Here is a 57,321-nt window from a genome sequence, read left to right on the forward strand (position 1 = left end):
CCTTCGAGTTCGTCCAGACCAATGTCGTGGGCTCGCAGAACGTCATCGAGGCCGCCATCGACACCGGCGTGCGGAAGGTCGTGGCGCTGTCCACCGACAAGGCGTCGAGCCCGATCAACCTCTACGGCGCCACGAAGCTGTGTGCCGACCGCATGTTCATCAGCGCCAACCACTACGCGGCCACGCACCCGGCCCGGTTCGCGGTGGTCCGTTACGGCAACGTGATGGCCTCGCGCGGCAGTGTGATCCCGTTCTTCCGCTCGCTTGCCGAGCGCGGTGAGTCGCTGCCGATCACGCACAAGGAGATGACCCGCTTCTGGATCACGCTGCCGCAGGCGGTGAAGTTCGTGGTCGACTCGTTCAACCTGATGCACGGCGGGGAGCTGTACGTGCCGCGCATCCCCAGCATGCGGCTGGTGGACCTGGCGCAGGCGATCGCGCCGGGCAGCCCGATGCACGAGGTCGGCATCCGCCCCGGCGAGAAGCTGCACGAGGAGATGATCGCGCCGGACGATGCCCGGCGGACCCTGCAGCTGGAGGACCGCTACGTGGTGCAGCCGCATATCGCGGGCTGGGGCTACGAGCCGCCGGACAGCGGGGTGCCGGTGCCGGAGGGCTTCGCATACCGCTCCGACACCAACGATCTCTGGCTCGACACAGCGGCGTTGCAGAAGCTGATCGCCGACCATGGGTGACTTCCTGCCGTACGGCCGCCAGTCGATCGCTGAGGAGGACATCGCGGCGGTCACGGAGGTTCTGCGCGGCGACTGGCTGACCACCGGCCCCGCGGTGGTCCGGTTCGAGGAGGAGCTCGCCGGGCACACCGGCGGCACGCCGGCCGTAGCGGTCACCTCCGGAACGGCGGCCCTGCACGTGGCCTACGCCGCGGCGGGCGTGGGCCGGGGCGTCGAGGTGGTGACGAGCCCGTTGACGTTCGTCGCCACAGCGTCGGCAGCGGCGTTGCACGGCGCGCGGGTCGTGTTCGCCGACGTCGAGCCGGACACCGGCAACCTGGACCCTGCCGCCGCCCGCGCCGCGGTGACCTCCCGCACGAAGGTCGTCGCGGCAGTGGACTACGCCGGACACCCGGCGGAGCTGGACACGCTGCGTGCGGTCGCCGACTCGGCCGGGGCGCTGCTGCTGGAGGACGCCGCGCATTCGATCGGCGGCTCCTGGCAGGGCAGGCCGGTCGGTTCGCTGGCGGACCTGACCACGTTCTCGTTCTTCGCCACGAAGAACCTGACCACCGCCGAAGGCGGTGCGGTGGTAACGGCGTTACCAGAGCTGCTGGAGCGGGCGCGGGCGTTTCGCAACCACGGGCTGGTGCGCGACCGCGCGGCGCAGCGGTACCCGGACGAGGGCGGCTGGCACCAGGAGGTGCACGCCTTCGGGCTCAACTACCGGCTGCCGGATGTGCTGTGCGCGCTGGGCAGCAGCCAGCTGCGGCGGCTCGCGGCGTTCAAACGGCGGCGCGCGGAGCTCCACGCGCGCTACGACAAGGCCTTCGCCGACCTGGCCGGCGTGCGCACCCCGGTGACGCGGGATGGCGCGGATCCGATGTGGCACCTGTACCCGCTGCGGGTGCTCGATGGCAGGCGGCGCGCACTGTTCGACCACCTGCGCGCTGCAGGCATCGGAGTGCAGGTGAACTACATCCCCGCGTACTGGCATCCGGTGTTCGAGGATCTCGGCTACCGGCGTGGCCTGTGCCCCAACGCGGAGCGGTTCTACGCCGAGGAACTGTCGTTGCCGCTCTTCGGCGACCTCACCGACGCCAACGCGGACCGGGTCATCGACATGGTCCGCACCTTCTTCAGCGGTTAGGAATTGTAAAACTAGATCAGGTCCCAGGTCAGCGCGGTACCTTTCGCGGCATCGACGTGGAACGTCCGGCCGAGGACGCGGGTGATGTCCGCAGGCGGCAACCCACCGGCGGGCCGGATCGACCGGACATTGTGCTCGGTCACCGGATCACCCGCCCGCACGTCGTCCACCACATACAGTGAACGCCGCAGCCGCAGGCCCTCGCGCTCGCTCGGCTTCGGGCCGATCACCGGGGCACCGAGTGCCTCCCAGGCGCGCCTGGTCTCCGTGACCAGCGCCGCCAGCTCGGCGGGTTCGAGGGAGAACGCCGAGTCCACACCGCCGTCGGCACGCGCGAGGGTCACGTGCTTCTCGATGGCACACGCGCCGAGCGCCACGGCGGCCACCGGTACGCCAAGGCCTGGCGTGTGGTCCGAAAGCCCCACGACAGCACCGGTCACCGAGCCCAGCACCGGCAACCCGCGCAGGTTGCTCTCCTCCGGCGCGGCCGGATAGCTGGCCGTGCAGGCCAGAACCACGAGCTGGTCGTTACCGGCCTCGCGGGCCGTGCGCACCGCGGCGTCGATCTCGGCGACCGTCGCCATGCCGGTGGAGATCACGAGTGGCTTACCCGTCCGCGCGCACCGCTCGATCAGCGGCAGGTCGACGATCTCCGAGGAGGCGATCTTGTACGCGGGTGCGTCGAGTGACTCCAACAGCTCGACAGCCGTCGGGTCGAACGGGCTGGAGAACACCTCCAGCCCATGCGAGCGGGCGCGGCGGAACAGCGGCTCGTGCCACTCCCACGGCGTGTGCGCGCGCTCGTACAGCTGGTAGAGATTCTGCCCGCCCCACAGCTCGTGGTCGTCGCTGAGGCGGAACGCGGGCCCGTCGACGTCGATCGTGATGGTGTCCGGGCGGTAGGTCTGCAGCTTCACGGCCTGCGCGCCGGACGCCGCGACGGCATCGATGATCGCCAGCGCGCGGTCGAGGTCACCGTTGTGGTTGCCGGACACCTCGGCGATGACGAAGGGCGGATGCGCAGGCCCGATCTCGTGCGCACCAATGCGGACGGATGTCGACATGGTCACCGATCCTCCAGTGCCTTACTGAGCAGTCGGAACGGCCCGGTCGCCGGCATGTCGGCGTAGCCGGCCCTGTGGAAGAGCGCGAGCGAGGCCGCGTTGCCCTCGTGAACGCTGGCCAGCACGCTGCGCGCGGCATGCAGCCGATGGAGTGCCTGCTCACCGGCCGCCAGGATGGCACCCGCGAGCCCACGGCCCCGGTGCTCGGGAGCGACCGTGATGCTGACCTCCCAGGTCCGCTCGGCGTCGGGCAGACGGTCGAACCGCACCGTACCCACGGCCGCACCATGTTCGGCCACGAACAGCAGGCGGTCCGGTGAGTCCAGCACGCCCCGCAACCAGCGCAGATGCTGCGCGGGCTCGACGGCTTCGGTGCTGCGGGACCAGCGGCGGGTATCCGGGTCGTTACGCCAGCCGAGTAACAGCTCGGCATCTCGCTCGGTCGCCTCCCGGACCGTCACACCCCGGCACAGGCTCTCATTCACCGGCGCTGACGCCCACCTGCTCCTCGAGTTTGCGCAGCCGCTCCTCGTAACGGGCGATGCCGGTCAGCCGCACCCGGATCTGGGCGTGCTGGCGCTGCACCTCCTCGATGAGCGAACGCGCCTCGACCAGCTGCGGTTTGCCGGCGGGCGGGGCGAGCGCGAGCTTGGCACGCAGGTCCTCCAGCCGCGCCTCCTGCGCCGCCACGTGCGGGATCAGCCGTTCCACCTCGCCGGTCGTCCAGCGCAGGTCGCCACGAACCTTCTCGAGGCCCTCCTCCAGCGCGTCGAGCCTGCGCCGGTGGTCGACCGTGCAGTGTTCCTGTTCGGTCAGGCGCTCGTCGGCGCGCTCGTCCTGGGCACCGAGTCGGTGGATGTCCCCGCGGATCTCCCCGCGAATGCGCTCGTTGACGCGGTAGTCGATGAGCCGGACCAGCCTCGCGGCGACACTGGCACGGAGCGCTCTCAACGGGTTCACAGACGCCATCGGCACGTTTTCCTTCGGCTAGCGGGGATCGGCTCGGGTCAGCGGAGGAGTGTGGTCTTGCCGGTCCTGCTCCAGGACTCCAGCAACCTGCCCTCCGCCGCGATCTGGTGCTCGGGTCCCACAATGCACGAATCGCCGGCCGCGTGCTGCCAGGACGTCTGGTGCGGGTTGTCGATGAAGGAGAAGCCGGACAGTACGAGGTCCGCGTCGGGGAACGCCGTCCGCGCGATCCACGCGGCCATCGTGCCCGTTGTCGCCCAGGTCCCGTCGGTTCGCGTGGACAGACCGAGCGCTTCCGACAGCGGAAGCGTCACCTCACGGTTGGACACCGGCAGAAAGCCAAGATCCGAAGGCCACCACTGCGGGATGTTCTCGGGCTCCCAGTGCAACCTGCCCGGTTCGACGAGCAGGTACAGCCGCGAAGGGTAGTCCTCGAAAACCCATTTCGTCGCTCGCAGCGCACGGTTGAACACCACGACATGTGTCCGGGTGCCTACGGCCGGTTGGGTATCGGGCTCGTCACACACGAACCCGTTGACGCGGAAGACCAGGTCACAGCTGTCGATGGTCTTGGCGCGACGCTCGTCGGGTTCCAGGGGCTGGTTGCCCACAACGGCGACCGATCGCGGGTCGGGCTGGTCCGCGTACGCCTGGAGCATGCTCACCAGCAGACCCGCCGCCCGGACACCACTATCCATGTCAACGGAAGCTAGCAGGACACCCCCAGCACGCGACGGGTACACGCGCAGCAGCCCAGCGCACACACACCCGGTTGGCCTAGCGTGGCGACATGCTCGTCCGAAGATTGCCTTGTCACCACGAGTACCGCGGGTTGAGGCAGACACGCGCGCTCGCCGTCACCGGACGCCAGTACAGTCGTATCTCGTGCAAGCCACAAGCACCGTCGACGCCAGAGAAACTCCCGCGATGACACCGGCAGCAACCGCACTGGAGAGCCGGTCGTTGCGCCGCGCGTTCGCCGACCTCAGTGAGGGGGTACGGCAGCGTGAGTTGTGGAGCCATCTTGGCTGGCAGGACATCAAGCAGCGGTACCGCCGCTCCGTCCTCGGCCCACTGTGGATCACGCTGAGTATGGGCATCACCGCGCTCGGTCTCGGCCTGCTCTACTCACAGTTGTTCGGCGCGCCCGTGGCCACGTTCCTGCCCTACGTCACGGTCGGCTTCATCGCCTGGTACTTCATGCTCGGCTGCCTGACGGAGGGCACGGACACCTTCATCGCCAACGAGGGCCTGATCAAACACCTGCCCGCGCCGCTGTCGGTGTACGTGCTGCGGACCGTGTGGCGGCAGAGCATCATGTTCCTCCACAACATGATCATCTATTTGGTCGTGGTGGCGATCTTCTGGGGACCGCTGAGCACGCCGGGGTATGTGATCACCGACGGTGGGCCGCCGCAGCCGGGGCTGAGCTGGAGCGCGCTGCTCGCGATTCCCGCGTTCGTACTGCTGGCCATCAACGGCGGGTGGGTGGTGCTGCTGTTCGGCATCGTGTCGACCCGGTTCCGCGACATCCCGCAGGTCGTCACCAGCCTCGTGAACCTGCTGTTCTTCCTCACGCCGATCGTCTGGTCCACCGACCTCCTGCAGCAGCGCTTCGGCGAGGCGGCGAACTGGCGGCACCTCATCGCCGAGCTGAACCCGCTGTACCACTTCGTGCAGATCCTGCGTGCGCCGCTGATCGGCAACGTGCAGAGCTGGCACCACTGGGCGGTGGTCGGTGGTTTCGCTGTTGTCGGCTGGATTCTCGCGCTGGTCGTAATGCGCAACTACCGTGCTCGCGTCTCGTATTGGGTGTGACGACTGATGATCAGCATTGACGTCCGGAACGCGTCCGTCGACTTCCCCATCTTCGACGCGAAGACCCGTTCGCTGAAGAAGAAGGTGCTCGGCAAGGTCGGCGGCAAGATCGGCACCTCGAGCAAGGTGCCGATCATCGAGGCGCTGCACGACATCACGCTGTCGGTGGAGAGCGGCGACCGCATTGGCCTGGTCGGCCACAACGGTGCGGGCAAGTCCACGCTGCTGCGCCTGCTCTCCGGCATCTACGAGCCCACCAGGGGCACGGCCAGGATCCGCGGCCGGGTGGCGCCGGTGTTCGACCTCGGCGTCGGCATGGACCAGGAGATCTCCGGCTACGAGAACATCGTGATCCGCGGTCTGTACCTGGGGATGACCCGCAAGCAGATGGAGAAGCGGATCGACGACATCGCCGACTTCACCGAGCTCGGCGACTACCTGTCGATGCCGCTGCGCACGTACTCGACCGGTATGCGGGTGCGGCTGGCGCTCGGCGTGGTGACCTCGATCGACCCGGAGATCCTGCTGCTCGACGAGGGCATCGGCGCCGTCGACGCCGCGTTCCTCAACAAGGCCCGCGACCGCCTCGTGGACCTGGTACGGCGCTCCGGCCTGCTGGTCTTCGCCTCGCACCAGGACGATCTGCTGTTGGAACTGTGCACCTCCGCCGTCTGGATGGACGAGGGCCGGATGAGGATGCAGGGCTCGCTGCGCGAGGTGCTGACCGCCTACAAGGGCAGGGACCCCTTCGAGAACGTCAGCCAGGAGACCCTCGAACGCCTCGGTGAAGCACCGGCAATGAGCGGTGACTGAGGTGGCCGAGCAGCAGCCGTTGCAGGAAGGCGCCGTTGTCGCCGTCGTCGTGACGCGGCACCGGCGCGACCTGCTCGCCGACTCGCTGAAGGTGATCGAGGCACAGACGCGACCCGTCGACCACCTCATCGTGGTGGACAACGGTCCCGACCAGTCGGCCCGTGAGGTCGTCGAGGCCTACTCGCTGCCTGTCACCTACCTACCGTCGCACCGCAACCTGGGCGGCGCGGGTGGCTTCGCGCTCGGGATGCTGCATGCACTCGCACTGGGCGCGGAGTGGGTGTGGCTGGCCGACGACGACGGCAGGCCGGCGGACGAGAACGTGCTGGCGATCCTGCTGGACGAAGCCCAGCAGCGCGGTCTCGCCGAGGTCTCCCCCGTGGTGGCCAGCATCGATGCACCGGACCGGCTGGCGTTCCCGCTGCGCCGGGGCCTGACGTGGAAGCGTTCCTCTGCCGAGCTGGGCACCGACTTCCTGCCGGGTATCGCATCGCTGATGAACGGTGCGCTGTTCCGGGCGTCGACGCTCGAGGTCACGGGCGTGCCGGACCTGCGGCTGTTCTTCCGGGGCGACGAGGTCGAGCTGCACCGGCGTCTGGTCCGTTCCGGGCTGCCGTTCGGGACGACGCTGCGAACGACGTACCTGCACCCGAACGGTTCGGACGAGTTCAAGCCCATGCTGGGCGGCAGGTTCCACGCGCAGGATCCGGAGAACGACGTCAAGCGGTACTACACCTACCGCAACCGCGGCTACCTGCTGTCCCAGCCGGGGATGCGCAAGATCGGCGCCCTGGAGGTCCTGCGCTTCGGGCTGTACTTCGTGGGCGTCAAGCGCGACCCGAAGGCGTTCCTGCAGTGGCTGCGCCTGGTCCGCCAGGGCCGCAAGGAACGCTTCTTCCGCTACTGAGCAAAACGCCCCCAAGGCCACCAAGGTTTGCGTTCAACGCAACCAAGGTGGCCTTGGGGGCTCTTCTGCCTATTCGCCGATGACCGGCGGCGCAGTCCGCTGATTGGTACCGAACACCTCGTCGGGGTCGGCCTCGACGAGGTAGGTGGGCCGCTGGTGTTCTTCGTCCTGGCCACCCTGACCACCGCGGCCGGCGCCGGCTCCCATGCCGCCCGCACCCATACCACCGGCGCCCCGGCCTGCCGCGGCGGCAGCACCGGGTGCCGCCGCCCCGCCCATGGGGCCCATACCGGGCTTGGCCGCGCCGGATGCCGCCCCGGCACCGGCACCGGACGCGGCGCCAGACGCGGCGGCACTACCGCCGGGGCCGAAGCCACCGGCACCACCGCGGCCGAGTTTGCTGCTGTAGTCGGAGCCGCCTCCGCCACCGAAGCCACCGCCGGCCATGCCACCGACCGGCACGGCACCCATGCCATTGAAGCCGCCACCGGTGCCGCCGGTGGGCATCCTGGGCCTGGATGTCGTGGGCGGCCGGTAACCGGACGGATTGGTGCCCGTCGGGACCGAACCAGCGCCTGTGCCGCGGCCATTGGGTAACGGGGTCGGCACGTACCCGCCGCCGCCATAGCTGCTGCCGCCGGAGCCCCCACCCGGAATGGAACCACCACCCGGAATCGAGCCCCCGCCGGGCGGAATGTTCCCAACCCCGACACTGCCGGTCGACCCGCCGGTGTAGCCCGAGGCATCGGTGCGCCCGGACGGGATGTTGATGCCGTCGCCGCCCGGCCGCAGAGTCCCGCTTTCTCCCGTACCCGTGCCGAACTGCGGCGGCTCGGCGAACACCGGCTGCTTCGACGCTGCCGTGAACAGGTCACCGTCGTACTGGGTCATCACCCGCGCGGCCTCGGTGTGCGCTTCCTGGCTGCGCTGGTAGGTCTGGATGCTCTGGCTGATGTTCTCAACCATGTTGAAGGGGTTGCTACCCCACCGCTGCATCTCGGTGTCCCAGCTGAACGGCACCTCTTCGGGCATACTGTTCTTGGCGCGCGTGGCCGCGTCGGACTGCTGGTACATGACCTCGGAAGCCAGCTGGGCGTTCTGGGAGTTCGCATCCGACCACGTGCCGAGGCTGTTGAAGTAACCGTGCGCGTGGTCAGCAGCATCGCCCTCCCACTCGTGCTGCGAGCGCTGGACAGCGTCCTTCAGGTCGTCGGCGAACGTCTGGAACGCGGTGTGCAGATCGTGGTACGCGTTCGAGACCTCCGTGACCTGCGCAGGGTCGAGATTGGTGGAGACGTAACTGGTCAGCTCGCCATGATTGCGTCCCTGGTAGTCGAAGCCCGACGGCTGCAGGCCCTCCACGTACTCGACGTCGCCCGACGAGAGGTCGCGTACCTGCTGGTCACGCACCTCGGTCGCCTGCGCGTTGGCCCGGAGATCGTTGAACGGCACCTGGAGGAACTGAGCGACCCAGTTGTCGTCGACGTCCGTCGCGCCGCGACCGCGGAAGTAATCCCCCACCTGAGACGGCGGCAGGCTGCGAACCTGGTCGTCCGTGAGCTCGGGCGGCGCACCACCGGCCTCGTGGTACTGGCTCCGCTCGTTGAGGGAAAGCCCTAGGTACTCCCGGCTGTTCAGCTCACGTGGCGGTGTATCGGTCATCTTGCCTCACCCCTCAGGCAGTTTCGGCTCGACAATCTCGGCAATCTTTGTGGTCTCGGGACACGCATCATCAGGAACCCCGGGACCATTGATCCCGATATCAACCCTTGCCCCATCGCCCACGGCAAGCGCGATGAGGCAAATACCCGGTGCCGCGGCCTGCGCAACCCGGCGCTCATTGAGCGTGCCCGTCTGTACCGGAGTCGCACCAGGGCTATCGACAAGATCAACTTCGTCGACGCTCTGGGAATCGCGAATTGCAACTAGAACAGCCATCCCGTCGTTCCCGGCCTCCCTCGGAGTATTCCAAGAACAGGGCCGCGAGCCTCCCGAGTAATCCGGAACGTGTCCTGGCTGAAACTCGAACGTATTGAATTCCGCCAGCTCACCAGGGCTGAGCAACGAGCAGGGATCGAGCTGCGCAGTGGGAGAACCTGGAGCAACACTGGACTCACTCGTGGGAGCGCTCGAGCTGGTCTCAATAGTGGCAGAGTTGCCCGTCGTCGCAGGCTGAGCCGCACCCGGCTCACTTGCCGAGCAGGCGGAAGCCGCTAGTACTGCCAGAACACCCGTGAGGAGCAGCCGGAAGTCAAAGTGGTTTCGCATGAGAACGTATGTCCTAGGCCTGTCGAACACTGTCCGCCGCCCCGGCTTCGGCCTCTCTGTAGTTTTCGACCGCCTTTGTCAGCGCGCTTTGCACGTCCTCCAACACCTTCGAAAACTGTTCGAGCACAACGCTGGCTGATCTTTCGTCGTCAACAGCACCCTTTTGATCATGCGCGGCGACCGCATGGCCATATTCATGAGAACCGAGCTTCGGGGCCTGTGACAGAGCCATAGCAGTCCCCTGCTGCAGCCTGACCAAACCCGATTGCATATCCAACACCGCTTTTTGCAGGGGTGCGACACCCTCTGGGCTGATGCGGAAACCGCCAGAATTGGCAGCGTTGAGCAGCTTCGCCGACTCGAGTTTTGCCGTCTGGATCGCCTTCGCGTCGAGCGCGGAGACCGCCGAGCCGACGGCTCTGCCGGCAGTCGGCTCCTGGCCCTCATCCCAAACGATCGGCATCGCTACCCCTCATCATCGCCTGCGCGGTCCGACGGCAGTTTACTAGCCGAGCACAGACCGCGACGGACGTTCACGGAAAAGTCCCCATGACGGCGATGAGACGTCGCGAAGCGTGCGATCGGTTCCGCGCCGCCTACAGATAGCCCTCTAGCTGGGCATATAGCTGCTGGGCTATGCGGGCGTTGTCGCCGGGGGCGTAGGTCAGCCACTGTTGCCCGTCGTCGGCGGCCCGCTGGCTGCAGAAGTAGCGGCCGTCCTCTGTGTCGAACCAGGCGATGGGGCTGAGCGGAGCCTCCTTGCCCTCCCTGCCCTGCACGAAAGCCGTGAACTGGCCGATCCGCTGCTTCGGCTTCTCGAACAGCCGGGCGACCGCACGCTCCTGCGACACCGACTGCGACCGGGGCGCCGAGACGCCCGCGAACGGGTCGTAGCCACCGTCCTCCGCAGCGTGCCGGGGACGCCGCGGAGCCGGCTTCGCGACCGTCACCGACTGGCCTGGTGCCGCAGGGGTCAGCGGCAGCAGGTCGACGATCGCCGAAACGACACCCGCCGGCCGGACCTCATCGAAGACGAGCAGGTTGCCGTCCTGGCGGGCGACCACCGCGAACTGGCCATCCGAAGCGGCCCTGGCGAACAGCCTGTCGGTCTTCTTGAGCTGCGCGACGGCCGTGATCGCCACCGGCGACCGGACGAACGTCTCCAGTACCAGCTGGGCATCGGGGTCGAGACGTCCTCGGCCGAAGAGGCCCCGGCTTTCGAGATCGCGGAACACCGCCTCCCGCACCTGGGCCCGCTGCGTATGCGTGGTGCCGATGTGCGGGATGTCGAAGGGGAAGGGCGCGCGGCCGAGCTTTACATGCTCCAGCAGTATGTCGACCGCCACCAACGACAGCGAGAACGAATGCCCCATTCCGTTGTCCCCCCGATACCCGGTGTTGTCGCCGCAAGCACGTTAGCAGCCACATCGGGGCTCCGCTGTCAGCGAACCCGCCTTGCCGCGCCGATCATCGACTGCTGTGGTGGTGGCATGGCCGATGAGAAACCGACCCTTGTCCTCCACCTGGTCAGCGGTGGCGAGCCGTTGCTGTTCACCGTGCACCCGGAGGACGTTCCCGAGCTGACCAAGCAACTGCACCTGTACCTCGACCACGGCTCCGTGGAGACCATCCGAACGAAGGACGACGTGCCGCTGCAGATCAACTTCGCTCACGTGGCCGTCGCCTACATCGACGACCAGCGCAAGGGAAAGGTGTTCGGCCTGCACTGAACCGGCAGGCCGAACCCAGTCACAGCCCGTACAGGCGCGTCCAGTTCTCCCTGCTGGTCAACTCGGGCATGGCGCGCTGGTACTGCGCCTGCACGCCACGACCTTCCTTGCGCAGCCGGTTGACCACCTTCACACCGCGCTTCGCGAGGTCGAACATCCGATCGCGGTCGTACCGGCGGACACGCACGCCCTCCTGCGAGGCGTCGGTGACGATCGCGGTCTCGAACAGCGACACGTGCCACCAGTGGGCCTCGTCGCTCGGAATGGCACCGAGGGCGTACCTGTGTTTGCCGAGCAACCGGTGCAGGAGGCGCTTGAGCAGCACGGCACGCTGCATGCTGGGCCGCGGCGCCGTGTTGATGATGCTGATGTCGTTGGAGGCGATGCCGGGCACCTCGGTGGCCGCGTGCCGCTTCGTCTCGGGGTACTGCGCCCGGATCTCCCGGATCTCCTTCATCGCGGCGACACCGCCGTCGCGCAGGATGTCCGGACCTTCGAGGAAGTCCTCGACGGCCTTGATGAGTGTGGCCGACAACCCGTACTGCATGCCGAGCAGGTAACGCACCAGCTGGGCCATCAGGACCCGGGACAGCACGGTCAGGTCGAACGGGCTGTGCAGGGCGGCCGTGATGATCGAGTTACGCAGGTTGAAGTAGCGGTGCCACTCGTCCCAGTCCTTCCAGTGGAAGTCGGCGTGCCACACACCGGCTCCGGGAAGCGTGACGGTGGGGAAGCCGTGCGCCCGTGCCCGGTAGCTGTACTCGGCGTCGTCCCACTGGAAGAAGAACGGCATCGGATAGCCGATCTCCTTGACCACCTCGTACGGGATCAGGCACGACCACCAGCCGTTGTACCCGGCGTCGAGCCTCCGCTCCTGCCGGTTGGGCTTGCCGGTCTCCTGGTCCACGCCGAGCAGGTCGGCGGTGTTCAGGCTGTGCGGCACCGCCTGCCCTGGCTCGAGCGTGTTCAGCCGGGCGTACTCGGCGCCGACGTGCAGCTGGTTGGGGTGCAGCAGGTTGAGCATCTGCCCCCCGACGATCATCGGGTTGGCCGCACGGTTGGAGAACGCGGTCAGCCGGATCACCAGGTCGGGCTCCAGCAGCACGTCGTCATCCATGAACAGCACGTTCGCGTGCTCGGTCTCGGTGTGCCCGGCCACTTCGTACAGGCCACGGGTGAAGCCGCCCGCGCCGCCGAGGTTCGGCTGCTTGATGTAACGCAGCTTCGCGCCCAGCCGCTTGGCGACCTCGGCGAAACCGTCCCGCGAGTCGACAGTGTCGGTGCCCTGGTCGGCGACGTAGATCGCGTCGAGCGTGTCCAGGGCGGGCAGCGACTCGGCGAGTGCCCGCAGGTTGGCAAGGCAGTCGTCGGCACGGTTCATCGTGCAGATGGTCACCGCGGTCGGCCGGATCTTCGTCGGAGGTTCGACGGTCCAGCGCACGTCGGAGACGGTCAGCCATTGACCGGCCTCCGTCTCGGCGTCCAGCCACAGCGCGCCGCCGTCGAAGAACTTGTCGAGCTTGGCCTCGAGCGCCACGGTGATCGGCTCGGTGGTGTCGGCGACGGTGCGCGCGGCGATGGTGCGCGGCTCGCCTTCGACGTCGGAAGCCCGCACTGCGAGGTGGCCTGCACCGCTGACGCGGGCCTCGACGGTCACGGTCTTGACCGTGGTCCAGCGCTGCCAATAGCTCGCGGGGAAGCGTCCGAAGTACGTGTTGCCGGACACCCTCGCCGACGGCTCGAGGGTCACGCTGAGCCTGTCGCGCGACGCGACGCCCTCCACGATCTCGGAGTAGAGATCCTTACTCACCACATCGGACGGGCCCGCAAAAAGGCCACGCTGCGCGAGCAGCCTGCCGGCCGGCGCGTGCTCGGAGAACAATGCCTGCCCTTCTCCTGCCGGCGCGGTCACCGGGGCCGTGTCGACGGCGGCCGGCTGCCGTGCGGTGGCCGATGCAGCTTTACCGGGCATGAACCTCAGTCCTCCAAGAAAAACATTCACGCGGGGGGCTGGTGAGTAAGGTACATGGCCTACCCGAGCCCCTGTTGCCACCCGACCAATGCGGTAGCGAGGCGGCCCCCAATGCCAGGAAAATACACTGCGCGGGTTGTGACCGTGCGACGTTCATGCACGCGGCTCACGGAACACGACCCACTTCAACATCACGAAATTGATCGTGGTGGCCGTGCCCTGCGCGATGATCCAGGAAAGCGCGACACGCCAGGAGAAATCGGGCAGCGTCGCCAGCGCGAGCGCGTTCGTCCCCACGTTGACGAAGAACGTCACCGTGTAAAGCAGCATGAAACCGCCCACCTGGCTGGCGCCGCCCTGGCGCGCGGACGCAAAGGTGAAGCGGCGGTTAAGAAAATATGCCGTCGTTGTTCCGGCAATGAAACTGATTGCCTTGGCGAGGTGCACCCAGGTGCCTGCCTGCAGCAGCAACCAGTAGATGCCCGAGTCGACCAGCGCGCAGAAACCGCCGATCAGTCCGAACCGAACGAGTTGTGCCAGCAGGCCCGGCGAAGCAGGCCGGACCTGTTCACTCGCCTGGGAATCCATCGCCACCACTGCGTCACCTCGCCGGCCGGGGATCTGTCCCATCCGAGTCTCGCATACGGGCATCGCTACTCTGGTCAGGGTGAGCACTGAACGCCGGACACTCACCGGATGGGGTCGCACGGCCCCGACGATCGCGAACATACTGAGCACCCCCGATGTCGAGGTGATCGCGCGGGCGGTCACCGAAGCCGGCGAACGCGGCGTCATCGCCCGCGGGCTCGGCCGCTCCTACGGCGACCCGGCACAGAACGCCGGTGGTCTGGTCGTCGACATGACCGCGCTGGACCGGATTCACTCGATCGATCCGGACAGTGGCGCCGTCGACATGGACGCCGGGGTGAGCCTGGACGCCCTCATGCGCGCGGCTCTGCCGCACGGGCTCTGGGTGCCGGTGCTACCGGGAACGCGCCAGGTGACCATCGGTGGCGCGATCGCCAACGACATCCATGGCAAGAACCACCACAGCGCGGGCAGCTTCGGCAACCACGTGCTGTCGATGGACCTGCTCACCGCCGACGGGACGGTCCGCACGCTGACTCCCGAGGGCCCCGAGTCGGAGCTGTTCTGGGCCACGGTGGGCGGTATCGGCCTCACCGGCATCATCGTCCGCGCCACGGTCCGGATGAAGAAGACCGAATCCGCGTACTTCATCGTGGATGCCGACCGCACCTCGAACCTGGACGAGACGCTGGAGCTGTTCACCAACGGCTCCGATCTGAACTACGACTACTCGATGGCGGTGCCGGACCTGATCTCCCGGGACGGCAGGCTGGGCCGCGCCACGTTCTCCCGCGGCTCACTGGCCTCCCTGGACCAGCTGCCCGACAACCTGCGCACGAACCCGCTGAAGTTCGACGCCCCCGTGCTCATGACCATCCCGGACGTCTTTCCCAACAAGCTCGTCAACAAGCTCACGACGACGATGCTCGGAGAGTTGTGGCACCACACGGTGCCGAAGAAGGGCGCACGCGGCAAGATCCAGAACCTCACGCAGTTCTACCACCCGCTCGACATGCTGAGTGAGTGGAACCGCGGCTACGGTTCGGACGGTTTCCTGCAGTACCAGTTCTCGGTGCCTTTCGGCGGCGAGGACGCGCTGAAAGCCTTGTGCCGCAAGATCGCGAACTCCGGGCACTACTCCTTTCTCAACGTCGTCAAGCGTATGGGCGAGGCCAACCAGGCGCCGCTGTCCTGGCCGACGCCTGGCTGGATGCTGAGTGTGGACTTCCCGATCAAGCACGGGCTCAGCCAGTTCTGCAACGAGCTTGACGCCGATGTGCTGGCCGCGGGCGGCAGGCTCTATACCGCCAAGGATTCGCGGACCTCGCCGGAAACTTTCCACCGCATGTATCCCCGGCTCGACGAGTGGCGCAAGGTCCGGCACTCTGTCGACCCCAATGGCATTTTCATCTCGGACATGGCCAGGAGGCTGGAACTGTGATCGACGCGGTGGGCAACCCCCAGTCGCTGCTGCTCTTCGGCGGAACCTCGGATATCGCGCTGGCGATCGCCGAGAAGTACCTTTCCCAGCGTCCATTGCGGATCGTGCTGGCGGCACGGCCCTCGCCGCGGCTCGACGCGGCGGCCGACCGCCTGCGCGAGGCCGGCGCCGATGTGTCTACTGTGGACTTCGATGCCGCGGACACCGTGTCGCACCCTGCCGTGCTGGACAAGGCATTCTCCGGCGGCGACATCGACGTCACGGTGGTGGCGTTCGGCCTGCTCGGTGACGCCGAGCAGGTGTGGCAGGACCACGCCAAGGCCGTCGAACTCGCGACCGTGAACTACACCGGCGCCGTGTCGGTGGGTGTCGCTCTCGCGGACAAGCTCAAGCAACAGGCGCACGGTGCGGTCATCGCGCTGTCCTCGGTGGCCGGTGAGCGTGTGCGCCGCTCGAACTTCATGTACGGCTCGACCAAGGCCGGCTTCGACGGCTTCTACCTCGGCCTCGGTGAGGCGCTGGCGCCCTTTGGCGTGCAGGTCACCGTTGTACGGCCCGGTCAGGTAAGCACCAAGATGACCGCGGGCATGGGCAAGGCTCCGCTGGAGCAGACCGCCGAGCAGGTCGCCGAGATCGCGGTGAACGCGGTGCACGCCGGCAAGGACCTGGTATGGGCGCCGTCGACGTTCCGGTACGTGATGTCGGCCCTCCGGCACGTGCCCCGGCCGATCTTCCGGAAGCTGCCGATCTAAGCGCGCACCGGCGCGGGCAACTCGCATGCCCGAGCGGGGGACTCGCGCACCGGCGCGGGCAACTCGCGTGCCCGAGCGGGGGACTCGCGCACCGGAACGGGCAACTCGCATGCCCGAGCGGGGGACTCGCGCGCCTGGGCGGGGGACTCGCGGGTTACTGGATGAACCAGTAGCCGAACGAGGTGTATTCGGGGTACGGGCTCAGCAGCGGGCGCGCCGGTGCGAGCTCCACCGAGACCGTCGACGAGGTCACCGCGTCACCTGGCACGGTGAACGACTGCACCGTCCACCCCTCGGTTCGCTCCCCGAAGTTCCACATGCCGACATCGCGGCCGTTCACCAGCACCCGGACCTGACGCTCGCTGCCGGGCGCGAGAATGCGTCCGGTGATCTGCAGTGGTTCACCCGGCCGCAGGTTGTGCGCCGTGAAGGTCTCGCCGCCGACGATCACCCTGCCGCTGTCGATCACGTCATCCTGCCTGCGCAGCAGGCTTTCGGGCTGCAGCCCCGGCTGCGACATGCGGGCCTGGTAGCCGTGCTGCTCCTCGCTGTGCAGGTCGCCCACGTTGAGGTAGTCCCTGACCTCACCCGGCACCGGGCACGCCATACCACTGCCGGCGAGCTCCCAATGCGCTTCGTACACCAGTAGCTCGTCGAACGGCACGATGCGGCGCCCGGTGAGGTCCAGCGGAGCGCGCACCGGAAGCCTCTGGATCGGCTGCAGGCCCAGAACCCCGGCGTCCACGAGCGGCTGCATGGGCGCGCCCGGCTGCGGCTCGTACACAGCGAAGTAGTCGGGCCGGTCACCGGGCGGGAGCCGGCGCAGCGCCTCGTAGAGCGCCCCGGCGCCGTTGTTGCTGGCCTCGGCGAGGCCGTTGGTCGCCAGCCCGATCGTGTCGATGACCTTCCGGTTGCCGAAGTACGCGGTCGCACCGACATCCTTCACACCGACGACGGCATCGGCAGGCAGGTTGCCGTTGATCCACTCCCCCAGTGACACGTCGGTGTCCCGGATGGTCGCTGCCTCCCGCCCCAGCCGCACCGCCCACGTCGGCAGGGCGACCAGGGAGAACAGCAGCACGGCGACGAGCGAGGCGTGTAGCGCTACCCGCCGTGGCCGCTCGCGGGCCACCAGGCGGGTGAGCCCGTACACCCCGCACACCGCGACCAGGATGTACAGCGGCATGAACGGGTGGAAGTACCGCAGCTCGTGGATCAGCGCGGTGGACAGCGTCGACACCGACGCCACGACGGCGCCGAAACCGAGCCCGATCGCGACGAACAGCGGCCGCCACTCTCGCCTGGTCAGCAGCAGGTAGGTCAAGCCACCGAGGAACACCACGAGCATGCCGGGGAACGCGAAGTCCTGGCCGTTCATCCCGTTGAAGAAGTCGATGGCGCCGCGCACGTTGGCGATCGTGCGGTCGACGAAGTCACCGAGATAGAACACGGGCTCGTCGTAGAGGAATGACTTGGACTGCACGCCGTTGGCGCTGAAGGTCCCTGTGGCCAGCCAGTAGAAAACGTACTGAAGGGCCGCGGCAGCCAGCGGCAACAGGGACAGCAGCACACGCGGGAGAATCCGGGTTGCCTGCCGCCGCGCGGCCAGCAACGTCCACAGCATCGCGCCGCACAGCATGACGGCGAAGATGAGCCCCTCCGGCCGCACCAGCGCCAGCAGAGCAGCGACGATCGGGGTCCGGACAAAGCTCAACCGGGGCCGCTCGCGCACGAAGGCCAGCACCGAGGCCATGACCAGCAGCGCCGTGAGGCCGACCTCCATACCACTGGCCGCGCCCCACAGCAGTGGCCCGCTGACCGCGACGAGCACACCGGCCCACACCCCGACCGCGCGACTGACCAGCGCCCGGCCCACGTGGTAGGTGAGACCTGCGGTGATCGCCATGCACACGACGCCGAACGCGACGGCGAACACCAGGAACATGCCGCCCTTGAACCCGATCGCGTAACCGCCCCCCAGCACGAACGCGTAGAGCAGGCTGCTTGCTCCGGTGCTGACCGGGTCGCCGGTGTTGTACTGGAAGAAGTGGCCCTCGCCGAGCTGCTTGCCGTACTGCAGGTGGATGTACACGTCGTCGAGCGGGGCGATGAGGTGCCCCTGGTTGTAGCCCAGGTCGACGAGAACGAACACGACGCCCAGCACCAGCGACAGCCCACCGACCGCCCAAGCCAGCGGGTCACGCCGCGCGAGCAGGGCGCGGCGGCGTCTACCCTGCCGCTGCGGCTGCCGCACTTCCGCGCCGTCGCTGGCCACGTGCTCGGTGTCCGTGTCGGCTGTTGTCGTCATGTCTCCCTGCACGTCCGGCATGTGGACCCAAGCTACCTACCAGACGCGCGCCGCGAGCGGGTGGGTGACGCGCTACGGTGTGCCGCTCTGCTCTGCGTCCTGCGGTGGCACAGGGACCAGCGTGAAGTGACCGATGCCCCGTGCTGCCGAGTAGACCTGCCAGGTATCGGGTCCGCTGCCAGGGCCGCGGTCGTACAGCAGGCGGTAGCTGAGCGGGCGTGGCGCACGGTTGTAGTCGAACCACAGGTAGTTGAAGCGCAGGAGCCCCGCCGTGGCGGGCCCTGCTTCGTCGATCCGTTGGTCGATCAGGTCGACCACACGCCCGCGGTCGGAGAACACGTCGACGATGGAACACTCGCAGTAGTAGGCGAGCGTGCCGATCTCGCCGGGGGCGAGGACGGTGGCACCGTTCAGCCGCTTGCCCAGCTCCATGCCGACTCGCGCATAGTCCTGGGAGCTCGCCCAGTTACCGAAGATCACCGGGGACTTCCACGGCACGCCGCGCCGGGCGTCGACGTACACCGTGCCGAGTGCCAGCACGACCACGAGCCCGAGCGCCACGCTGGGCGTGCCCACACGCAACCGCCCGTCCTGACGGGCGCGGACGAACCACACGCCGAGCGCCAGCACGGCGAACGAGGCGAGCGCCGTCGTCGGGGCCACGTAGTACCAGTGGTAGGGGCCGACACCGAGCAGTGAATAGGCGACGTAGTAGGCGACACCGCCGATGCCGAGCCCAGCGATGGCGGCGACGGGCGGAAAGACCGTCCATCGTGCACCGAAACGCACCGCCAGCAACGCGATCAGGACCACGAGCCCCAGCAACGCGATCCCGAAGGTGAAGGTGACCGCGGCCTTCTGGCCGAAGTAGTACATCATCGGGCCGGTGAGGTAGTCCCAGCGGCCGAAAAGCCCGTCCTGCGACTGCTTGATCACCAGCGTGTCCGGCACGGCGGAACCGAAGGCGAACCAGCTGAACACGTACCAGGGACCCGCCACCGCGATGGTCACGAGTGCGGCGGGTAGCAGCTTCCGCCGGATGGCGGGCGTGCAGATCGCGATCACCAGCACGAAGACGATGAGGTCCAGCCTGGTCAGTACCGCCAGTCCCGCCGCGACCCCGAACCAGACGGGACGGCCCTCCACGGCGAAAACGGTCAGCAGCATCAGCACCGCCGGAATCAGCAGCACCTCGAGGCCGATCGCGGACAGCACGAACGGGTTGACCAGCACCACCAGCAGGCCCAGCAGGCCGACGGCGAGGGGCAGCCGGTACGTGCGGATCAGGCGAGCCCACGCCCAGCCGAGTGTGCCGCTGGCGAGGACGTTGAGCACACCGAGCGCCAGCACTGGCTGCGCACTGCCGAAGAGCCGCGTCAGCGCGGTCAGGCCGCCGAGCAGCAGGATGTTCAACGGAGACGTCGCGGAGTTGGCGGGCGAACCAGGCACGAGGCCCCATTCACCATGTGTCGCGAGGTTCTTCGCATAGGCGAGCGTGATGTACGCATCGTCGGTGAGGCTGTCCTTCACCACGAGGAAAAGGGCAGCACCGAGAACCATTGCCGCGGAGACCGTCAGCAACGTCTCTCTGCTCAGGCGAAAACGCATCGCATCCCACTCGGATTCGATCATGAGGCACAACTCGTCAACGAAGAATTGCGACACTACAGTTGCCCGCCGCTGGCTGTGTCTTCGACCTTCTCTAAGGTCCAACGGTGCCTTCTCCCCGTTGGACAATCGCTGGGCTGGGACTACTCACCGCACTGAGCGCCGTGCTTTTCGTGTTGGCGCCGGTCCGCCAGGACGTCACGACCTACGAATGGCCAACTGCCGGGACAGCGCAGAACACGGCGCTGCCGCTCTTCCCTTACACACCGGAACAGCTCGATGCGACGTTCGGGTGCGCCGACGCCGCCACGCTCGGCAACGGGCTCGTGCTGTCGACCACGCCACCCACCGCGGTCGCGGGAGAGCAGCCCAGCTCGGGCGGGCTCACCGTGCTGGCACAGGACGGCGCCGTCACCGTCAGCCTCGGTGACGAGACGGTGGTGGACAGGCACCCGCTGTCCACAGGCGACTGCACGGTGACTGTCCAATCCGGTCAGGGCGGCACCATGGTCAGAATCGACGGTGACCCTGCGGCGCACAGCAGGACGACACCTGTCGTCAACGGATTGTTCACCGACCTGCAAGGACAAACGGATCTGCGGGTGAGTGTCGTCCCCGACACCCGGTACGAGTCGAGCCCGAGCGCACTCAAGGTGGCGCTGGGCGCGACCGCCATCGTCAGCGTGCTTGCGATGCTCCTGCTACTGAGCCGCTGGGAGTCCTCGCTGACCCGGCCCGTCCGGCTGCTGCCAAGGGGCTGGTGGCGACCAAAAGGCCCCGACATCGCCGTCACGGTGACGCTGCTCGCGTGGACGATCATCGGCGCGGCCACTGTGGACGATGGCTACATCATCACGATGATCGAGTCGGCCACCGACACCGGCTTCGTCGGCAACTACTACCGGTGGTTCAACGCACCGGAGTCGCCGTTCAGCTGGTTCTACGAGTTGTACCGGCCCTTCGCCGATGTCAGCGGGGCCGCCTGGTGGATGCGCGTTCCCTCGTTGGTGCTGGGGCTGCTGTCCTGGCTGCTGATCGACAGGGTGCTGCTACCGCGGTTCGCGAAGGGCCTGGCGCGGACCGCGCGCTGGGCGGCCGCGGGCGTGTTCGTGATCTGGTTCGTGACCTTCGGCATCGGCTTGCGGCCCGAGCCGTGGGTCGTGCTGGGCACCCTCGTGGTGTTCGCCCTGGTGGAACGAGCGCTCGCCACCCGTGGGCTCGCCCCGCTCGCCACGGCGCTGGTCGTCGCGGGCGCCACGCTGACGATCACCCCCACCGGCGTGGCGGCCGTGATCCCGTTCGTCATCGCGCTACCCCGGATAGTGCGGCTGCTGTGGGCGCGCGGGGCGATGTCGGTTGCCGTCGTACTCGGCGCCTGCACCAGCGCGCTGCTTTTCATGTTCTACGACCAGTCCGTCGCCGCGGTCCTGCATTCGACTGAGGTCCGCACTGCCATCGGCCCGTCGTTCAGCGTGCTGGACGAGGGCCGGCGTTACGAAGACCTGTTCGACTTCCTGCAGGGTGGCCTGAACCGGCGGCTGCCGATCATGCTGATGTGGCTGGCCATGGCGTCGCTCATCGTGCTACTGCTCTTCAAACGCACACCGAAAGTGGCCCCGAAGCCGACCATTCGGCTACTCGCGGTGAGTACCCTGTTCTTCGGCGCGCTCGCCTTCACTCCCACCAAGTACACCCATCATTTCGGCGCGCTCGCGGGGCTCGGCACCCTACTTGTCGCCGTGCTCGTGCACACCATCGTGCGCGGCGCGCTACGCCGCAACTGGGAGCGCTCGCTGTTCACGGCGGTTCTCGGCGTCACCGTGTGGATCGGACTGGCCGCGCCGCTGCGCTGGTGGTTCCTCTCCGGGCTGGACGTCAAGTGGAACCTTGTCGAGCCGGGCATCAGTAACATCACGGCCTCCGAGATCGCCCTCGTGGCGGGCCTCGTGATCGCCGTCGCCGGGCTGTTCGGCGCGTGGCGGCTGCTGCGCCAACCGGGCTGGTTCGTGGCGGTGGTGGCGGTGGGCACGGTCGCCATCGAGGTCGGCACGATGGCCTACGCCATGGTTCCGCGCTGGGACACCTACACGACGGGCCGGGCCAACCTGGCGTCGCTGTCCGGAGGCAGCTGCGGAGTCGAGGACTGGCTGCGCGCCGAACCGGACATCAGCGCCGGTCTGCTGCGGGCGGATGCCCCCGCCCGGCTGGAGGGCTTCACCGTCAACGGAGGCTTCCCTGACGACTCCCGGCCGCTCGCGCCCTACGGCACGACCGCGGCGCCGGTGTGGGGCAGCGACAGTGCGGGCTCGCTCACCACGGGGTGGTTCACGCTGCCGGAGGGTGCGAGCGCCGCCGACGCACCGCCGCTGGTCGTGCCGGCCGCCGGTGCGGGGGCGGTGTCGGCCAGCGTGCAGTACGCCGGTTCCGACGGTCAGGTGGTACGCGAGGAGCGCGTGCGGCTGGACGACGAGGGCGAGTGGTCCGACGCCCGGTTCGACCCGCACGGTGCCACTCGCGTGCGCGTGGTCGCCACCAACGACGGCGACGGCTGGATCGCAGTCGGCACACCCCGACTGCCGAAGGTGGTGCCGACCACCGAGCTGGTACCCACATCGGAGCGGGTCGCCCTGGACTGGGTGGACGCGTTCGCGCTGCCCTGCCGCAGGTCAGCCCAGCTGGCGGACGGCCTGACCCAGCCGGTGCGCTACCGCTTCGCCACCGGCCCGAACCTCAGGTGGCTCACTGGAATGTCCTTCCTCACGGGCCCCGGTGGCCCGTACGCGCCGCTGTACCAGCTGGGGACGCAGACCCCGGTGCCGACGTACCTGGAAGGCGACAAGCTGTTCGAGCCGATCAGCGTGTTCCGGCTGGACTACCCGGTGCCGCTGAGCGGGGTGACGATCACGCACACGGTGCGGTGAGAAAAGCCCCCAAGGCCACCTTGGTTGCAGCTTTCAAACACTGCGGCGCGAAGCGTCTCCGTTTGGGTGGTGGTGGGAGACGGGTGGGCGCGACCAAGGTGGCCTTGGGGGCCGATAAGTCAGGTGATCAGAGGTAGTACGAGCAGACGAGGGTGATGACCCAGGAAGCGCCGAGGACCTGCAGGACCCGGTCGCGCAGGGCGATTTCCTCGGGCTCGCCAGCGTTGCCGCCGTCGACGTCCACCGCGTAACGCAGCACGGCGATGACGAACGGCACCATCGAGATGACGCTCCACACCGAGCCGGGCATGCGCTGCTGCTGCTCGAAGGCCCACAGCGAGTACGACATGATCAGGATCGCCGCGGAGGTCGCCCACACGAACCGCAGGTAGCTCGCCGAGTACTTTTTCAGCGACGACCGGATCTTGGCCCCGGTGCGCTCGAACAGCATGATCTCGGCGTAACGCTTGCCCGCCACCATGAACAGCGAACCGAACGCGGTGACCAGCAGGAACCACTGCGACAGCGCGATGCCGGTCGCGACACCGCCTGCGATCAGCCGCATCAGGAAGCCGGAGCCGACAATGGCGAGGTCCACCACCGGCTGGTGCTTCAGCCCGAAGCAGTAGCCGAGCTGGATGGCCTGGTAAACGGCCAGCACGATGAGCAGGCGCCAATCGGCGAGCAGGCTCACCGCGCAGCCGACGGCGAAGAACCCGACCGCTGAGGCATACGCCAGCGGGATCGGAACGATCCCGGCCGCGATCGGCCGGTTGCGCTTGGTCGGGTGAGCGCGGTCGGCCTCGACGTCGATCGCGTCGTTGATGAGGTAGACCGAGGACGCCACGAGCGAGAACGCCACGAAGGCGATCAGCGCGTCGCGCAGCACACCGAGGTTCGTGATCTCTCCGGCCGTGAACGGTGCGGCGAGAACGAGAACGTTCTTCACCCACTGCCTCGGACGGGCGGTCCTGATCACACCGAAGGCGGTCCCGACGGGACCCTTCCGGCCCGTCGGGGCGCTGGTGCTCACATCGGCACGCTCGGTCGTCTCACTCATCGTGGTTTCCGCTTTCGTGAGTTCAGCTTGCGGCGCAGGAGGCCACCGACCGCGCCACCCAGTGCGGCACCAGCCAGCACGTCGGTCGGGTAGTGCACACCGAGCACCAGCCGCGAGGCCAGCATCGGTGGCACCAGTGCTGGCACGAGGTTACGCCCGGTCAGTCCCGAGTACAGCACCGCCGCCGCTGTCGTGGACGTGGCGTGCGAGGAAGGGAAGCTCAACTTGCTCGGCGTCCCGACCCCGACCTTGACACTCGGGTGGTCCGGACGTGCCCGGCGGACCACCCGCTTCACCGCGATGGAGGCGGCGTGGGCGCCCACGACGCCTGCGGCGGCAGCCAGCCAGTCCTTGCGGTGGGCCTTGTCGACTGCCGCGCCCACGAGGCCGAGGGCGAACCAGCCCGCGCTGTGCTCGCCGAAATGGGAAAGGCCGCGCGCGGCCTTCACCGTCGCCGGCCTGGCGATGGCCTTCTGCACGCCGGCGAGCACGGCGAGCTCACCGGTAGCCGGTTCGACCTGCTCCGGATTCTTCTCAAGCATCGATGGACCCGTCCAATGGCGCGCCGTCGGTGAGGTGCGGGGCGATCTTGTTGTCGAACACCGACAGCGCCGAGCCGATCGCCATGTGCATGTCGAGGTACTTGTAGGTGCCGAGCCTGCCGCCGAAGAGCACGTTGTGCTGCTTGGCCTCGGTGGCGGCCAGCTCGCGGTAGCGCTCGAGCTTCTCCCGGTCGTCCGGGGTGTTGATCGGGTAGTACGGCTCGTCGTCGTCGTTGGCGAAGCGCGAGAACTCGCGCACGATGACCGTCTTGTCCTTCGGGTAGCTGTCGCGCTCCGGGTGGAAGTGCCGGAACTCGTGGATCCGGGTGAACGGCACGTCCTCGTCGTTGTAGTTCATCACCGGGGTGCCCTGGAAGTCGCCGGTCGGCACGACCTCCCGCTCGAAGTCGAGCGTGCGCCAGCCGAGCCGGCCCTCGGAGTAGTCGAAGTAGCGGTCGAGCGGTCCGGTGTAGACCGTCGGCGTGCCCGCGGGGATCTGCTCGCGCACGTCGAAGTAGTCGACGTTGAGGCGGACCTCGATGTTCGGGTGGTCGGCCATCTTCTCCAGCCACGCCGTGTAGCCGTCGACCGGAAGGCCCTCGTAGGTGTCGTTGAAGTATCGGTTGTTGAAGTCGTAGCGGACCGGCAGCCGCGTGATGATCGACGCCGCAAGTTCCTTCGGGTCCGTCTGCCACTGCTTTGCCGTGTAGCCGCGGACGAACGCCTCGTACAGGGGACGGCCGATCAGTGAGATGGCCTTCTCCTCGAGGTTCTGCGCGTCCTTGGTGTCGATCTCGCTCGACAGCTCGGCGATCAGGGCGCGGGCCTCGTCCGGCGAGTGGGACTTGCCGAAGAACTGGTTGATCAGCGCCAGGTTCATCGGGAACGCGTAGACCTGACCCTGGTACTTGGCGAACACCCGGTGCTGGTAGCCGGTGAAGTCGGTGAACTGGTTGACGTAGTCCCACACCCGCTTGTTGGACGTGTGGAAGAGGTGCGCGCCGTAGCTGTGCACCTCGATGCCGGTCTCGGGTTCCGGTTCGGAGTAGGCATTGCCGCCGATGTGATGCCTGCGCTCGAGCACGAGGACGCGCTTGTCGAGCTGGCTGGCGACGCGTTCGGCAACGGTGAGGCCGAAGAAACCGGAGCCGACCACAATGAGGTCGTACCCCGCGAACTCGCCGCCGGTGGTCTCTGCTGAATTGGTGTGCGCGCTCACGGGCAAAAAGGCTACCGGCGTGCTGTGGCCCTCGTGCGGCGAGGCCCTTTCGGCCCTGGTGAGCCGGCCCCCGTTCGCGCCCTGCCTGCCGCACGAGGGCCAGCGCACCCCAGCACCCCCGGGTCAGCCGTCTCCCACGCCGTGCGTCAGGACCGACGCGGAGGGCCGGCAATCGGTTCCCCGAGCCGTCAGACTCACCCGTTCGGCCTAATTTTTTGTCGGGGTTAGCCCTTCTGGAGGCCGGGGAGGAGTTCGTCCACCACTTCTTCGAGGACCGTCTCGCGTCCCTCGTATGGGCTGCCACCGCGGGGCCAGTGGGTCACGATGTCGGTGAAGCCCAGCTCGCCTGCCCGGCCCGCCGCATCAGCGAACGCCTCCTTGCTGGACAGCGAGAACACCGGCGCCGCATCGAGACTCAGGTACCGGTCGACCTGGCCGGGGTCGCGGCCGTGCTGCTGCAGTGCCTCCTCGAAACGGGCCGTCAGCTCCGCGACGACGCGCCACCACTGCTCCTGCGTCTCGGCCGGCTTTCCCGTGGTCACCCAGCCGTCGCCCAGGCGCGCAGCGAGGCCCATGATGCGCGGACCGTTGGCGGCCACCAGCAGCGGCGGGCGCGGCCGCTGGACCGGTCCTGGGAGGTTCCTGGCGCCGCACGCGGAGTAGTAGGTGCCGCTGTAGCCGAAGCGGTCGGTCCGCAACAGACCGTCGAGCGCCTCGGTGAACTCGATGAACCGGTCGGCGCGCTGCCTCGGCGTCAGCTCCGGCTCGCCGAGTACCTCCGCGTCGTAGCCGACGCCACCCGCGCCGATGCCGAGGAGGAACCGCCCGTCCGCCAGGTCGTCGAGCGTCACCACCTCCCGCATGAACGGCACCGGGTGCCGGAAATTGGGCGACGCCACGAACGTGCCCAGCCGGATACGGGAGGTCACCATCGCGGCGGCGCTGAGCGTGGGCACCGCGTTGAACCACGGTCCGTCGACCAGGTTGCGCCAGCCGAGGTGGTCATAGGTCCAGGCGTGGTCGAAGCCGTACTCCTCGGCCGCCCGCCATTTGGGCTCGGCCGCCCACCAGCGGTCTTCGGGAAGGATCACAATGCCAACACGCACGCCGCTACACGCTAGCGGTGGGCTATGACACTGCGCTGCAGGGGCATAGCTCTGGGAAACTGGAATTGTGGAGATACCCCGGCTCATCGCGTCTGACGTCGACGGCACGCTGCTGTCGACGGAAACGCACCTGTCCGACCGCACGGTCGGCGTGGTGACCAGGGCCGTCGGCGCGAGCGTGCCGGTGGTACTGGTGACGGGGCGGCCACCGCGGTGGATTCCGCAGGTCGCCGAGCAGGCCGGGCTGACCGGCTACGCAGTGTGCGCCAACGGCGCGGTGCTCTACGACATCGGCGCCGATCGGGTGGTCGACGTGCACGGGCTGCTCGACCCGGTGATGCTGCGGGACGTCGCCGACCGGCTGACGTTCGCGCTGCCCGGCTGCCGGCTCGCCTCCGAGCGGATCGGCACCCACGCCATCGACGACGACATGAAGAACTTCGTAGTCGAGAGCGAGTACCACAACCCGTGGGGCAGCAACGAGGGCTCGGTGGTGTCGCGGGCGGAGGTGCTCGGGCACTCCGCGGTGAAACTGCTGGTCAGCCACACGAAGATGACCTCGGACGAGATGGCCCAGGCAGCCCACACAGTGCTGAACGGCACGGTCGACATCACGTTCTCCTCCGGTGGCGGCCTCATCGAGCTGGCTGCGCACGGCGTCACCAAGGGAACCGGGCTGGCCGAGATCGCGCAGCGGTTCGGGGTCGGCGCCCATGGCACGATCGCGTTCGGTGACATGCCCAACGACCTGGAGATGCTACGCTGGGCCGGGCACGGCGTCGCTGTCGCCAACGCCCACCCCGTCGTGCTCGACGCGGCAGACGAGGTCACCGCACCGCACTTCGAGGACGGTGTCGCCCAGGTGCTCGAGCGCTGGTTCTAACGCGGGCAGGCGACGTAGGTGAACCTAGGGTCGGCGTCGAGTAGCTCGATGAGCACCGGAGCCTGCGCCCGGCGCAGGTACAGCGCGATCCATCGCTCCTGACCCGCCCGGCGGAACGTCGCCACCTCGTAGAGCCCGGCGAAGGCCGGGTTGATGCCGCAGTGCTGCTTCTCGGCGTAGCCGGCGCCGGTGTCGACCGCCACGGCAGGCATCCGCACGTTCACGACGTAGGAGTAGTCCTGGGCGATGTGGCCGATCATGCCGGCCGACTCGCTGCGCTCGCCGTGCCGTGCGATGTGCTCGTCGGTCAGGCCGAGCACGTCGACCAGCACCAGGTGCGAGCCGGCCCGGTAGGACAACGCACCGTTGGCGTAGGTACTCACCACTGTGCCCGCGGGCAGCCGCTCGCCGAGCCAGCTGCCCGTCTCACCGAGCTCGCCGATCGCATCGCGCCAGTCGTGCATGGCAGGCAGCATCCGCGGATGGGTCACCGAGACCACCATCGAGAGCCCGCACACGGCGACCGCCACGATCCCCACCGCCCGCCGCTGGGCCAGTCGCTGCGCGCGTGGCCGCGGTGAGGGCGCACCGGCGGTGTCCGCGGCGGCCCACACCCCGTAGGCAGCTGCCGCCGCGATCGCCAGCAGAGGCGGCACCGGTGCGAGCAGCCGCCACGCGGGCATCCAATCGCCGCCTACGGCCACGACGAACGCGGTATAGACCACCGCGAGCTCGAGCAACAGCCACACCAGCGACCGAGCCCGCGCGGCCGTGTCGCTCGCCGGCGAGCGCCTGCTGCCGAGCAGCACCACCACCGCCACCACACCCAGCAGCACGAAGACCTGGTACACCTGCGCGAAACCGGTCAGGTAGTCCCAGCCCTGTCGCAGCTGCCAGCCGAGCGAGCCCCCTGACTTCGCGGCGACCGCATTCGGCAGCAGGTAGCCGTAGTAGGTGACCCGCCATGCGGTCCACGGAACCAGCAACACCAGCGCACCGAGCGCGTAGCCGGCTGGCGCCCACGCGGTCGTCCTGCGCCGCAACGCGCTGGTGACCAGCCACAGCCCGGCGAGCACCGCCACCACCACGCCATCGGGCCGCGTCATGATCGCCAATGCCGCCAGCACCCCCGCCACCACCGGCCTTCCTGCCGCGAGCGCGTAGCCAATGCACAGCATCAGCAGCAGGAAGAGCGGGGTCTCCAGACCGGAAGCTCCGTAGGCGGCGAGCGAACTCGCGCCTGCGGTGACAACGGCGGCGCCCACACCGAGCGCCGGCAGCCCCGGTCCGTCCGGTTCCGCCACCGCAACGATCCGGTTCACCAGGAAGTACGCCGCCAGTACACAACCGAGCGTGCACGCGATGCCGAGCACGACGGCACCGGTCTGGACATCCCAGCCGAACATCGCCCTCGACAGCGCGATGAGCACTGTCCACAAAAAGTTCGAGTAGCCCTCGACCCGCTCACCCGGATTGAACACCGGCCCGTCGCCGTCGGCGATGTTGCGGGCGTACCGGAAGCTGATGTAGGCATCCTCGGCCACGGTCGAGAACAGCAGCTGCTGCACGAACGACAGTGCCAGCGCCAGCAGCAGCGCGCACACCCGCCACACCTTGCTCGTCATCAGGCGGGGCCAGGCGGTGACGACGAAGACGGCCAGCGCAAGCCACACGCCCGCCATGACGGCGACCATGCGATCACCCCCGCCCCCACCCCAGGACTTTCGTGCGGCAAAACTAACCAGGCCACTCAGCCCGGCCCGCGCCGGGGTGCCCAACGACGAGGAGACAACCCGGTGATCACGTGCCGACCAGCATGAGCGTGTTCGCCTCGGCGGCGACGATCGCCGTCTACCTGCTCGTCGTGTTCGTGCCCGGCCTGCTGGCCGGCGCGCTACTCGGCCTGCGGGGCTGGCTGCTCGCCGGCAGTGCGCCGCTGGTGACCTACGCGATCGCCGGGCTCGCCGGACCGTGGTACGCGCTGATCGGGCTGCCGTTCAACCTCGGCACCTTCGTCGTTGCCGTGCTGATCTGCGCCGCCGTCGCGTTCGCGGTCGGCAGGCGGGCACCGCGGGAACCCGGCGGGCTGTGGGACCGCTACGGCAACCTCGCCGTCGCCGGGTGTGTGCTACTCGGTGCTGTGCTCGGACTGTCCACTGTGCTCGCCGGCGCCGGACGGCTGGACGCGATCCAGCAGGGCTTCGACGCCGTCTTCCACGCCAACGGAATCCGCTACATCGCCGAGACCGGCGACGGCGGGCTCACCGGCATGGGCACGCTCAACTGGTACCCCGACGGCATGTTCTACCCGAACGCCTACCACCTCGTCGGCGCGTTGGTGTATCAGGTGACCGGAGCACCCGTCCCGGCCGTGCTGAACGCCAACACCGTGCTGCTGCCCGGCGTGCTGGGCCTGTCGTTGGTCACGCTCGTGCGGGCGTTCCGCGGGCGTGCAGTGCTCGCCGGCACGGTGCCGCTCGTGGTGGCCGCTTCCAGTGTCACGGTGTACCAGGCGATGCGCGGTCCGCTGCTGCCGTATGTACTCGGGCTCGCGCTGCTGCCCATCGGGGCGGTGGCACTGCATCGCTACCTGTCCAGACCAGCCGCCGACACCGGCCTGCTGCTCGTCCTCGCAGCGACCGGGCTGCTGACCGTCCACACCTCCACGCTGTTCGGCGGAATCCTGTTCGCACTGCCGGTTCTGCTGCAGCGCTGGTTCGCCGCCGACCGTGCGCGGCCGGTGTGGCGAGACCTGCTCGCCCTCCTGCCGATCGCCGTGCTCAGCGCGCTGGTCACCGCGCCACACCTGTGGGGTGCGCTGATACTCGCGAGCGGCGACTACCTGTACCGCGGCTGGCCCAGCACGGCGAGCGTCGCCGAGGCGCTGGGCTCGCTGCTGGTGTTCCAGCACTTCACGGAGCAGCCGCAGGTGTGGCTGACGATCGCGGTGCTGCTCGGCGTGGTGTTCTTCGGCAGGCTGGGTACGTTGCGCTGGCTGGGCGGGACCGCGGTGCTGACGGGCGCGCTGTTCGTGGCTGTCGCGACCTCGGACTCGCCGCTGGTGATGGCGCTGTCCCGGCCGTGGTGGGACGACCCGTACCGGTTCATCGCGCTGGCCAGCGTTCCACTGTGTGTGCTCGCCGCGCACGGTCTCGCCGGGGCACAGGAATGGCTACGCGAGCGGCTTTCCGGCGTGCTGCCGTGGCGAAAGGCGGCCGGTTTCGCCCTGTCGGCACTGGTACTGGGGGCGTTCGCGGTGGGCAGCGGCGGGCTGTACGCGCGCGCCAACGCCGCCTACATCGGGCCCACGTTCGGCAACAAGGACACGTTCGACCCGCATGTGCTGCCGGTGACCAGGGACGAGGCGGCGGCGATGCTGGAACTCGGCAGGCGAGCCGGACCCGGTGAGTGGGCGATGAACGACCGCACGGACGGTACCGTGTGGACATACGCTGTCGGCGGGGTCCGCTCGGTCGCGGCGCACTTCGACGGCTCGATCTCGCCGCCGGACGCCGTGCTGCTCGCCAACTATTTCCGGGAGTACCAGACCAATGTGGACGTGCGGGCGGCCGTGCGCAGGCTGAACGTCCGCTGGGTGATCCTCGGCCAGCACGGCTACCCCGCCAACGCACCTCGCGCGACCGGCCTGATCGGTCTGGACCAGCTGCCGTTCCTGGAGCTGGTCTACCGCAACGCCGACGCGGCCGTGTACCGGCTCATTCCGGAGCCGGGCGAGCTCGGCTGAGTGCGGCGGCGCCGCCCGCGGTGACCAGGTCGGCCACGGTGAACATCACCCGTGAGGCGAGCGCGAACGCCAGCGCCTGCCCGGTGGAGACGCCACCCGCGGTCAGCACGGCCACGAGCACCAGTTCCCGCACGCCGGCGCCGCTGGGCAGCAGGAATGCGACCGTGCCCGCCGTCATCGCGATGGCCATGGCGCCAATGCACAGCACGAGCCCGTCGACACCGGGGGCGCCCACCGAGTTGACCAGCAGCCACAGGTGCAGGCCCTGCAGCGTCCACGCCCCGAGCGCGGCTCCGAACACGCGGCCGATCGTGGGCCAGCCGAGCGCCTGCCCCAGCGGCGGCCTGCGGAGTACCCGCAGTACCAGTGAGGCGCCCCAGGTCAGGATCCGAGGGTGCAGCGCGGCGAGCCCGGCCGGAACGAGTACCAGTAGCCACACGGCGTCCTGGCCCAGCATCGGCAACGCGAGCAGCGACAACACGAGCGCGGCGACCAGGCCGACACCGAACTGGACGAGCGAACCGGTGAACACCCGTGCGCGGGCCAGACCCGCCCGCCTGCCGAGCTCCATCTGCAGCAGGTAGGCCCACAACGAGCCGGGCACGTACTTGCCGAGCTGCCCGACCAGGCAGATCTGCGCTGCCCTCCGGTACCCGACGGGCGGGCCGAGCTGGTCGACCATGACCTGCCAGCCATAGCTGGTGACGGCGATGCTGGCGATCAACGCGGCAAGGCTCAGCACGGACGACTGCCACGCGATGGCGGTGATGGTGTGCCAGAACTCGGGCCAGTTCACCACCAGCTGGCGCAGGGCGAAGGCCAGCACTGCGGCGAGCGCGGCCCAGCGAACGGCGTCGAGGACACGGGCGCGGACCGGCCGCCGCGGTGTGTCGAGTGCGAGTGTGCTCATTGGACGGTCACCAGCCGGGTGAACTCGGCGAAAAGGTCGTAGCCGTCCCACGTCGCGGAGAACGTCAGCGCCGAGCCGAACGGGACGAAGCGGTCGACCCCGCGTCCGGCAAGTGCGTGCGCGAACCCGGTCAGCTCCTCGCGGGCGAAGCCGAAATAGCAGACCGTCTGGTCCCTGCCGGTCACGACGGGAACCAGTTCGGTCAGCGTGCGCACGCTCGTCTGTGCGAACGTGCCCGCGCCCAGCCAGCGACGCGGCAGGGCGGCGGGTTCGGTGAGCTCGAGTATCGCGATTCCGTCGCCTGGCCCGGTGAAGCTCAGCGCCCGTACGGCACCGTCAGCGGCGGCGCCGTACGCCGATACCCGTTTCTGCACAGCCATCGCCGGATCGGGCACATGCGCCTTGCGCTCCAGCACACCGGCGAGCAGCGCGCGGAACTCCGCAGCGGCATCGGCGGCCGCGTCCGGATCACCGACCCAGAAGATCGCTCGTGGTGAGGAACAGGCGGCCTGGTCGAACCAGTACGCATCGGCGTAGCACGCTTCCGCGGCGCGAACACGCGCCTCCGGTGTGGCCGTCTGCCATGCCCGGACGGACACGATCGCGAACGACGAGCGGTCCGGGAAGGTCAGGTCGCGCGCGTGCGGCGCGAGCGGGTACTGGCGCAGCGCGGCGATCGACGCATCGCCGCCCCAGATCACCCGCAGGTCGCAGGCGGCGGAGAACGCGGTGCCCGCAGCGTCGCTGCGGTCGTAGGTGACCATGCGCTGGGTCGCGGCTACGAGCGCTGCCGTTTCGGCATCCACATCAGACAGCGTGTCCCCGAGCACGGCGAGGAGGGCATCCGCTACCGCGCCGCCACGCGGTGAGATACGCACGATGTTGCGGTTGCCTGCCAGCGCCGACAACGCCCACGAATACGCGAACACGGTGTCCACATTGGCCGGTGGCACGTGGAACACCAGCCCACGGGGCACCCGCAGCCGGGGGCCCGGCGCGGTGATCCGAGCAAGCTCGGAGCTCCGGAGGAAGAAGCCGAGCGAGGCCAGCTCGGGATGGCGGCGTGCGGACGTCGGCGCCAACAGCCTGCGCGCGAACGCCCCCAGGAAAGCCACAATGCGCTCGTCACCGACCCGCGGGGACTCGGCGCCACGTACCTGCGTCACCAGCGCATCGGGCGCGACGGGCGCCCCGGCGGGGAACCGTTGGACGAGGGTCATGCCGCCCTGCCGGTGAAGGTGTCGGAACAGCCGCGGACCTCGGCCCTCGGCAGCCTGCCGAGCACGGTGAACCGCTTACCGGGCCAGTCGCCGTCATCGATGCCATGGCAGACACCGACGTCCTCGGTGAGCAGCACGTGCCCGGGGTAGGACCGCGGCAGCGTGCTCACGACCTGGATCACCCCGGGTGTTCCGACGGGCTGCTCGCGCCAGGTCAGCGGGTCCCGGATCACCACGTCGGCGAAGTCCGGGCAGTAGAGGGAACCTCCCGATGGCCCTTCCAGAAACACCGTGCCGATCTGCTCGATCATCCCGTAGTAGTTGTGAATGCGGACCAGACCGGTGTCGGCGGCGAACCGGCGCCGGAACTCGGCGTTGCCAACCGCGCGGTCGGCGAGCTTCTTCCAGCCACCGGAGTGGATGAGGATGCCGTTCGACAGGTCGAACCGGTGCTCGCGCGCAAGCTCGTAGAGGTACTGCCAGACCAGGAAGGTGAAGCCGAAGATCAGAAACGGTGCTTCCCCGTGCCGGGCCAGGAATCCCCGCACGGCCTCCGGATCAGGCCGCTCGTGCTCGTCGAGCACGTAGACGTGCTTACGGCCGAAGGAGGACATGCCAAGCACCCCGGCACCGCGCGCGGAGAACGAGCGCCGGTTCTTCACCACGGTGGGCCTGTCGACGATGAGCATCGGTAGCCGCTGCCTGCCCAGGACCGCCTGCATTGTCGCGGCGAGCCGCCGCGCCTGCTCGGCCGCCGCGGCCCTGTCGAGGTAGATCCGGGACGCGCCGGAACCGGTCGTGCCGGACGAGGTGAGCACCTTGAACACCTCGTCGTCGGCGATGCTCTTCAGCTCGTGCGTCTTGAACAGCCGTACGGGCAGCCAGGGCAGCTCAGCGATCTCACCGAACACCGCGTCGTGTGACACCCCCAGCGCCGTGAGGACGCGGTCGTAGCCGGGGCAGCGTTGCCGGTGGTGCGCCGTCAGCTCCGCCAATTCCGGCAGCAGCGACTCCCCCGTCACAGCTCCAGCTCCAGCCGGCGGTAGTCGACCTTCCCGCTGGACAACAGCGGTACCGCGGCGATGGGACGCACATCGAACCCGCTGGCATGCAGGTGCATGCGCTCGGCCAGTGCCCGCGACACCTCGCGGCAGGTCTGGCTGCCGGCGCCCTCGGCGAACAGCACGATCCGGTCGTCACCCGCCACCGCGGCGACCACGTCGATCCCGGCGCCGCCCGCTCGCACCGCCTGCTCCAGATCGTCGAGGTTGACCCGGTTGCCGAAGACCTTGCCGATCCGCTTGAGCCTGCCGGTGACGTAGAGGAAGCCCTCCTCGTCGAGGTAACCGAGGTCGCCGGTGGTCAGCACGCCGCCGATGTCGTCGCCGCGCGCGAGCTCTGCCTCGGTCTCCGCGTAGCCCATCATCACGTTCGGGCCGCGATAGACCACCTCGCCGACGATCTTGGGGTGCGTGGTCTCCTCGCCGTCGTCGCGGCGGATCGTGAACGCGCCGCCCGGCAGCGCCGCCCCGGCCGAGCCCAGCTTCTCGGCGAGCCGCTCGGCCGGAACCGTCGCCATCCGGGGCGCGGCCTCGGTCTGCCCGTACATCACGAACATGCGGCCGCCCGCAGCGAGCATCGTGTCGTTGAAGTGAGCCACCAGCTCCGTTCGCAGCGGCCCACCGGCCTGCGTCAGTGTCCGCAATGTCGGGTAGCGCTGCGGATCGAACTTGAGCCGCCGCAACATCTCGTAGTGGTAGGGCACCCCGGCCAGTGACGTCGCGCGATGGTCGGTGACCGTGTTCCAGAAGCCGCGGGTCAGGAGGCCGGACGGCTCGATGACCACGGATGCACCACGGACCAGGTGGGAGTTCAGCACCGAAAGGCCGAAGCTGTAGTGCAGCGGGAGGCTGGTCGGCGCCACCTCACCATGGTGAATGGCGAGTGCGTCCGCGATGGCCTCGGCGTTGGTGAGCAGTGCCTGCCGGGAGAGCCGCACGAGCTTCGGCGCCCCGGTCGTGCCGCTGGTCGACAGCAGCACCGCCAGGTCGGGGTGCGGATGCACACCGTCGGAATCCTGTCGCACCCAGTGGCCGTTCCGCGCGGTGTACCCCGGTGGCGGCGCGGTGTCCGGTGCGGCGAGCAGGGCCGCGGGCCGGAACCGCGTGACGAACCGCTCGAGGACCTCGCCCTTCAGCACGGGATCGAGCAGGGCGATGGCGCGCCGCGCCTCGATCGCGCCGAGGTAGCCGAGAACGCTCGATAGGTCCAGACCAGTGCGGGCGAACACCACGCCGTCGGGCAGCGTGGACAGCTCCGCGGCGACCCGCTCGATCGCAGCGGTCAACTCGGCGCCCGTGAGACTGCGCTCGCCGACGACATCGACGAGCCGGGCGCCATCGCTCACCAGCGGGGTCACAGCACCAGCCCCCCGTCGACGCCGAGCACCTGACCTGTCACGAACGACGCCTCGTCGCTGGCCAGGAACCGGATGGCCTTGGCGACCTCCTCGGCCTCGCCGAGCCTGCCGAGCGGCGTACTGCCGACCCGCTCGGCGAGCACGTCCTCGCCGAGATGTGCCGTCATGGCTGTCTGGATCACGCCGGGCGCGACCGCGTTCACTCTGATGCCGTAGCGGCCGAGTTCCTTGGCGGTCGAGCGGGCGACGTTCGCGACGGCGGCCTTCGATGCCGCGTACGCCGTCTGCCCCGCGCTGCCCCGCTCGCCGACGATCGAGGCGAGCACCACGATGGCCCCGGCCTTCCTGCGCATCATGGCCCGCGCCGCGGCCTGCACGGTGTGGATCGTGCCGGCGACGTTGGTGGACAACATCGTCGTGACGAGGTCCTCGCGGATCATGCCGATCAGCGCGTCCTCCAGCACGCCCGCGTTGGCGACCGCGATGTCGAGCCTGCCGTGTTCACGCGTCACCTCCCGGACGGCGTTCGACACCGCCTTCGCGTCGGTGATGTCGAGTGCCCGCCCGGTCACGGCGGCGCCGAGCGCGGCGGCCACATCCTTGGCCGTGGCCTCGTCCCTGCCGGTGAGCACGACCGTGGCGCCAGCATCGGCCAGCGCCCGCACCGTCGCGAGCCCGATGCCGCGGGTGCCACCGGTGACGAGTGCGACCTTGCCGGCCAATAGATCACGCATCGGCTGCCAGCAGCTCCCGAACCAGGTCGAGGGCGACCTTGAAGCTGCTCATGTCGATGACCTGGTCGGTGTCGAACTGCACGTCGAAGGCGTCCTCGATGGCGGCGACCAGCGTCATGTGCCCGACCGAGTCCCACGCCTCGATGCCGCGGTACTCGAGCTTCTCGACGTCGACGTCCGCGCCGAGGTCGAGCGTTTCCACGAAAACCTCGCGGAGCCTGCCAGCGATCTCCGTCATGTCGCCCCTATCCGGTCGGTACCTCGCGCGCGTTCCACGCCTTCATCACGGTAAAGAGGTCGTCCGGCACCCCGTCCGCCGGGAGTTCCCCCTTGCCCTTCAGCCACGGCTCCAGCGCGGCGATCGCGGCCTCGTCCATGCCCTGCCGGACAAGGCCCACGTCGTTGATTCCGGTCACCCTCGCCGGATTGCCGACGCAGACCAGGAAGGCTCCGACCTCCCGGCGCACAGCGGAACCCATGCCGACCATCGCCCCGGGACCGATGCGGCAGCCCTGGTGCACGACCGTGCCCATGCCGAGATTGGCCAGCGCCCAGACGTCGGTGTGCCCGCCCAGCAGTACGTCGCAGGCCAGCGTCACCCCGTCACCGACGCGCACGTCGTGCCCGACGTGGCTGCCCCGCAGAAGGTAGGTCCCGTTGCCGATGGTCGTCGGCCGCCGCGTGCCCTGGTGAACGCTGGCGTACTCGCGGATCCGGTTGCCATCACCGATCCGGACACCGTATCCATCGCGCGCGGGATCGCCTGCCGGCGCGCTGTCCCACGCGACCGGGTGCGGCCCGGTGCGGTCCTCGCCGGGCGTTCCGATGGTGACGTGCGGGCCGATCCAGTTGCCGGCACCGAGGACGGCAGGGCCGACGATGACGGTGTAGGGCCCGACGACGTTGTCCTCGCCGAGCTCGACCCCCGCACCGATGAGCGCGGTCGGGTGAATCCGGTTAGCCAAGGGAATCCATTCGTTGGCGTGCCAGTGACGAGCTGGTTACATGGCCGGGCGCTCACTGTACTCGCCAGGTCCCCCACGGAAAGGATGAGCCGCCGCATGATTCCGCTGTCCGTGGTCGACGTCCGCGACGCCGAACCGCTGGTGACCGAGGTCCTCCGATCGGGCGGTCTCGTGCAGGGGCCGATGGTCGACCGCTTCGAGCGTGCCTTCGCCGGCGTCGCGGGGACCCGCCACGCGATCGCCGTCAACAGCGGCACGACGGCGCTGGTCGCGGCGTTGGAGGTGCTCGACCTCGAGCCGGGTGACGAGGTGATCACCTCGCCGTTCACGTTCGTCGCCACGCTCAACGCGATCATCGAGGCCGGTGCGACAGTGCGTTTCGCCGACATCTGTCGCGACGACTTCGCGCTCGACCCGGACGCCGCGGCCGCGGCGATCGGCCCGCGCACCCGGGTTCTGCTGCCCGTGCACCTCTACGGGCAGCCTGCGGACATGGGTAAGCACGCGGCACTGGCCGCCGAGGCCGATCTGTACCTTGTGGAGGATGCGGCGCAGGCCGTCGGCGCGGCGTATGAGGGGCGGCCCGTCGGTTCGTACGGACTCGGCTGTTTCTCGTTGTATGCCACCAAGAACATCACGACCGCCGAGGGCGGGGTCATCACCACCGATGACGAGCGGCTCGCCGACCGACTGCGCCTGCTGCGCAACCAGGGCATGCGTGCCCGCTACGACTATGTGGTGCCTGGACACAACTATCGGATGTCCGACCTGCACGCCGCCGTGGGCATTCCGCAGCTGGAACGGTTACCTGCGCTGTCGGCGGCCCGCCAGCGCAACGCGCAGCGGCTGACCGAGGGGCTCGGCGGGACGCCAGGGCTGGCCGTACCGGCCACGCTGCCCGGCCGCAAGCACGTCTGGCATCAATACACCGTCCTGATCGGACCGCACGCGATGCTGTCCCGCGACGAGCTGGCGGAGGCGCTCAACGCGCGAGGAATCGGCAGCGGTGTCTACTACCCCAGGCTCGTCTTCGACTACGACTGCTACCGCGGGCATCCGCTCGTCCCCGCCGTATCCGCGCGGGACCTCCCGGTGGCGGCGGCGATCGCCGACCAGGCGCTGTCGTTGCCGGTACATCCGGCACTGACCGACGCGCAGGTGGAGACGATCATCGCGGCAGTGCGCGAGGAGCTCGGCGCGTGAGTGCTCCACATCGGATCGCGCTCGTCGGCGCCGGCGCCATGGGCTCGCTGCATGCCCGTGTGCTCGCCTCGCACGAGCGTACGACTCTGGTCCGGGTGGTCGATCCGTACGAGTCGGCAGGGCAGGCGCTCGCCGATCAGTACGGTGCAGTATGGACACCCGGCATGGGTACGTTGTCCGATGTGGACGCCGTGGTGCTGGCGTCACCGACCGAGCTGCATCACAAGCAGGCGGTCGAGGTACTCCACGCGGGTAAGCCGTTGCTGGTCGAGAAGCCGCTGTCCAACAGCCTGGCGGCGGTTGCCGAGATCCTCGAGTTCGCGCGGCGCGCGGACGTTCCGCTGATGTGCGGGCTGCTGGAACGGTACAACCCCGCCGTGCTCACCGCCCGCGCGTTGATCGAGCAGCCCGTGCACCTGGTGGCCAGGCGACACGGGCCGTACGCGCCGCGGATCCGGACAGGGGTGGCGTGGGATCTGCTGGTGCACGATGTCGACCTGGCGATCCAGTTCTTCGGCGGGTGCGGGCCGACTGCAACGGTGTCCGGCACCGGCCACTTCCATCCCGATTCGGCGGGTGGCGCCGAGGATACCGTCGACGCGGTGCTGACGTTCCCGACGGGACTGGCCACCATCTCGGCGTCCCGGCTCGGCCAGCGGAAGGTACGCTCACTCGTGGTGTCCGAATTGGACCGGATGATCGAGATCGACCTGTTACGCCGGGACGTCACCGTTTACCGGCACGTGTCCCACGACGCGGCGACACCGGAGGGTCGTGGTTACCGGCAGCAGGCGATCGTGGAGTTGCCCGAGTTGGTCACCGCGCGGGAACCGCTGGCGACACAGCTGGATCGCTTTGTCGACCTGCTGGACGGGGTAGCCGATGCCGAGCCCGAACGCGCCTCCATACTCCCTGCCCACGAGGTAGTCGACCGCGTACTAGCGTCGGCCACCTAACGCCGCGAGTCCCCCGCCCAGGCCGCCGAGTTGCCCGCTCGGGCCCGCGAGTCCTCCGCTCCGGCGCGCGAGTCCCCCATTCAGGACCGCGAGTTGCCCGCTCCAGCGTCCCCGGCCGCGGGGTGTCACGGCTTCGTATCGGGCCCGCGGCAGCGGGACACTGGTGCCCACGGGCGCGATGGCGATCGCGATGTTCTGGGTCGGCAGCCCTCCCTGGCGCAGCCCCACCTAGCGCGCGAACACCCGAAAGGTCCCCGGCTGGGCGCTTCGCGCGTCCGGACGGGGGACTCGCGTGCCTGGGCGGGCAAGTCGCGTGCCCGAGCGGGCAACTCGCGCACCTGGGCGGGCAACTCGCGCGCCTGGGCGGGCAACTCGCGGAGCCGAGCGGGGGACTCGCGTGCCTGGGCGGGGGACTCGCGCGGGTTAGTACCTGGCGTACATGGTGGTCAGCGTGTCGAGGTGTTGGGTCAGTACCGTTTCGAGGGCGAAGTGCTTGTCGACGAGTTCCGCGCCGGCCCTGGCGATCTCGCGGGAGCCTGCGGGGTCGTTGACGATCTCGACGAGGCGATCCGCGAGAGTATCCGGCTCGTCCTGCGGTACCAGGTGGACGTTTTCCCGGTCCACCAACCGGACTCCGGGGAAGTTGTCCTCCCGCACCACGGCCACCACCGGCACCTCGGCCGCCATGCTCTCCAGGCTCGCCGTACCGAAGCCGAAACCCTGCAGCTCGTGGCACTCCACGCTCGCGGCGGCGAGATAGTGCGGGATGTCCCGCTTCGGTACGGCACCGGTGGTGACGATGGCGCCCTCGACACCGAGTTGCGCGGCCCGCTGCAAGAAGGCGTCGAAGTACACGCCGCCGACCACGACCAGCTTCGCGTCCGGAACCCGCGCCAGCACACCCGGCAACGCCTCCACCAGCCCCAGCCGGTCACGCAGCGGGATCACATGCCCGGCGGACAGGATCACCGGCGCGTCACCGAGACCGTGGCGCTCACGCACGATCCGCGGGTCGCCACCACGCACCCAATCCGGATCGACACCGACCGGAATGGCCACCGTACCGGCGATCGCCCCGCGATACCGGCGCCCGATGTAGTCGCCCATCTGGACGTCCATCACCACGAACCGCGGCCGGTAACGGCGCAGAATGGGCGCGACGACCGCGGCATCGAGCGCCCGGAACACCCATTGGTACAGCCTGCGCGGACTCTCTAGTCTCGTGTGGACACTCAGCAGCACCGGGACACCGTTGCGGTGGGCCCACAGCCCGGTCGCCCACGTGAGGTCGAAGAACTGCCCGTGCTGATGGATCACGTCCGGCCGGAACTCGTCCAGCAGCTCACGGATCCGGCGCGGCAGGGACGGCCGCAGGGAGAACGCCACATCGAAGTTCACCGCCAGCCTGGTCCGTGGCAGCCGCACCGCGGGCAGGCGAACCACCCGCATCCTGCCCACGACTTCGTCGGCGGGAGCGTCCGGATGCGCGGCGGTGACCACCAGCACCTCGTTACCCGCAGCCGCGTAGCCCTTGGCCAGCGACTCCGACAGGTGGGCGCTGCCGCCGACCCTAGGCGGGTAGAAGTTGTTGACGACCGCGATTCTCATGCGTGGTACTCGATCCGCACATCCGACCCTGCAATGTGGACAGTACCAACCGGACGGGCAGGCACGCCGGTGACGACAGTGCGCGGGGGTACGTCCCTGGTCACCACGGCGCCCGCACCGATGACAGCGGAGTCGCCGATCGTCACGCCCATGAGTACTACCGCATTCGCACCGAGGAACACGTGGTCGCCGATGGTCACCGGCGCCCGGTCCACGTCGGGACACGCGCGCCCGGACACGCAACGCCTCGTGGTGTTGTGTGTGTAGATCTGCACTCCGCAGGAGATGTCGACGCCCTTGCCGATGCGTAACCCGCCGGAGCCGTCCACCACCGTGAAGGCGCCGATCCACGTTCCGGCGCCGATCTGCGGATCACCGCTGATCCAGGCCATCGGGTGGAAGTCGTTGGGCGGCAAGCCTGTTGCGTTCATCCCGCCGACTCACGCACCAGGTCACACATCCCCTGCTCGACCGAGATCTCCGGTTCCCAGCCGAGTACCTCGCGGGCACGGTCGATGTCGGCGGCGCGGCGGGTCACGAGCACGTCCCGCGGGTTGAACTGCGGCTCGACAGCCACACCGACGGCATCGATGAGGATCTTGGCCAGCGTGGCGATCGAGGTGTCGACACCCGTGCCGATGTTGATCGGCAGGTTCGCCTGTTCCGACTCCAGAGCCAGCACCACGGCCCGCGCGAGATCGGCGACGTGCACGAAATCCATCGACTGCTCGCCCTTGCCGTCGATGACCGGCGACTGGCCTGCCCGCAGGCGCTGGATGAAGTGGTTGATCACCGAGGTGTAGTAGGCCTCGATCTTCTGCCCCGGCCCGTACACGTTGAAGAACCGCAGCGCCGTCCACGACAGGCCACGCTGCCGCTCGTAGAACCGCAGCAGGTCCTCACCGGCGCGCTTGGCGATGCAGTACGGCGTCAACGGATCGAGCGGATCGTCCTCGTGCATGGGCAACGTGCTCGGGTCGCCGTACACCGACGCCGACGACGCGAAGACCAGCCGCTCGACGCCCTCATCGGCGGCCGCCGCGAACACGTTGTGGTTGCCCGTCATGTTGATGTCGATGGACTCGTGTGGGTCAGCGATCGACTTGTTGATCGACACGGTCGCGAAGTGGATCGCATGCGTGCACCCGCGGATGGCCTCGCGCACCCCACCGCCGTAGCGAACGTCCTTCTCGACGAGCTCGACCTTGCCGGTGCCGACGAAGGCGTTGACGCGTTCCCGGTCACCCCGCGCCATGTTGTCGTAGATGACGAGGGAGTAGTCGCGCTCCAGCAGCAGCGGGATGGTGTGCGCGGCGATGAAACCGGCTCCACCTGTGAAGAACACCTTCTTGTCTGGCATCTCTCTCCTAGTCGATGGCGTCCCCGACGGCCGCGATGACACGGTCGACCTGGACGTCGGTGAGGTTGGCGTGCATGGGAATCGCCAGGTGCCTGGCGAAGGCCTCCGCTGACACCGGCAGTCGCTGCCGCAGGCCGTACACCGGCTGCAGGTGCGAGGCGTAGGTGCCGAAGTTGCACTGCACCCCCTGCGCGCGTAGCCGCAGTGCGACGGCGTCCCTGGACAGCGGCGGTTCGATGGTGAGCAGGTACGACTGCCACGGGTGCTCGCGGTCGGGCAGCGCCACGGGCGTACGGACGCCGTCGAGGCCGGCCAACCCCGCGTGGTAGCGCCGCGCGACCGAGCGGCGCGCCGCGAGCAGCGCGGGGAGGCGATCCAGCTGCACCGTCAGGATCGCGGCCTGGACCTCGGACATCCGGAAGTTGTAGCCGGCCTCGTGGAACGCGGGGATGGGCAGTGCGGTCTCGTGTTCGCGGCGCAGGGCGGGCTCGATGCCGTAGCTGTGCAGGGTCCGGGCACGCTCGATGAGGTCCGCACGATCGCTGACGAGCGCACCGCCCTCGCCCGCGGTGATGCCTTTGCGGCCGTGGAAGGAGAACGCGGCGAGATCACCGAGGCTGCCGGCGGGGCGGTCGCGGTACCGGGCACCTGCCGCACACGCGGCGTCCTCGAACAGCCACAGCCCACGCCGGTCGGCGATGGCGCGGTACTCGGCGAACTCGCCGGGCTGGCCCGCGACGTCGACGGCGAGGATGCCGACGGTGCGCGGGGTGATGAGTGCCTCGACCGCGGCGGGATCGGCACTCCAGCTGTCGGGACGGACGTCGGCGAACACCGGTGTCGCCCCGGCCTGCAGCACGGCGTGCCCGGTCGCGGGGAAGGTGTAGTCGCCGACGATCACCTCGTCGCCGGGCCGCACATCCAGTACCCGAAGGCCGAGGAACAGTGCGCTACCGCAGTTGGCGGTGGCCAGCGCATGCCGGGTACCGGCGACCGCGGCGAACCGCTCCTCGAACGTGGCGCAGGCCGGCCCCGCACCGGACAGCCAGCCGGACCGCAACACCTCGGCCACCGCGGCGAGCTCCGCGTCCCCGACCGTTGGTTGGCCCAGTGCGATGCTGCCGGGGTGGTCTGTCATGACACTCCTGTCGGCCGAAAACGTGCGGAGGTTTAGAGCACCGCGCCGGTCACCGGGATACTCGACGTATGCGTTTCGGCATCCTCGGTCCGCTCGACGTGCGCGGAACCGACGACGCCCCGGTCGCCGTCGGCGGGCCGAAGGTCCGTGCACTGCTCGGGTTGCTGCTGCTCAACGCGGGTGAGCTGGTCCCGCGGCAGCGGTTGATCGACGGCCTGTACGGCGAGGAGCCGCCCGCGGGCGTCGCCAACGCACTGCAGTCACAGGTATCGAGGCTGCGTCAGGCGCTGCCGGGCCTGGTGGAGTTCCATCCCGCCGGCTACCGGCTCGCGGTCGAGCCAGGCGACGTCGACGCGCACCGTTTCGAGCGGCTGGCCGCACGAGGCAGGGCGGCACTGTCCGCCGGTGAGCACGCGGCCGCGAGATCGGCACTGCACGAGGCGCTGGCGTTGTGGCGGGGACCGGCGCTCGCCGACGTCCCCGAGCTGGCCGCCGACCGGCTGGAGGAGCTGCGCCTCGCCACGACCGAGGACCGCGTCGAGGCGGACCTGGCGATCAGCGATCCGGCGCCGCTGGTCGCCGAGCTGCGCGGGCTCGTCGCCGCGCATCCGCTGCGCGAGCGGCTTCGGGTGCTGCTGGTGCGTGCGCTGCATGCCGGTGGCAGGCAGGCCGAGGCGCTGGCCGCGTTCGACGAGGCCCGCCGGTTCCTCGCCGACGAGCTGGGCGCCGATCCCTCGACGGAGCTGGCCACCGCCCATGCCGAGGTGCTGCGGGCTGATCAGCCGGTGCCGGCCGCACGGCAACCGGTGCGCGGGGTACCCGAGCAACTCACCAGCTTCGTCGGCAGGGACGCCGAGATCACCGAGGTCCGCTCGCTGCTCGGCACCACCCGGCTCGTGACCCTTACCGGGCCGGGCGGAACCGGCAAGACGCGGCTCGCGATCGAAGCGGTGCGCAGCCATTCCGGCGAGGTGTGCTTTGTGGAACTGGCGCCGCTGACCACGGGTACGGACCTGCCGCAGGCCGTGCTGGACGCGCTCAGCCTGCGCGAAACCACGCTGGCCACCTGGGGCAGCGGCCGCCGCCCCGCGGTCGAGCGGCTCGTCAACGCACTCGCCGAACGCGACCTGCTGCTGGTGCTGGACAACTGCGAGCACATCGTCGACGCGGCCGCAGAGCTGGCCGGGCAGCTGCTCGGCCAGTGCCCGCATGTCCGCATCCTGGCCACCAGCCGGGAAGCGCTCGGCCTCACGGGGGAGCGGCTGTGCCCGGTGCCGCAGCTCGCGGTTCCCCCGCTGGGGCAGCCGGACCGCGACGTGCTGGACTACGCCGCCGTGCGCCTGTTCACCGAACGGGCTGCCGCCGCGGCACCCGGGTTCGAGGCGAACGCCGAGCGCATTGCCGATGTGGTGCGGATCTGCCGTGCGCTGGACGGTCTGCCGTTGGCCATCGAGCTGGCGGCCGCCAGGGTGCGGTCCCTGCCGGTGCCACAGGTGGCGGCCCGGCTCGACGACCGGTTCCGGCTGCTGTCGCGGGGAAGCCGGACCGCGGCACCACGGCACCGCACGCTCCGCGCCGTGGTCGAGTGGAGCTGGGACCTGCTCGACGACACCGAGCGCACGCTGGCGCGAAGGCTGACCGTGTTCTCAGGCGGTGCGACGATCGCGGCCGTGGGCCGGGTGTGCGATGTACCCGCGGAGACCCTGCCGGACGTGCTCGCCGGGCTGGTCGAGAAGTCGCTCGTCGACCTCGGCGCCGACAGCCGCTACCGGATGCTGGAGACGGTGCGCGCGTACGGCGCCGAGCGGCTTACCGAGGCCGGTGAACGCGAGCGACTGCAGCGAGCGCACGCCGAGTACTACCTCGAGCTGACGAGCACGGCCGCGGAGCACGTGCTCACCGCCGCGCAGTTGGACTGGCTGCGCAGGCTCGACGCCGAGCAGGACAACCTGCACGCCGCTTTCCGCTGGGCCGCCGCCGACGACACGCGGACGGCGTTGCGGCTGCTGGCCGCGCTGTTGCCGTGCTGGTGGCTGCGCGGCAGGCGCACGGAAGCAGCCACGCTCGCGGCCGAACTGCTCGCCGACCTCGAGCCGGGCGCTCCGCCGGGCCTGGCCGAGGAGTACGCGATGTGCGTCCTGTCGGCTGCCTTCGAAGCAGGGCAGGACCGGCTCGCCGAGCACCTGCCTGCCATGAAGGCGGAGTTCGAGGGCGTCATGTCGCAGTTGCGGGCCCGGCACCCCTTCCTGCTGGTGCTCTGGGGCGCCATGAACGGCATCCCTGGGGAGGAGATCGCGGGATCGTTGCGGCTGCGGTGGCGCCAACAGGCGAACCGCTGGTACCTGGCACTGGACAGTTTGGGCGGGGGCCTGCTGCGGCTCTACCAGGGACGAGCTGCCGAGGCCGAGACCGAGCTGGCCGCGGCGCGCATCGAATTCCAGTCGCTAGGCGAGCGCTGGGGCACCGCGCTCACCCTGGTGGAGCTGGGCAGGCTGACGGGCTGGCGCGGCGACCACGCCAACGCGATCGCGCTGCTCGGCGAGGCACTCGAGCTGAGCAGACAGCTCGATGCGCTCGAAGACGAGGCCACGATCCTGTGCCTGCGCGGCCGGGTTCGCATCCACGCCGGCAGTCTCGATGCGGCGCGGACCGATTTCGCGCTGGCGGCAGAGCTCGCCGAGCGACAGGGCATCCGCGAGATCGCCGCCTCCGCGGCATGCGGCTCGGGCATCGTGGCGAGGCTCTCCGGTGACCTCGCCCGCGCCCGGCAGCTGTGTGAGCGGGCGCTGGCCGACTGCCCGCAGGGGATATTCGGCTTCGAGGAGGTCCGCGGCCAGATCGCGGTGGAGCTCGGCCGGCTCGCCGAGGCGGAGGGCGCGGCGGACGAGGCCACGAAATGGCACCTGCACGCGTTCCGGTCCGGCCGTGACTGGCGGGACCTGCTCACGGCCGGCTCCGCGGTCGAGGGGCTCGCCGGGGTGGCCGTCCTGCGTGGCGATGCCCGGCGGGCGGCCCTGCTGCACGGGGCCGCGACAGCCTTGCGCGGCGCCGCCGTCGCCGGGGACCCGGATGTGGCGCGGGTATCGGCCCTCGCGCGTGCCCGCCTCGGCGACGAGGTCTACGCGGCCGAGCACGCGCGCGGTGCGGCGCTGGCCAAGGCCGATGCACTGGCAGTGGTCACCGCGGCGGATTGACGCCGTCAGTGGTTGGTGCGTGGGCGGTCAGCGAGCGCACACATGCTCGCCGGTATGAATGAGCTCACCATCGTCGCAGGTGGACGGCACGACTTCATGACCGTCCGACATCTCGTCCTCCGCGGCGACCAGACCACCATCGGGCACGCCCTTGCCGAAGAGGCCCGCTCCAGCGCGGGCTGGGTTCCCGCGAACATCGATCCGCTGCGCAACCGCGCACGATGGACGTGGTTCGAGCGGAACTGGCCCGAGCACTACGCCCGTATGTCCGGTGCGGCGACCGCCTTCGGCCTCGACCCCGAGACCGACAACGTCTGTCTCGACGGCATGCCGACCCTGCCCGACGGCTCCGGTTGCTCCGCGGTGTGGTGTCCGCCCGTGCTGGCCGCTGACGGGCAGGGCCGGGTGGCCCGCAACTACGACCTGTTCACGGAACCGGGTGCGGCGTCGCGTCCCTACGTCATCACGATGTACCCCGACAACGGCCTGGCCTCCACCGCGCTCACCATGTCCGAACTGGACGGCTGCACGGAGGGTATCAACGAGGCCGGGTTGACCGTCACGCTGCTGCTGACCGGGCTGGGTAGTACATCCCGGCCGACGGCCCCGCCTGCACCACAGGCGGGGCTCAACATCACGCAGGTCCCGCGTTTCCTGCTCGATACGTGCGAGAACGTCGACCAGGCCAAGCAGGCACTCCTCGGCGCAAAGCAGTACGACGAGGGCGTGCCGTGTCACTACCTCATAGCCGATGCCTCGGGGCAGGCCTTCGTGTGGGAGCGCGGCGCGCACGACAGCGAGCACATCATCGAGGCCACGGGCGGGCCGTTGTGCGTGACCAACCACCAGCTGCACGAGTACCCCGACGTGCAGGACCTGCCCGAGGACACGCCGGAGACGTTCCTGACCTACCAGCGTGCGCGGGCGCTCGCCAAGGAGACCGCAGGCCGACTGTCGGCGGGTTCGCTGCGGGCGGCGCTGGACGCGGCCGCGATGTCGGCTGTGCCCGAGCAGCCGTGGCGGACCTTGTGGCGCACGGTCTTCGACCCGGCGGTGCGCACCATGACCAGCAGGTTCTACCTCGGCGACGCCGATAACGGTAGCGCGCGGTACTCCCCCGAGGTCACGTTCGAGGTGGCGAAATGAGCCGTGCCGGAAAGCGAGAGTGGGCGGGCCTTGCGGTACTGCTGCTGCCGAGCCTGCTCGTGTCGATGGACATGTCCGTGCTGTTCTTCGCGCTGCCGTTCCTCAGTGCGGACCTGGAACCGACGAGCTCGCAGCAGCTGTGGATCGCCGACATCTACGGGTTCCTGCTCGCCGGGCTGCTGATCACCATGGGCTCGCTCGGCGACCGCATCGGCCGCAGGCGGCTGCTCCTGCTCGGCGCGGGCGCCTTCGGCGTGGCCTCGGTACTCTCGGCCTACGCGAACAGCGCCGAGATGCTGATCGCAGCACGGGCACTGCTCGGCATCGGTGGCGCGACGCTGGCCCCGTCCACACTGTCGCTCATCCGGGCCATGTTCCACGACGCCAAGCAACGCACACTCGCGATCTCGCTGTGGACGGCGGGTTTCGCCGGTGGTGCCCTGCTCGGGCCGATCATCGGCGGCCTGCTGCTGGAGCAGTTCTGGTGGGGCTCGGTGTTCCTGATCAACGTGCCGGCAATGGTGCTGCTGCTGATCCTCGGCCCGCTGCTGCTGCCCGAGTACGCCGACCCGAAGCCGGGCCGCTTCGACCTGTTCAGTGCCGTGCTGTCGCTCGCGGCGGTGCTGCCCGTGATCAACGGCATCAAGCGTATCGCCGAGCACGGGTTCGACACGGTCGCCGCAGTGTCCATTGTGGCCGGTCTGCCCGTCGGCGTCGCCTTCGTGTACCGGCAACAGCGCCTGCCCCATCCGATGATCGACCTGGCACTGTTCCGCAAGCGCGAGTTCAGCGCGGCGATCCTGACGGCGTTGACCGCGATGTTCGCCGTCATGGGGTTGAGCCTGGCCGCGGCCCAGTATCTCCAGCTGGTGCTCGGGATGCGGCCGTTCACGGCGGCACTGTGGTCGGCGCCGAACTTCGTGGGGATGGCGGTGGGCACCACGCTGGCCGCCGTGATCGCGAGACGTATCCGGCCCGGTTACCTCATCACGTCCGGGCTTCTGCTTGCGGCGTGCGGGTTCGCGATACTCACCCAGATCACCGTCGACAGCGGTCTCGCGTGGCTCGTGACGGGTAGCGTGCTGATGGCGACGGGCGTCGGCGTAGTGGCGGCGCTGGCCACGGACCTGGTGGTGGCGAGCGCGCCACAGGAGCGAGCAGGCAGCGCATCCGCGCTGTCCGAGACGGGTACCGAGTTCGGCGGCGCACTCGGCATGGCGGTGCTGGGCAGCGTCGGTGTCGCGGTGTACCGGTCGACCTTCGCCGACACCGCTCCGTCGGGGCTTCCGCCGGAGGCCGTCGAGGCCGCCCGCGACACGCTGGGCGGTGCTGTGGCGACGGCGGCACAGCTGCCGCAGGCCGACGGTGCCCGGCTGGTGGACGCCGCCTCCGCGGCCTACGTGGAAGGGGTCCAGATCATTGCCACGGTCGGAACGCTGACCATGGTGGGGATCGCCGTGTTCGCCGCGGTGCTGCTGCGGCACGTCCGCGCCGCCGGGACTCCGTCCACCGCGGCTGCCGCGTAGGCTGGCGGACCGTGCGTCGTGTCGTCGTCATCGGTGGCGGGATCATCGGCCTTGCCGTCGCCAACGAGCTGATGACACGCGGCGCACGGGTGACCGTCCTGGAGAAGGAGACCCGCTGGGCGGCGCACCAGAGCGGGCACAACTCCAACGTCGTGCACGCGGGCCTGTACTACCGGCCGGGTTCGTTCAAGGCACGCATGTCGGTGGCCGGTAACCGGTCGATCGTGGCGCTCGCCAGGGAACACGGTGTTCCGGTGGACGTGTGCGGCAAGCTGGTCGTCGCGACGGACGAAGGCGAGCTGCCCGCACTCGATGTGCTCGCCGAACGTGCCGCGGCCAACGGGGTGCCCGCGAGGATGATCTCGGCGGCCGAGGCCCGCGAGTACGAACCCGAGGTGTCGTGTGTGCGGGCGCTGCGGGTGGAGTCCACCGGCGTCATCGACTTCCCCGCTGTGTGCACCGCGCTGGTCCGGCTGCTCCAGCACGGCGGTGCCGACCTGCGCCTGGGCACACCGGCGCTGGGCATCCGGCCTGGATCGCCCACCGGCGTGGAGATCGCCACCGGTTCCGCGGTGCTGCGGGCGGATGCGCTGGTGAACTGCGCGGGCCTGCAGGCCGATCGGGTCGCGCGGCTGGCCGGACTGGCACCGCGGGCCCGGATCGTGCCGTTTCGCGGCGAGTACTACGAGCTGCGGCCCGATCGGCGGCACCTGGTGCGCGGGCTGATCTACCCGGTGCCCGATCCGGCGCTGCCGTTCCTCGGCGTGCACCTCACGCGGATGCTCGACGGCAGTGTCCACGCGGGACCGAACGCCGTGCTGGCGTTGCGCCGGGAGGGTTACCGCTGGCGGGACGTGTCGCTGCGCGACCTGGCCGAGATCGCCACGTTTCCCGGCGCGTGGCGGCTGGCGCGCCGTTACGCGTGGCCGACAGGTCGGGACGAGGTGCGCCGCTCCCTGTCGAGGCGGCGGTTCGCGGCGAGCCTCGCCCGGCTGGTCCCCGCTGTGCAACCGGGCGACCTCGTGCGGTACGGAGCAGGCGTGCGAGCGCAGGCCATGCTCCCCGACGGCTCCCTCGTCGACGACTTCCTGATCGAGACGGCGCCGAACCAGGTGCACGTGCTCAACGCACCCTCCCCGGCGGCGACCAGTGCGCTGGAGATCGCCGGCTACATCGCCGACCGCGTGGGCTGAAACGCGGAGCGGGCAACTCGCGCGCCCGAACGGGCAACTCGCGCGCCCGACCGGGCAACTCGCGCGCCCGACCGGGGGACTCGCGGGCTGGAGCGGGGGACTCGCGCGGTTACGTGCCGGACAGGTTGGCCGTCACCTGGGGAGCCGCGGCCTTGGCGACGTCGCAGGCCCGCTCCGGGTCGCTGAAGTCGCTCGCGGTCAGCACGATGAACGAGGTCTCGGACAGCTCGATCGCGAGCATGCACACCGAGCCGCCGGTGAGCGGATCGGGATAGTGCCCCCAGGTGCGCCCGCCGTACTCCAGTGTCTCGAGCGGCTCGGCACCATCCATATAGGTCGCGAGCGAGAACGTGGTCTCCAGGCCGGCCGTGAGCGAGTCCAGCTCCGAGGCGGGATCGCTCTGCGCCCACTGACACGACGGCGGCATCAGCCGCGCACGTTCACCGGGCACGAACTCGCCTTCCGCGACGAGGCCGAGTCCGCTCGCCTGCTCCGGGCTCAGCAGGGCGCACGGCTCACCGGCCGCGACGCGGTTCGCGCTGCTCTGCACAGGCGGCGCCGGCTGCGGTTGTGCGGTGCCGCCGAGGGTGCTGGAACAGGCGCTGAGCAGGACACATGCCGCCAGCACGCCGAAGGCGCTCGCACGCAAGATCAGTTCCCCCTGCTCGAGTTTGTTGCCACCTGATTAACGGATCACAGCGTAACGGGACAGTTCTCGACACGCGGGTTACATCGCATTTCCCGCCGGTGAAGCTTGTGCACACATAGCACTGGCGCGCGGGCGCGCAACTTACCTTGGCCGTGTGCTCACCGAAACCGACGTCATCGGGCTACCGGAGCCCACGGGGATCGGACTGATCGCCCCGTTCGACTTCGCGCTGGACCGCGAGCTCTGGCGCTGGTTACCCGACCACGTCTCCCTGCACACCACCCGGCTGCCCTACCTGCCGGAGCCGGTGACGGTGCAGCTCGCGTCCGCGCTGGGCAACCCACACGGCGTGCGCCGCGCGACGCGCGATGTCCTGACGCCCGAACCGGTCGCGGTCGCCTACGCCTGCACGTCGGGCAGCTTCGTCGACGGCGCCGCCGGGGAGGCCGCGCTCGTCACCGCGATGCTCGCGGCCGGGGCGCCCGCCGCGGTGACCACATCGGGTGCACTGGTGAGTGCGCTCGAAGAGCTGCAGGTGCGCCGCCTCGCCGTCGTCACGCCCTATGTGGACGGTGTGACCAACCGGCTGCTGGCCTACCTCGCCGAGTTCGGCATCACCACCTCGGCGAGCTTCGGTCTCGGTTTGCTCGCCGACATCTGGAAGATCTCCTACGCCGACGTCGTGCGCGCGGTCACCGGGATGGATCTCACCGGCGCCGACGCGTTGTTCGTCAGCTGCACGAACGTGCCGACCTACGACCTGATCGCACCGCTCGAACAGCACCTCGGCATTCCGGTGCTGACAGCGAACCAGGTGACGATGTGGGCGGCACTGCGCGCGGCGAACGTCACCGACGTCGCCGCGCCCGGCGCGCTATTCGCCGGCCGGAGCCAGGACTTCGCGGCCGCCTAGGAACGGCCGCATCGCCTCGGGCACCCGGACCGAACCGTCCTCCTGCTGGTGGTTCTCCAGGATCGCCACGATCCAGCGCGTCGTCGCCAGCGTGCCGTTCAGCGTCGCCGCGGCCTGCGGGCGCCCGTTCTCGTCGCGGTAGCGCACGCCGAGCCTGCGCGCCTGGAACGTCGTGCAGTTCGAGGTGGACGTCAGCTCGCGGTACGCCTGCTGGGTCGGTACCCACGCCTCGCAGTCGTACTTGCGGGCCGCGCTCGTGCCCAGATCACCGGCCGCCGTGTCGATCACCCGGTAGGGCACCTCGATCTTGGCGAGCATCTGCTCTTCCCACGCGAGCAACCGGTCGTGTTCGGCCTCGGCGTCCTCAGGACGGCAGAACACGAACATCTCGATCTTGTCGAACTGGTGCACGCGGATGATGCCGCGAGTGTCCTTGCCGTACGAGCCGGCCTCCCGGCGAAAGCACGTCGACCAGCCCGCGTAACGCCGGGAACCCCTGCCGAGGTCCAGGATCTCGTCGGCGTGGTAGCCGGCAAGCGGCACCTCCGAGGTGCCGACGAGGTACAGGTCGTCCTCCGGCAGCCGGTAGATCTCCGCCGAATGCGCACCGAGGAACCCTGTGCCCGCCATGATCTCGGGGCGCACGAGCACGGGCGGGATCATGAGCTGGAAGCCGTTCTCGACGGCCTGCGCGGCGGCCATGTTGAGCAGGGCCATCTGCAGCTGCGCACCGATACCGGTGAGGAAGTAGAACCGGGCGCCGGACACCTTCGCACCGCGCTCGGTGTCGATCGCGCCGAGGCGTTCACCGAGTTCGAGGTGGTCGCGCGGGGTGAAGACGAACTCGCGGGGCGTACCGACGTGCTTGAGCACCACGTAGTCGTCCTCGCCGCCCGCGGGGACAGCCGGATGCACGAGGTTGGGCAGGCGCCGGTGCAGCTCGTCGAACTCGGCGCTCGCGCGGGACTGCTCGGTCTCGGCGGCCTTGACCCGCGCAGCGAGATCCTTGCCCGTGGCGAGCAGCGCCTCGCGCTCGTCACCGGCTGCCTTGCCGATCTGCTTGCCGAGCTGCTTCTGCTCGGCACGCAGCGTGTCGGCGGAGGCGATGGCGGACCTGCGCTCGGCGTCGAGAGCCAGCAGCTTGTCAACGACGGCCGCGTCTTCACCGCGGGCGCGCTGCGAGGCGCGAACCGCGTCCGGGTCTTCGCGCAGAGTCCTGGGGTCAATCACGTTGATGAGGGTAGTCGGCGCTCAACTGCAACCGATCGCCGCCGCGGAAGGCGGGGCGTCATGACAGGCCGCGGACGAAGTCGGCGACCACTCTGGCGAGGGCTTCCCCGGCGTCCTCCTGCAGGAAATGCCCGGCACCGGCGATTGTCGGGTGCTCCCTGCCCGCGGCACCTGGCATCCGGCGCAGCAGCATCGGCTTCATCCCGGCAGTGATCGGGTCGCCGTCGGAGAAGGCGCACACGAACGGCAGGTCCAGCCCGGACAGTGTCGTCCATGCGGCCCGGTTGGCCTCCGTCGCCGGGTCGTCAGGGCTGGTCGGGACCAGTCCTGGCATCGCACGCGGCCCCGCCTTGTACATCTCGTTGGGAAACGGCGCGTCGTAGGCGGCACGCTCGGCCACGGTCAGCTGGGTCGTGCAGCCGGACTGGACGAACCGCGCGATGTCGAGCACCGGCGCCTTCCGCACAGCGTCGTGGAACGCCCACCACACCGCAGGCATGTCCTGCTCCCCCGTCGGCAGCCCGGTGTTGGCGGCGACGACACCCGCGAAGCGCTCCGGATTCTCGGCCACCAGCCGCAGGCCGATCAGCCCGCCCCAGTCCTGACCGACCAGCGTCACCCCGCGCAGGTCGAGCACGTCGAACGCGAACGCCCGCAACCACTCCACATGCCGGGCGTAGCTGTGGTCGGCGACATCGGCGGGCTTGTCGGAACGCCCGAAGCCCACCAGGTCCGGTGCGATGGCGCGCAACCCGGCAGCCGCGAGCACCGGGAGCAGCTTCCGGTAGAGGAACGACCAGCTGGGCTCCCCGTGCAGAAGCAGGATGGGAGGTCCATCGGGCGGCCCCGCCTCGACGTAGCCGATGCGCACGATGCCAAGCACCGGGTTGTCCAGGTCGGCGTACAGGGGCGGGTAGTCGAAGTCGGGCAGGTCGGCGAATCGGTCCTCGGGCGTTCGCAGTAACCGCACCCCACCAACCGTAGCCGCTACGAGATCGCCACGGCTACTACGAGACCGAGCGCGAGGTGCGCCGACGCCACGATGAAGCTGGCCGGTGCCAACGTCTTGCTCTCGATGGTCGACCGCACGTCGATGCGGGTGACCCACTCCAGCAGCCGCACGGCCCCCACCTGGGCGACGATGCCGATGAGCCCGTAGACGAGCGAGGTGATCAGGCCCTCAGCGAGGTTCGTCGAGGACGTCCAGATCGCGATCACGATGATGAACGCCATCGACAGCAGACCGGACGCCGTAATGATCACCGCGTTCGGCAACCCCTGCCGCACGAGGTCCGACAGCTTGCCGGGGGTGGTGAAGTCGATCGCGTAGAACCCCAACAGCATCAGGAGCAGGCCGACGATCGCGTAGAGCGCGATCGCGCCGATACCCCTGACCAGGTCGGTCCCGAACGTCTCGGACAGCGCTACGAGCACGGAGTTCTCCCAGGTTTACTTGGTCGTTTCGGTTGTTGTCACGACTGAGGAATGCGGTGTGGGACGAACGCGGCACCGTCGTCGGTGACGAGCCCCGAGGTCTCCCTGATCCCGAGGCCTGCGGCGTTGTCGCCGACGATCCAGGCGCCCAGCACCGGCCGGAACCCTTCGAACTCGGGCAGCGGGTCGAATGCCTGGTAGACGTAGCCTTCGGCGCCGTAGACACCGCCCGTCTGTGTCTCGTAACCCGGCGCGACGATCTGCACGTTCGCACCCTCCCTGCCGAGCTTGGGCTTGCGCACGTACTCGGTGAGCAACCCCGGCTGGTCGTTGAACGCGGGGAGCAGGTTCGGGTGTCCCGGGTAGTTCTCCCAGAGCAGCGCGAGGAGGGTCTTGTTCGACAGCAGCATCTTCCACAGCGGCTCGACCCACAGGGTCTGCGGCAGCGTGTCGACGGCGTAGCGGCCGAACTCCTCCTCGATCACCCATTCCCAGGGGTAGAGCTTCACGATCGTGTTCATCGGCGCTTCTTCGAGGTCGACGAACCGCTTGAGCAGCGGGTCCCAGCCGATCTCCTCGATGGCAAGCCCGACGGTGTCCAGCCCCGCCTCCGCCGCGGTCTCCTGCAGGTACGACGTCGTGATGTGGTCCTCACCGGACGAGTCGCCGCTCGACCAGGTGAAGTGCAGCTCCTTCGACGGCAACGCGGCGCCGATCTCGCCCCAGCGCTCGACGAGCCGCTCGTGGATGGAGTTCCACTGGTCGTCGTCGGGGAAGACCTCGGTCTTCCAGTGCCACTGCAGGACGGCGGCTTCGAGCAGCGACGTCGGGGTGTCGGCGTTGTACTCCAGCAGCTTGGCCGGGCCGCGGCCGTCGTAGCGCAGGTCGAAGCGCCCGTAGAGGTGCGGGTCGCGGCGTTTCCACGACTCGGCGATGTGCGGCCACACCCATTCGGGCAACCCGAACTCGGCGTAGCGCTCGGTCAATACGACGTGGTCGACGGCCTCCAGACACATCGAGTGCAGCAGCTCCACGTCGGCTTCGACCGACAGCACGTCCTCCATCGGCAGGACGTAGTGCACCGACTCGTCCCAGTAGGGTCGCGGCTGCCCTGAGCCGTACCGGGCGGGCGTGCCGTAGACGAGCCCCTGTTCCTCGACGGTGCGCTGCCAGTCGCGCCGCGGGGTGGCCGAGCCCCTCTTCACCTATGAACCTCCGCTCTTGCCGAAGCCGCCGCTGCTGATGCCGAACCCGCCGCGCTGGACGGTCTTGCCGGACCTGGTGCTGATGTTGGCGTTGGCCGGCTTGGTGTACGAGCCACCGGAGACGGTGCTGCCCACCGTGCCGGTGCCGCCGTAGTTGTACCGGTACTGCTGGTACCCGCCGCCAGGCAGCGGCAGGAACAGGAACCCGCCGCTGGAGTAGCCACCGTGGGTGGTGACGTAGGTTTCGTCGCAGTACTGCTCGTTCTCGACGACGGCGTTGCTGCCGTCGGTACACACGGCTGTGACGGACTCCGGGGCGGCGACCAGGTACCAGCCGGCGACCAGGCCCACCAGACCGACCGTGACGCCGCTGCCGATCAGGACCTTGCGGCGGGTCTCGGCCTTGCGCTCGGCCTCGGCGCGCGCTCGCTCCTCCTCGGCCCGGCGCTGTTCCTCCTCGGCCAGCGCCTTGCGCCGTGCGCGCTGCTCGGCGAGCGTCGGTTCGCGGGGTTTGGTTGTCTCGGCGTCCTGAAAGCGCATGGAGCCACGCCGGGGTGGCTCCTCGTCAGAGGGGTTCGCAGGGGTGTCGTCGGTCATGCAGCACTCCGTAACCGAGGGGCTTGCGCTGCCTCACCCTATCGACCCACGGGCAACCGCCAAATCGACCAGGCATGATGGAGTCGATGTCCGACGAGCCCGACCGGTTCCCAGCCGCCCCGAAATCAGCGCTGCGCACGCGCGTGCTGGTGGTCGGCGTCTTCATCGGCGCGCTCGTGGCGA

General features: G+C 69.2%; 53 protein-coding genes (2 of these 53 cut by a window edge). 19 read left to right on the forward strand and 34 right to left on the reverse strand.

What is annotated here, in order from left to right:
- Positions 1-695, forward strand: the 3' portion of a protein-coding gene (gene pseB / locus ABZ863_RS02035) for a UDP-N-acetylglucosamine 4,6-dehydratase (inverting) (RefSeq protein ID WP_358529866.1). 289 nt of this gene lie to the left of the window's left edge; the window shows 695 of its 984 coding nt (coding positions 290-984); its start codon lies off the left edge, out of view; its stop codon occupies positions 693-695.
- Positions 688-1,824: an aminotransferase class I/II-fold pyridoxal phosphate-dependent enzyme gene (locus ABZ863_RS02040; protein WP_358529868.1), complete on the forward strand. Its 1,137-nt coding sequence runs from the start codon at positions 688-690 to the stop codon at positions 1,822-1,824. Before pseB ends, ABZ863_RS02040 begins: the two co-directional genes overlap by 8 nt.
- Positions 1,825-1,835: 11 nt before the next feature.
- Here ABZ863_RS02040 and pseI read toward each other — a convergent pair whose 3' ends face one another.
- Genes pseI through ABZ863_RS02060 form a run of 4 tightly spaced genes read right to left on the reverse strand, consistent with a single transcriptional unit; the run spans position 1,836 to position 4,525 of the window.
- Positions 1,836-2,888, reverse strand: coding sequence for a pseudaminic acid synthase (pseI, locus tag ABZ863_RS02045; RefSeq protein ID WP_358529871.1), 1,053 nt, complete (start codon positions 2,886-2,888; stop codon positions 1,836-1,838).
- A gap of 2 nt (positions 2,889-2,890) precedes the next feature.
- Positions 2,891-3,373 carry a GNAT family N-acetyltransferase gene (locus ABZ863_RS02050; RefSeq protein WP_358529873.1) on the reverse strand — a complete coding sequence of 161 codons (483 nt, stop codon included), beginning with the start codon at positions 3,371-3,373 and terminating at the stop codon, positions 2,891-2,893.
- On the reverse strand, positions 3,366-3,857 hold the full coding sequence (locus ABZ863_RS02055) for a hypothetical protein (protein ID WP_358529876.1): 492 nt from the start codon (positions 3,855-3,857) through the stop codon (positions 3,366-3,368). The genes ABZ863_RS02050 and ABZ863_RS02055 overlap by 8 nt, the downstream gene beginning before the upstream one ends.
- Before the next feature lie 38 nt (positions 3,858-3,895).
- Positions 3,896-4,525: a hypothetical protein gene (locus ABZ863_RS02060; protein ID WP_358530486.1), complete on the reverse strand. Its 630-nt coding sequence runs from the start codon at positions 4,523-4,525 to the stop codon at positions 3,896-3,898.
- A 259-nt stretch (positions 4,526-4,784) separates the two neighbouring features.
- On the opposite strand from ABZ863_RS02060, the gene ABZ863_RS02065 reads away from it, so the two are divergent.
- Genes ABZ863_RS02065 through ABZ863_RS02075 form a run of 3 tightly spaced genes read left to right on the forward strand, consistent with a single transcriptional unit; the run spans position 4,785 to position 7,395 of the window.
- The gene (locus tag ABZ863_RS02065; protein WP_358529878.1) at positions 4,785-5,675 is read left to right on the forward strand and encodes an ABC transporter permease; all 891 of its coding nucleotides are present in this window, start codon (positions 4,785-4,787) and stop codon (positions 5,673-5,675) included.
- Positions 5,676-5,681: 6 nt separating this feature from the next.
- Positions 5,682-6,488, forward strand: a complete 807-nt coding sequence (locus ABZ863_RS02070; protein ID WP_358529881.1) for an ABC transporter ATP-binding protein — start codon at positions 5,682-5,684, stop codon at positions 6,486-6,488.
- Between the two features lies 1 nt (position 6,489).
- Positions 6,490-7,395, forward strand: coding sequence for a glycosyltransferase family 2 protein (locus tag ABZ863_RS02075; RefSeq protein ID WP_358530489.1), 906 nt, complete (start codon positions 6,490-6,492; stop codon positions 7,393-7,395).
- Between the two features lie 69 nt (positions 7,396-7,464).
- On the opposite strand, the gene ABZ863_RS02080 is transcribed toward ABZ863_RS02075, so the two are convergent.
- The 4 genes from ABZ863_RS02080 to ABZ863_RS02095 all read right to left on the reverse strand — a co-directional run bounded on the left by ABZ863_RS02080 (position 7,465) and on the right by ABZ863_RS02095 (position 11,036).
- Positions 7,465-9,057, reverse strand: coding sequence for a hypothetical protein (locus ABZ863_RS02080; protein ID WP_358529883.1), 1,593 nt, complete (start codon positions 9,055-9,057; stop codon positions 7,465-7,467).
- Positions 9,058-9,063: 6 nt separating this feature from the next.
- Entirely contained in the window at positions 9,064-9,663 is a 600-nt protein-coding gene (locus tag ABZ863_RS02085) for a DUF3558 family protein (protein WP_358529886.1), read from the reverse strand.
- Between the two features lie 13 nt (positions 9,664-9,676).
- Positions 9,677-10,126 (reverse strand): hypothetical protein, encoded by a 450-nt coding sequence (locus tag ABZ863_RS02090; RefSeq protein WP_358529889.1) that lies wholly within the window; start codon positions 10,124-10,126, stop codon positions 9,677-9,679.
- A 133-nt stretch (positions 10,127-10,259) separates the two neighbouring features.
- A complete protein-coding gene (locus tag ABZ863_RS02095) occupies positions 10,260-11,036 on the reverse strand; it encodes an ESX secretion-associated protein EspG (RefSeq protein WP_358529891.1) in 777 nt (258 codons plus the stop codon).
- Positions 11,037-11,153: 117 nt separating this feature from the next.
- On the opposite strand from ABZ863_RS02095, the gene ABZ863_RS02100 reads away from it, so the two are divergent.
- Positions 11,154-11,393: a hypothetical protein gene (locus ABZ863_RS02100; RefSeq protein ID WP_358529894.1), complete on the forward strand. Its 240-nt coding sequence runs from the start codon at positions 11,154-11,156 to the stop codon at positions 11,391-11,393.
- 19 nt (positions 11,394-11,412) lie between these two features.
- On the opposite strand, the gene ABZ863_RS02105 is transcribed toward ABZ863_RS02100, so the two are convergent.
- Both ABZ863_RS02105 and ABZ863_RS02110 read right to left on the reverse strand, forming a co-directional pair.
- Complete coding sequence (locus ABZ863_RS02105) at positions 11,413-13,365, reverse strand: glycosyltransferase (RefSeq protein ID WP_358529897.1); 1,953 nt, start codon at positions 13,363-13,365, stop codon at positions 11,413-11,415.
- A 153-nt stretch (positions 13,366-13,518) separates the two neighbouring features.
- Complete coding sequence (locus ABZ863_RS02110) at positions 13,519-13,962, reverse strand: GtrA family protein (protein WP_358529900.1); 444 nt, start codon at positions 13,960-13,962, stop codon at positions 13,519-13,521.
- Positions 13,963-14,032: 70 nt separating this feature from the next.
- Between ABZ863_RS02110 and ABZ863_RS02115 the strand changes: the two genes are divergently transcribed.
- Entirely contained in the window at positions 14,033-15,394 is a 1,362-nt protein-coding gene (locus tag ABZ863_RS02115; protein ID WP_358529902.1) for an FAD-binding oxidoreductase, read from the forward strand.
- Positions 15,391-16,146: a decaprenylphospho-beta-D-erythro-pentofuranosid-2-ulose 2-reductase gene (locus tag ABZ863_RS02120; RefSeq protein ID WP_358529905.1), complete on the forward strand. Its 756-nt coding sequence runs from the start codon at positions 15,391-15,393 to the stop codon at positions 16,144-16,146. Before ABZ863_RS02115 ends, ABZ863_RS02120 begins: the two co-directional genes overlap by 4 nt.
- A gap of 154 nt (positions 16,147-16,300) precedes the next feature.
- Here the strand turns inward: ABZ863_RS02120 and ABZ863_RS02125 are convergent, their stop codons facing one another.
- Entirely contained in the window at positions 16,301-18,454 is a 2,154-nt protein-coding gene (locus tag ABZ863_RS02125; RefSeq protein WP_358529907.1) for a hypothetical protein, read from the reverse strand.
- Between the two features lie 72 nt (positions 18,455-18,526).
- Positions 18,527-20,086 (reverse strand): hypothetical protein, encoded by a 1,560-nt coding sequence (locus ABZ863_RS02130; protein ID WP_358529909.1) that lies wholly within the window; start codon positions 20,084-20,086, stop codon positions 18,527-18,529.
- A gap of 83 nt (positions 20,087-20,169) precedes the next feature.
- Between ABZ863_RS02130 and ABZ863_RS02135 the strand changes: the two genes are divergently transcribed.
- Entirely contained in the window at positions 20,170-22,983 is a 2,814-nt protein-coding gene (locus ABZ863_RS02135) for an arabinosyltransferase domain-containing protein (RefSeq protein WP_358529912.1), read from the forward strand.
- A 127-nt stretch (positions 22,984-23,110) separates the two neighbouring features.
- On the opposite strand, the gene ABZ863_RS02140 is transcribed toward ABZ863_RS02135, so the two are convergent.
- The 4 genes from ABZ863_RS02140 to ABZ863_RS02155 form a co-directional block, all read right to left on the reverse strand.
- On the reverse strand, positions 23,111-24,043 hold the full coding sequence (locus ABZ863_RS02140; RefSeq protein WP_358529914.1) for a decaprenyl-phosphate phosphoribosyltransferase: 933 nt from the start codon (positions 24,041-24,043) through the stop codon (positions 23,111-23,113).
- Complete coding sequence (locus ABZ863_RS02145) at positions 24,040-24,585, reverse strand: phosphatase PAP2 family protein (protein ID WP_358529917.1); 546 nt, start codon at positions 24,583-24,585, stop codon at positions 24,040-24,042. Before ABZ863_RS02145 ends, ABZ863_RS02140 begins: the two co-directional genes overlap by 4 nt.
- Complete coding sequence (glf, locus tag ABZ863_RS02150) at positions 24,578-25,804, reverse strand: UDP-galactopyranose mutase (RefSeq protein WP_358529920.1); 1,227 nt, start codon at positions 25,802-25,804, stop codon at positions 24,578-24,580. Before glf ends, ABZ863_RS02145 begins: the two co-directional genes overlap by 8 nt.
- 224 nt (positions 25,805-26,028) lie before the next feature.
- Positions 26,029-26,910, reverse strand: a complete 882-nt coding sequence (locus tag ABZ863_RS02155; RefSeq protein WP_358529922.1) for an LLM class flavin-dependent oxidoreductase — start codon at positions 26,908-26,910, stop codon at positions 26,029-26,031.
- A gap of 67 nt (positions 26,911-26,977) precedes the next feature.
- Here ABZ863_RS02155 and ABZ863_RS02160 point away from each other — a divergent pair, with 67 nt between their 5' ends.
- Positions 26,978-27,793, forward strand: a complete 816-nt coding sequence (locus ABZ863_RS02160) for an HAD family hydrolase (RefSeq protein WP_358529924.1) — start codon at positions 26,978-26,980, stop codon at positions 27,791-27,793.
- Here ABZ863_RS02160 and ABZ863_RS02165 read toward each other — a convergent pair.
- Entirely contained in the window at positions 27,790-29,487 is a 1,698-nt protein-coding gene (locus tag ABZ863_RS02165; RefSeq protein WP_358529926.1) for a hypothetical protein, read from the reverse strand. The two genes, ABZ863_RS02160 and ABZ863_RS02165, sit on opposite strands and share 4 nt — an antisense overlap.
- Before the next feature lie 110 nt (positions 29,488-29,597).
- On the opposite strand from ABZ863_RS02165, the gene ABZ863_RS02170 reads away from it, so the two are divergent.
- Entirely contained in the window at positions 29,598-31,538 is a 1,941-nt protein-coding gene (locus ABZ863_RS02170) for a DUF6541 family protein (RefSeq protein WP_358529929.1), read from the forward strand.
- Here the strand turns inward: ABZ863_RS02170 and ABZ863_RS02175 are convergent.
- The 7 genes from ABZ863_RS02175 to ABZ863_RS02205 are packed head-to-tail and all read right to left on the reverse strand — an operon-like array spanning position 31,510 to position 37,786.
- Positions 31,510-32,448 (reverse strand): lysylphosphatidylglycerol synthase transmembrane domain-containing protein, encoded by a 939-nt coding sequence (locus ABZ863_RS02175; protein WP_358529931.1) that lies wholly within the window; start codon positions 32,446-32,448, stop codon positions 31,510-31,512. The two genes, ABZ863_RS02170 and ABZ863_RS02175, sit on opposite strands and share 29 nt — an antisense overlap.
- Positions 32,445-33,668, reverse strand: a complete 1,224-nt coding sequence (locus ABZ863_RS02180; RefSeq protein ID WP_358529934.1) for an acyl-CoA reductase — start codon at positions 33,666-33,668, stop codon at positions 32,445-32,447. The genes ABZ863_RS02175 and ABZ863_RS02180 overlap by 4 nt, the downstream gene beginning before the upstream one ends.
- On the reverse strand, positions 33,665-34,690 hold the full coding sequence (locus ABZ863_RS02185; RefSeq protein ID WP_358529936.1) for an acyl-protein synthetase: 1,026 nt from the start codon (positions 34,688-34,690) through the stop codon (positions 33,665-33,667). Before ABZ863_RS02185 ends, ABZ863_RS02180 begins: the two co-directional genes overlap by 4 nt.
- Positions 34,687-36,087, reverse strand: a complete 1,401-nt coding sequence (locus tag ABZ863_RS02190; protein WP_358529939.1) for an AMP-binding protein — start codon at positions 36,085-36,087, stop codon at positions 34,687-34,689. The genes ABZ863_RS02185 and ABZ863_RS02190 overlap by 4 nt, the downstream gene beginning before the upstream one ends.
- Complete coding sequence (locus tag ABZ863_RS02195) at positions 36,084-36,821, reverse strand: glucose 1-dehydrogenase (protein ID WP_358529942.1); 738 nt, start codon at positions 36,819-36,821, stop codon at positions 36,084-36,086. Before ABZ863_RS02195 ends, ABZ863_RS02190 begins: the two co-directional genes overlap by 4 nt.
- Positions 36,814-37,059, reverse strand: coding sequence for an acyl carrier protein (locus tag ABZ863_RS02200; RefSeq protein WP_358529945.1), 246 nt, complete (start codon positions 37,057-37,059; stop codon positions 36,814-36,816). Before ABZ863_RS02200 ends, ABZ863_RS02195 begins: the two co-directional genes overlap by 8 nt.
- Before the next feature lie 7 nt (positions 37,060-37,066).
- Positions 37,067-37,786 (reverse strand): UDP-N-acetylglucosamine acyltransferase, encoded by a 720-nt coding sequence (locus ABZ863_RS02205; protein WP_358529947.1) that lies wholly within the window; start codon positions 37,784-37,786, stop codon positions 37,067-37,069.
- Between the two features lie 96 nt (positions 37,787-37,882).
- On the opposite strand from ABZ863_RS02205, the gene ABZ863_RS02210 reads away from it, so the two are divergent.
- The gene (locus ABZ863_RS02210; protein WP_358529950.1) at positions 37,883-38,989 is read left to right on the forward strand and encodes a DegT/DnrJ/EryC1/StrS family aminotransferase; all 1,107 of its coding nucleotides are present in this window, start codon (positions 37,883-37,885) and stop codon (positions 38,987-38,989) included.
- On the forward strand, positions 38,986-39,945 hold the full coding sequence (locus ABZ863_RS02215; RefSeq protein WP_358529953.1) for a Gfo/Idh/MocA family oxidoreductase: 960 nt from the start codon (positions 38,986-38,988) through the stop codon (positions 39,943-39,945). The genes ABZ863_RS02210 and ABZ863_RS02215 overlap by 4 nt, the downstream gene beginning before the upstream one ends.
- A 423-nt stretch (positions 39,946-40,368) precedes the next feature.
- On the opposite strand, the gene ABZ863_RS02220 is transcribed toward ABZ863_RS02215, so the two are convergent.
- Genes ABZ863_RS02220 through ABZ863_RS02235 form a run of 4 tightly spaced genes read right to left on the reverse strand, consistent with a single transcriptional unit; the run spans position 40,369 to position 44,051 of the window.
- A complete protein-coding gene (locus ABZ863_RS02220) occupies positions 40,369-41,553 on the reverse strand; it encodes a glycosyltransferase family 4 protein (RefSeq protein ID WP_358529956.1) in 1,185 nt (394 codons plus the stop codon).
- Positions 41,550-41,984, reverse strand: a complete 435-nt coding sequence (locus ABZ863_RS02225; protein ID WP_358529957.1) for an acyltransferase — start codon at positions 41,982-41,984, stop codon at positions 41,550-41,552. Before ABZ863_RS02225 ends, ABZ863_RS02220 begins: the two co-directional genes overlap by 4 nt.
- Positions 41,981-42,913 carry an NAD-dependent epimerase/dehydratase family protein gene (locus tag ABZ863_RS02230; protein WP_358529959.1) on the reverse strand — a complete coding sequence of 311 codons (933 nt, stop codon included), beginning with the start codon at positions 42,911-42,913 and terminating at the stop codon, positions 41,981-41,983. The genes ABZ863_RS02225 and ABZ863_RS02230 overlap by 4 nt, the downstream gene beginning before the upstream one ends.
- Before the next feature lie 7 nt (positions 42,914-42,920).
- Positions 42,921-44,051 (reverse strand): DegT/DnrJ/EryC1/StrS family aminotransferase, encoded by a 1,131-nt coding sequence (locus tag ABZ863_RS02235; RefSeq protein ID WP_358529962.1) that lies wholly within the window; start codon positions 44,049-44,051, stop codon positions 42,921-42,923.
- Between the two features lie 68 nt (positions 44,052-44,119).
- Between ABZ863_RS02235 and ABZ863_RS02240 the strand changes: the two genes are divergently transcribed.
- From ABZ863_RS02240 to lhgO, 4 genes are read left to right on the forward strand one after another with little or no spacing between them, the layout of a single operon-like run.
- The gene (locus ABZ863_RS02240) at positions 44,120-47,245 is read left to right on the forward strand and encodes a BTAD domain-containing putative transcriptional regulator (RefSeq protein ID WP_358529965.1); all 3,126 of its coding nucleotides are present in this window, start codon (positions 44,120-44,122) and stop codon (positions 47,243-47,245) included.
- A 54-nt stretch (positions 47,246-47,299) separates the two neighbouring features.
- Entirely contained in the window at positions 47,300-48,391 is a 1,092-nt protein-coding gene (locus tag ABZ863_RS02245) for a C45 family autoproteolytic acyltransferase/hydolase (RefSeq protein WP_358529968.1), read from the forward strand.
- On the forward strand, positions 48,388-49,917 hold the full coding sequence (locus tag ABZ863_RS02250; protein ID WP_358529971.1) for an MFS transporter: 1,530 nt from the start codon (positions 48,388-48,390) through the stop codon (positions 49,915-49,917). The genes ABZ863_RS02245 and ABZ863_RS02250 overlap by 4 nt, the downstream gene beginning before the upstream one ends.
- Before the next feature lie 11 nt (positions 49,918-49,928).
- On the forward strand, positions 49,929-51,110 hold the full coding sequence (gene lhgO, locus ABZ863_RS02255) for an L-2-hydroxyglutarate oxidase (RefSeq protein ID WP_358529974.1): 1,182 nt from the start codon (positions 49,929-49,931) through the stop codon (positions 51,108-51,110).
- A gap of 109 nt (positions 51,111-51,219) precedes the next feature.
- Here lhgO and ABZ863_RS02260 read toward each other — a convergent pair whose 3' ends face one another.
- Positions 51,220-51,759 (reverse strand): DUF3558 family protein, encoded by a 540-nt coding sequence (locus tag ABZ863_RS02260; protein ID WP_358529977.1) that lies wholly within the window; start codon positions 51,757-51,759, stop codon positions 51,220-51,222.
- Positions 51,760-51,913: 154 nt separating this feature from the next.
- On the opposite strand from ABZ863_RS02260, the gene ABZ863_RS02265 reads away from it, so the two are divergent.
- Positions 51,914-52,672 carry an Asp/Glu/hydantoin racemase gene (locus ABZ863_RS02265; protein WP_358529979.1) on the forward strand — a complete coding sequence of 253 codons (759 nt, stop codon included), beginning with the start codon at positions 51,914-51,916 and terminating at the stop codon, positions 52,670-52,672.
- Here the strand turns inward: ABZ863_RS02265 and serS are convergent.
- The 5 genes from serS to ABZ863_RS02290 are packed head-to-tail and all read right to left on the reverse strand — an operon-like array spanning position 52,634 to position 57,138.
- Positions 52,634-53,902, reverse strand: coding sequence for a serine--tRNA ligase (serS, locus tag ABZ863_RS02270; protein WP_358529982.1), 1,269 nt, complete (start codon positions 53,900-53,902; stop codon positions 52,634-52,636). The genes ABZ863_RS02265 and serS overlap by 39 nt on opposite strands.
- A 58-nt stretch (positions 53,903-53,960) precedes the next feature.
- Entirely contained in the window at positions 53,961-54,872 is a 912-nt protein-coding gene (locus ABZ863_RS02275) for a haloalkane dehalogenase (protein WP_358529985.1), read from the reverse strand.
- 17 nt (positions 54,873-54,889) lie between these two features.
- Complete coding sequence (locus ABZ863_RS02280) at positions 54,890-55,336, reverse strand: DUF350 domain-containing protein (RefSeq protein ID WP_358529987.1); 447 nt, start codon at positions 55,334-55,336, stop codon at positions 54,890-54,892.
- A 38-nt stretch (positions 55,337-55,374) separates the two neighbouring features.
- Entirely contained in the window at positions 55,375-56,541 is a 1,167-nt protein-coding gene (locus tag ABZ863_RS02285) for a glutathionylspermidine synthase family protein (RefSeq protein ID WP_358529990.1), read from the reverse strand.
- Positions 56,542-57,138, reverse strand: a complete 597-nt coding sequence (locus ABZ863_RS02290) for a hypothetical protein (protein ID WP_358529993.1) — start codon at positions 57,136-57,138, stop codon at positions 56,542-56,544. It abuts the gene before it with no gap.
- An 86-nt stretch (positions 57,139-57,224) separates the two neighbouring features.
- On the opposite strand from ABZ863_RS02290, the gene ABZ863_RS02295 reads away from it, so the two are divergent.
- Positions 57,225-57,321, forward strand: the beginning of a protein-coding gene (locus ABZ863_RS02295; protein WP_358529995.1) for a septum formation family protein. 905 nt of this gene lie beyond the right edge of the window; the window shows 97 of its 1,002 coding nt (coding positions 1-97); it begins with the start codon at positions 57,225-57,227; the stop codon falls past the right edge of the window.

The sequence above is a fragment of the Saccharomonospora sp. NPDC046836 genome, assembly GCF_040645195.1.
Taxonomy (GTDB): domain Bacteria; phylum Actinomycetota; class Actinomycetes; order Mycobacteriales; family Pseudonocardiaceae; genus Prauserella_A.

Coding starts and splice junctions, on each gene's coding strand:
- ABZ863_RS02140 (WP_358529914.1), bottom strand. CDS start 24,043: ATGAGTGAGACGACCGAGCGTGCCGATGTGAGCACCAGCGCCCCGACG.
- ABZ863_RS02130 (WP_358529909.1), bottom strand. CDS start 20,086: ATGATCGAATCCGAGTGGGATGCGATGCGTTTTCGCCTGAGCAGAGAG.
- ABZ863_RS02105 (WP_358529897.1), bottom strand. CDS start 13,365: ATGCCCGGTAAAGCTGCATCGGCCACCGCACGGCAGCCGGCCGCCGTC.
- ABZ863_RS02235 (WP_358529962.1), bottom strand. CDS start 44,051: ATGACAGACCACCCCGGCAGCATCGCACTGGGCCAACCAACGGTCGGG.
- ABZ863_RS02175 (WP_358529931.1), bottom strand. CDS start 32,448: ATGAGCACACTCGCACTCGACACACCGCGGCGGCCGGTCCGCGCCCGT.
- ABZ863_RS02095 (WP_358529891.1), bottom strand. CDS start 11,036: ATGGGGCATTCGTTCTCGCTGTCGTTGGTGGCGGTCGACATACTGCTG.
- ABZ863_RS02240 (WP_358529965.1), top strand. CDS start 44,120: ATGCGTTTCGGCATCCTCGGTCCGCTCGACGTGCGCGGAACCGACGAC.
- ABZ863_RS02195 (WP_358529942.1), bottom strand. CDS start 36,821: ATGCGTGATCTATTGGCCGGCAAGGTCGCACTCGTCACCGGTGGCACC.
- ABZ863_RS02180 (WP_358529934.1), bottom strand. CDS start 33,668: ATGACCCTCGTCCAACGGTTCCCCGCCGGGGCGCCCGTCGCGCCCGAT.
- ABZ863_RS02145 (WP_358529917.1), bottom strand. CDS start 24,585: ATGCTTGAGAAGAATCCGGAGCAGGTCGAACCGGCTACCGGTGAGCTC.
- ABZ863_RS02210 (WP_358529950.1), top strand. CDS start 37,883: ATGATTCCGCTGTCCGTGGTCGACGTCCGCGACGCCGAACCGCTGGTG.
- ABZ863_RS02220 (WP_358529956.1), bottom strand. CDS start 41,553: ATGAGAATCGCGGTCGTCAACAACTTCTACCCGCCTAGGGTCGGCGGC.
- ABZ863_RS02055 (WP_358529876.1), bottom strand. CDS start 3,857: ATGGCGTCTGTGAACCCGTTGAGAGCGCTCCGTGCCAGTGTCGCCGCG.
- ABZ863_RS02290 (WP_358529993.1), bottom strand. CDS start 57,138: ATGACCGACGACACCCCTGCGAACCCCTCTGACGAGGAGCCACCCCGG.
- pseI (WP_358529871.1), bottom strand. CDS start 2,888: ATGTCGACATCCGTCCGCATTGGTGCGCACGAGATCGGGCCTGCGCAT.
- ABZ863_RS02085 (WP_358529886.1), bottom strand. CDS start 9,663: ATGCGAAACCACTTTGACTTCCGGCTGCTCCTCACGGGTGTTCTGGCA.
- ABZ863_RS02230 (WP_358529959.1), bottom strand. CDS start 42,913: ATGCCAGACAAGAAGGTGTTCTTCACAGGTGGAGCCGGTTTCATCGCC.
- ABZ863_RS02080 (WP_358529883.1), bottom strand. CDS start 9,057: ATGACCGATACACCGCCACGTGAGCTGAACAGCCGGGAGTACCTAGGG.
- ABZ863_RS02200 (WP_358529945.1), bottom strand. CDS start 37,059: ATGACGGAGATCGCTGGCAGGCTCCGCGAGGTTTTCGTGGAAACGCTC.
- ABZ863_RS02165 (WP_358529926.1), bottom strand. CDS start 29,487: ATGGTCGCCGTCATGGCGGGCGTGTGGCTTGCGCTGGCCGTCTTCGTC.
- ABZ863_RS02245 (WP_358529968.1), top strand. CDS start 47,300: ATGAATGAGCTCACCATCGTCGCAGGTGGACGGCACGACTTCATGACC.
- ABZ863_RS02040 (WP_358529868.1), top strand. CDS start 688: ATGGGTGACTTCCTGCCGTACGGCCGCCAGTCGATCGCTGAGGAGGAC.
- ABZ863_RS02250 (WP_358529971.1), top strand. CDS start 48,388: ATGAGCCGTGCCGGAAAGCGAGAGTGGGCGGGCCTTGCGGTACTGCTG.
- ABZ863_RS02125 (WP_358529907.1), bottom strand. CDS start 18,454: ATGACGACAACAGCCGACACGGACACCGAGCACGTGGCCAGCGACGGC.
- ABZ863_RS02100 (WP_358529894.1), top strand. CDS start 11,154: ATGGCCGATGAGAAACCGACCCTTGTCCTCCACCTGGTCAGCGGTGGC.
- ABZ863_RS02090 (WP_358529889.1), bottom strand. CDS start 10,126: ATGCCGATCGTTTGGGATGAGGGCCAGGAGCCGACTGCCGGCAGAGCC.
- ABZ863_RS02225 (WP_358529957.1), bottom strand. CDS start 41,984: ATGAACGCAACAGGCTTGCCGCCCAACGACTTCCACCCGATGGCCTGG.
- ABZ863_RS02065 (WP_358529878.1), top strand. CDS start 4,785: ATGACACCGGCAGCAACCGCACTGGAGAGCCGGTCGTTGCGCCGCGCG.
- ABZ863_RS02070 (WP_358529881.1), top strand. CDS start 5,682: ATGATCAGCATTGACGTCCGGAACGCGTCCGTCGACTTCCCCATCTTC.